This window comes from Cupriavidus sp. L7L, from assembly GCF_004353535.1.
Taxonomy (GTDB): Bacteria; Pseudomonadota; Gammaproteobacteria; order Burkholderiales; family Burkholderiaceae; genus Cupriavidus; species Cupriavidus oxalaticus_A.
This window is the reverse complement of record NZ_SMNY01000009.1, coordinates 790,096-841,930: the sequence shown is the minus strand read 5'-3', so window position 1 is coordinate 841,930 and position 51,835 is coordinate 790,096. Positions and strand designations below refer to the sequence as shown.

51 protein-coding genes, 1 tRNA gene and 1 pseudogene are annotated in these 51,835 nt (G+C 65.4%); 5 read left to right on the top strand and 48 right to left on the bottom strand.

Annotation, left to right across the window (positions count from 1 at the left end; all coding sequences use genetic code 11):
• Positions 1 to 457 (top strand): annotated as a pseudogene (locus E1J61_RS11810) (hypothetical protein); the annotation flags it as partial.
• Positions 458 to 487: 30 nt separating this feature from the next.
• Here the strand turns inward: E1J61_RS11810 and E1J61_RS11805 are convergent.
• Entirely contained in the window at positions 488 to 1,675 is a 1,188-nt protein-coding gene (locus tag E1J61_RS11805) for a CAP domain-containing protein (protein ID WP_133094193.1), read from the bottom strand.
• Positions 1,676 to 1,900: 225 nt separating this feature from the next.
• A complete protein-coding gene (locus tag E1J61_RS11800; protein ID WP_063241508.1) occupies positions 1,901 to 2,839 on the bottom strand; it encodes a LysR family transcriptional regulator in 939 nt (312 codons plus the stop codon).
• A gap of 188 nt (positions 2,840 to 3,027) precedes the next feature.
• Between E1J61_RS11800 and E1J61_RS11795 the strand changes: the two genes are divergently transcribed.
• Together E1J61_RS11795 and E1J61_RS11790 are read left to right on the top strand one after the other, a co-directional pair.
• On the top strand, positions 3,028 to 4,290 hold the full coding sequence (locus E1J61_RS11795) for an acyl-CoA dehydrogenase family protein (RefSeq protein WP_133094192.1): 1,263 nt from the start codon (positions 3,028 to 3,030) through the stop codon (positions 4,288 to 4,290).
• A 178-nt stretch (positions 4,291 to 4,468) separates the two neighbouring features.
• On the top strand, positions 4,469 to 5,161 hold the full coding sequence (locus E1J61_RS11790; protein ID WP_133094250.1) for a glutathione binding-like protein: 693 nt from the start codon (positions 4,469 to 4,471) through the stop codon (positions 5,159 to 5,161).
• Between the two features lie 37 nt (positions 5,162 to 5,198).
• Here the strand turns inward: E1J61_RS11790 and E1J61_RS11785 are convergent, their stop codons facing one another.
• Positions 5,199 to 6,083 carry a hypothetical protein gene (locus E1J61_RS11785; protein ID WP_133094191.1) on the bottom strand — a complete coding sequence of 295 codons (885 nt, stop codon included), beginning with the start codon at positions 6,081 to 6,083 and terminating at the stop codon, positions 5,199 to 5,201.
• A gap of 267 nt (positions 6,084 to 6,350) precedes the next feature.
• On the opposite strand from E1J61_RS11785, the gene E1J61_RS11780 reads away from it, so the two are divergent.
• Complete coding sequence (locus E1J61_RS11780; protein ID WP_133094190.1) at positions 6,351 to 6,791, top strand: helix-turn-helix domain-containing protein; 441 nt, start codon at positions 6,351 to 6,353, stop codon at positions 6,789 to 6,791.
• Here E1J61_RS11780 and ureG read toward each other — a convergent pair.
• The 45 genes from ureG to E1J61_RS11550 form a co-directional block, all read right to left on the bottom strand.
• Complete coding sequence (ureG, locus tag E1J61_RS11775) at positions 6,788 to 7,417, bottom strand: urease accessory protein UreG (RefSeq protein WP_013956047.1); 630 nt, start codon at positions 7,415 to 7,417, stop codon at positions 6,788 to 6,790. The genes E1J61_RS11780 and ureG overlap by 4 nt on opposite strands.
• A gap of 13 nt (positions 7,418 to 7,430) precedes the next feature.
• A complete protein-coding gene (locus E1J61_RS11770; protein ID WP_133094189.1) occupies positions 7,431 to 8,123 on the bottom strand; it encodes an urease accessory protein UreF in 693 nt (230 codons plus the stop codon).
• A gap of 30 nt (positions 8,124 to 8,153) precedes the next feature.
• Positions 8,154 to 8,777 (bottom strand): urease accessory protein UreE, encoded by a 624-nt coding sequence (gene ureE / locus E1J61_RS11765; RefSeq protein WP_133094188.1) that lies wholly within the window; start codon positions 8,775 to 8,777, stop codon positions 8,154 to 8,156.
• Positions 8,778 to 8,806: 29 nt separating this feature from the next.
• Positions 8,807 to 10,522, bottom strand: a complete 1,716-nt coding sequence (gene ureC / locus E1J61_RS11760) for an urease subunit alpha (RefSeq protein WP_133094187.1) — start codon at positions 10,520 to 10,522, stop codon at positions 8,807 to 8,809.
• On the bottom strand, positions 10,522 to 10,827 hold the full coding sequence (locus tag E1J61_RS11755) for an urease subunit beta (RefSeq protein WP_133094186.1): 306 nt from the start codon (positions 10,825 to 10,827) through the stop codon (positions 10,522 to 10,524). Before E1J61_RS11755 ends, ureC begins: the two co-directional genes overlap by 1 nt.
• An 11-nt stretch (positions 10,828 to 10,838) precedes the next feature.
• Positions 10,839 to 11,450: a HupE/UreJ family protein gene (locus E1J61_RS11750; RefSeq protein ID WP_133094185.1), complete on the bottom strand. Its 612-nt coding sequence runs from the start codon at positions 11,448 to 11,450 to the stop codon at positions 10,839 to 10,841.
• 60 nt (positions 11,451 to 11,510) lie between these two features.
• Complete coding sequence (locus tag E1J61_RS11745) at positions 11,511 to 11,813, bottom strand: urease subunit gamma (RefSeq protein WP_133094184.1); 303 nt, start codon at positions 11,811 to 11,813, stop codon at positions 11,511 to 11,513.
• Positions 11,814 to 11,850: 37 nt separating this feature from the next.
• Positions 11,851 to 12,720, bottom strand: a complete 870-nt coding sequence (locus tag E1J61_RS11740) for an urease accessory protein UreD (RefSeq protein ID WP_133094183.1) — start codon at positions 12,718 to 12,720, stop codon at positions 11,851 to 11,853.
• Positions 12,721 to 12,829: 109 nt separating this feature from the next.
• Positions 12,830 to 13,522: an urea ABC transporter ATP-binding subunit UrtE gene (gene urtE, locus E1J61_RS11735; protein ID WP_133094182.1), complete on the bottom strand. Its 693-nt coding sequence runs from the start codon at positions 13,520 to 13,522 to the stop codon at positions 12,830 to 12,832.
• A 2-nt stretch (positions 13,523 to 13,524) separates the two neighbouring features.
• On the bottom strand, positions 13,525 to 14,373 hold the full coding sequence (gene urtD / locus E1J61_RS11730) for an urea ABC transporter ATP-binding protein UrtD (RefSeq protein WP_133094181.1): 849 nt from the start codon (positions 14,371 to 14,373) through the stop codon (positions 13,525 to 13,527).
• On the bottom strand, positions 14,370 to 15,590 hold the full coding sequence (urtC, locus tag E1J61_RS11725; protein ID WP_133094249.1) for an urea ABC transporter permease subunit UrtC: 1,221 nt from the start codon (positions 15,588 to 15,590) through the stop codon (positions 14,370 to 14,372). Before urtC ends, urtD begins: the two co-directional genes overlap by 4 nt.
• On the bottom strand, positions 15,590 to 17,233 hold the full coding sequence (gene urtB, locus E1J61_RS11720; protein ID WP_133094180.1) for an urea ABC transporter permease subunit UrtB: 1,644 nt from the start codon (positions 17,231 to 17,233) through the stop codon (positions 15,590 to 15,592). Before urtB ends, urtC begins: the two co-directional genes overlap by 1 nt.
• Before the next feature lie 195 nt (positions 17,234 to 17,428).
• The gene (gene urtA, locus E1J61_RS11710; RefSeq protein ID WP_133094179.1) at positions 17,429 to 18,685 is read right to left on the bottom strand and encodes an urea ABC transporter substrate-binding protein; all 1,257 of its coding nucleotides are present in this window, start codon (positions 18,683 to 18,685) and stop codon (positions 17,429 to 17,431) included.
• 354 nt (positions 18,686 to 19,039) lie between these two features.
• On the bottom strand, positions 19,040 to 19,417 hold the full coding sequence (gene cyoD / locus E1J61_RS11705; protein WP_133094178.1) for a cytochrome o ubiquinol oxidase subunit IV: 378 nt from the start codon (positions 19,415 to 19,417) through the stop codon (positions 19,040 to 19,042).
• On the bottom strand, positions 19,417 to 20,055 hold the full coding sequence (gene cyoC / locus E1J61_RS11700) for a cytochrome o ubiquinol oxidase subunit III (protein WP_063241489.1): 639 nt from the start codon (positions 20,053 to 20,055) through the stop codon (positions 19,417 to 19,419). The genes cyoD and cyoC overlap by 1 nt, the downstream gene beginning before the upstream one ends.
• A 5-nt stretch (positions 20,056 to 20,060) precedes the next feature.
• Positions 20,061 to 22,034 (bottom strand): cytochrome o ubiquinol oxidase subunit I, encoded by a 1,974-nt coding sequence (gene cyoB / locus E1J61_RS11695; RefSeq protein ID WP_133094248.1) that lies wholly within the window; start codon positions 22,032 to 22,034, stop codon positions 20,061 to 20,063.
• A 14-nt stretch (positions 22,035 to 22,048) separates the two neighbouring features.
• Complete coding sequence (gene cyoA / locus E1J61_RS11690; RefSeq protein WP_133094177.1) at positions 22,049 to 23,011, bottom strand: ubiquinol oxidase subunit II; 963 nt, start codon at positions 23,009 to 23,011, stop codon at positions 22,049 to 22,051.
• A gap of 641 nt (positions 23,012 to 23,652) precedes the next feature.
• Complete coding sequence (locus tag E1J61_RS11685) at positions 23,653 to 24,129, bottom strand: MaoC family dehydratase (protein WP_116317541.1); 477 nt, start codon at positions 24,127 to 24,129, stop codon at positions 23,653 to 23,655.
• A 36-nt stretch (positions 24,130 to 24,165) separates the two neighbouring features.
• The gene (locus tag E1J61_RS11680; protein ID WP_133094176.1) at positions 24,166 to 24,609 is read right to left on the bottom strand and encodes a MaoC family dehydratase; all 444 of its coding nucleotides are present in this window, start codon (positions 24,607 to 24,609) and stop codon (positions 24,166 to 24,168) included.
• Positions 24,610 to 24,785: 176 nt separating this feature from the next.
• On the bottom strand, positions 24,786 to 25,904 hold the full coding sequence (locus tag E1J61_RS11675; RefSeq protein WP_133094175.1) for an acyl-CoA dehydrogenase family protein: 1,119 nt from the start codon (positions 25,902 to 25,904) through the stop codon (positions 24,786 to 24,788).
• A gap of 22 nt (positions 25,905 to 25,926) precedes the next feature.
• Complete coding sequence (locus E1J61_RS11670) at positions 25,927 to 27,129, bottom strand: acyl-CoA dehydrogenase family protein (protein WP_133094174.1); 1,203 nt, start codon at positions 27,127 to 27,129, stop codon at positions 25,927 to 25,929.
• A gap of 97 nt (positions 27,130 to 27,226) precedes the next feature.
• A complete protein-coding gene (locus tag E1J61_RS11665; protein WP_133094173.1) occupies positions 27,227 to 27,682 on the bottom strand; it encodes a DUF1178 family protein in 456 nt (151 codons plus the stop codon).
• A gap of 170 nt (positions 27,683 to 27,852) precedes the next feature.
• Positions 27,853 to 28,488 carry an NUDIX domain-containing protein gene (locus E1J61_RS11660; RefSeq protein WP_207951199.1) on the bottom strand — a complete coding sequence of 212 codons (636 nt, stop codon included), beginning with the start codon at positions 28,486 to 28,488 and terminating at the stop codon, positions 27,853 to 27,855.
• Between the two features lie 43 nt (positions 28,489 to 28,531).
• Positions 28,532 to 28,840 (bottom strand): DUF2818 family protein, encoded by a 309-nt coding sequence (locus E1J61_RS11655; protein ID WP_133094172.1) that lies wholly within the window; start codon positions 28,838 to 28,840, stop codon positions 28,532 to 28,534.
• A gap of 13 nt (positions 28,841 to 28,853) precedes the next feature.
• Positions 28,854 to 30,329 (bottom strand): NADH-quinone oxidoreductase subunit NuoN, encoded by a 1,476-nt coding sequence (gene nuoN / locus E1J61_RS11650; RefSeq protein WP_133094171.1) that lies wholly within the window; start codon positions 30,327 to 30,329, stop codon positions 28,854 to 28,856.
• Between the two features lie 18 nt (positions 30,330 to 30,347).
• On the bottom strand, positions 30,348 to 31,814 hold the full coding sequence (locus E1J61_RS11645; RefSeq protein WP_133094170.1) for an NADH-quinone oxidoreductase subunit M: 1,467 nt from the start codon (positions 31,812 to 31,814) through the stop codon (positions 30,348 to 30,350).
• 27 nt (positions 31,815 to 31,841) lie between these two features.
• A complete protein-coding gene (gene nuoL, locus E1J61_RS11640) occupies positions 31,842 to 33,929 on the bottom strand; it encodes an NADH-quinone oxidoreductase subunit L (RefSeq protein ID WP_133094169.1) in 2,088 nt (695 codons plus the stop codon).
• 58 nt (positions 33,930 to 33,987) lie between these two features.
• Positions 33,988 to 34,293 carry an NADH-quinone oxidoreductase subunit NuoK gene (gene nuoK / locus E1J61_RS11635; protein ID WP_029044763.1) on the bottom strand — a complete coding sequence of 102 codons (306 nt, stop codon included), beginning with the start codon at positions 34,291 to 34,293 and terminating at the stop codon, positions 33,988 to 33,990.
• A 16-nt stretch (positions 34,294 to 34,309) separates the two neighbouring features.
• Entirely contained in the window at positions 34,310 to 34,954 is a 645-nt protein-coding gene (locus tag E1J61_RS11630; RefSeq protein ID WP_133094168.1) for an NADH-quinone oxidoreductase subunit J, read from the bottom strand.
• A 175-nt stretch (positions 34,955 to 35,129) separates the two neighbouring features.
• Positions 35,130 to 35,621, bottom strand: a complete 492-nt coding sequence (gene nuoI, locus E1J61_RS11625; protein ID WP_042884667.1) for an NADH-quinone oxidoreductase subunit NuoI — start codon at positions 35,619 to 35,621, stop codon at positions 35,130 to 35,132.
• Between the two features lie 62 nt (positions 35,622 to 35,683).
• On the bottom strand, positions 35,684 to 36,748 hold the full coding sequence (gene nuoH / locus E1J61_RS11620) for an NADH-quinone oxidoreductase subunit NuoH (RefSeq protein ID WP_133094167.1): 1,065 nt from the start codon (positions 36,746 to 36,748) through the stop codon (positions 35,684 to 35,686).
• Positions 36,749 to 36,769: 21 nt separating this feature from the next.
• On the bottom strand, positions 36,770 to 39,136 hold the full coding sequence (nuoG, locus tag E1J61_RS11615) for an NADH-quinone oxidoreductase subunit NuoG (protein ID WP_133094166.1): 2,367 nt from the start codon (positions 39,134 to 39,136) through the stop codon (positions 36,770 to 36,772).
• Between the two features lie 12 nt (positions 39,137 to 39,148).
• Positions 39,149 to 40,444 (bottom strand): NADH-quinone oxidoreductase subunit NuoF, encoded by a 1,296-nt coding sequence (gene nuoF, locus E1J61_RS11610; RefSeq protein WP_133094165.1) that lies wholly within the window; start codon positions 40,442 to 40,444, stop codon positions 39,149 to 39,151.
• A 1-nt stretch (position 40,445) separates the two neighbouring features.
• Positions 40,446 to 40,943, bottom strand: coding sequence for an NADH-quinone oxidoreductase subunit NuoE (gene nuoE / locus E1J61_RS11605; RefSeq protein WP_133094164.1), 498 nt, complete (start codon positions 40,941 to 40,943; stop codon positions 40,446 to 40,448).
• A 184-nt stretch (positions 40,944 to 41,127) separates the two neighbouring features.
• Positions 41,128 to 42,381 carry an NADH-quinone oxidoreductase subunit D gene (locus E1J61_RS11600; protein ID WP_133094163.1) on the bottom strand — a complete coding sequence of 418 codons (1,254 nt, stop codon included), beginning with the start codon at positions 42,379 to 42,381 and terminating at the stop codon, positions 41,128 to 41,130.
• Between the two features lie 9 nt (positions 42,382 to 42,390).
• Positions 42,391 to 42,990 (bottom strand): NADH-quinone oxidoreductase subunit C, encoded by a 600-nt coding sequence (locus E1J61_RS11595; RefSeq protein WP_133094162.1) that lies wholly within the window; start codon positions 42,988 to 42,990, stop codon positions 42,391 to 42,393.
• A 1-nt stretch (position 42,991) separates the two neighbouring features.
• Positions 42,992 to 43,474 (bottom strand): NADH-quinone oxidoreductase subunit B family protein, encoded by a 483-nt coding sequence (locus E1J61_RS11590; protein ID WP_011297145.1) that lies wholly within the window; start codon positions 43,472 to 43,474, stop codon positions 42,992 to 42,994.
• A gap of 6 nt (positions 43,475 to 43,480) precedes the next feature.
• Positions 43,481 to 43,840: an NADH-quinone oxidoreductase subunit A gene (locus E1J61_RS11585; protein ID WP_010809131.1), complete on the bottom strand. Its 360-nt coding sequence runs from the start codon at positions 43,838 to 43,840 to the stop codon at positions 43,481 to 43,483.
• Between the two features lie 166 nt (positions 43,841 to 44,006).
• Positions 44,007 to 44,091: transfer RNA gene (locus E1J61_RS11580), tRNA-Leu, on the bottom strand.
• A gap of 187 nt (positions 44,092 to 44,278) precedes the next feature.
• The gene (gene secG / locus E1J61_RS11575; RefSeq protein WP_133094161.1) at positions 44,279 to 44,653 is read right to left on the bottom strand and encodes a preprotein translocase subunit SecG; all 375 of its coding nucleotides are present in this window, start codon (positions 44,651 to 44,653) and stop codon (positions 44,279 to 44,281) included.
• 73 nt (positions 44,654 to 44,726) lie between these two features.
• Positions 44,727 to 45,464, bottom strand: a complete 738-nt coding sequence (gene tpiA, locus E1J61_RS11570; protein ID WP_133094160.1) for a triose-phosphate isomerase — start codon at positions 45,462 to 45,464, stop codon at positions 44,727 to 44,729.
• Positions 45,465 to 45,591: 127 nt separating this feature from the next.
• Positions 45,592 to 46,596 (bottom strand): NAD(P)H-quinone oxidoreductase, encoded by a 1,005-nt coding sequence (locus E1J61_RS11565; RefSeq protein ID WP_133094159.1) that lies wholly within the window; start codon positions 46,594 to 46,596, stop codon positions 45,592 to 45,594.
• A 155-nt stretch (positions 46,597 to 46,751) separates the two neighbouring features.
• Complete coding sequence (pnp, locus tag E1J61_RS11560) at positions 46,752 to 48,926, bottom strand: polyribonucleotide nucleotidyltransferase (RefSeq protein ID WP_133094158.1); 2,175 nt, start codon at positions 48,924 to 48,926, stop codon at positions 46,752 to 46,754.
• A 456-nt stretch (positions 48,927 to 49,382) separates the two neighbouring features.
• Complete coding sequence (gene rpsO, locus E1J61_RS11555; RefSeq protein WP_010809136.1) at positions 49,383 to 49,652, bottom strand: 30S ribosomal protein S15; 270 nt, start codon at positions 49,650 to 49,652, stop codon at positions 49,383 to 49,385.
• 159 nt (positions 49,653 to 49,811) lie between these two features.
• On the bottom strand, positions 49,812 to 51,080 hold the full coding sequence (locus E1J61_RS11550) for a branched-chain amino acid ABC transporter substrate-binding protein (protein WP_133094157.1): 1,269 nt from the start codon (positions 51,078 to 51,080) through the stop codon (positions 49,812 to 49,814).
• A 199-nt stretch (positions 51,081 to 51,279) separates the two neighbouring features.
• On the opposite strand from E1J61_RS11550, the gene E1J61_RS11545 reads away from it, so the two are divergent.
• Positions 51,280 to 51,813, top strand: coding sequence for a hypothetical protein (locus E1J61_RS11545; protein WP_133094156.1), 534 nt, complete (start codon positions 51,280 to 51,282; stop codon positions 51,811 to 51,813).
• Positions 51,814 to 51,835: the final 22 nt, after the last annotated feature.

Sequence of the window (51,835 nt, the reverse complement as noted above, 5' to 3'; positions counted from 1 at the left end):
CCCAGCCCCAGCCCCAGCCCCAGCCACCGACAGCTTGCCGCCACAGGCTCCCGCCGTCGCAGCGGCTCCGCCAATGCCCGCGTACTCCGCCATGGCGGAATCCGCGCCTGCTCCGGCGGCACCACCCTCACCGCCGGCGGCAGCCGCCCCGCGTGCCGATTTCGCGCGCAAGGCCGCCCCGCCGCTGGCAGCGGCGCGCGCACCCGCTGCCGCCGCGGCGATGGTCGTGTCGGTACAGGAGGATCCCGCGGCGATCGCGGCGCGCATGCAGGCAACCATGCCGCTCGGCGTATGGGCAGCGGAACCGGACAACGCGGAAATCAGGGAATGGGTGGAACGGCTGTGGCAGTCGCTGCCGGCGGGGCAGCGCCCACCGTTGCCGTACGCGGTGCAGCCTGACCGCACGCTGGCGCCGGGCCAGGTGCGCATCGGGCTGCAGCACCGCGCGCCGCAGTGAGCGCGGCGGTGCCTGGCTGGTCGGGGAAGATCAGCGCGTGGTGAACGACCAGGCCAGGTCCACCGGCTGCGAACCCAGCCGGCCGGTCACGCGCACGTTGTAGCGCTGGCCGCTCGCCAGCGGTGCCACCGGCGTGCAGATCGCCAACCCGCGCGCGGCGCTGGACAGGCCCGACGAACGGCTGTCGACCTTCAGGCAATTGACGCTGGCGCCCTGCGCGTCGGTGATGGCGAAGTTGTCGGCATCGAACTGCAGCGAGGTGTTGATCGCCTGCAGCGAGACCGGGTAGCCCACGGTCTTGCCTTCGTAGCCCGGCGCCGGGTTGGGGCTTTCGGAGTTGACCCAGCTCGCCGGCACATCGGCCTGGCCGTTGAACGGGTAAGCCACCATCTGGTTGTCGCTGCCGCCCTTGGACGCATCCGCCAGGTCGATGGTCTGGTAGTAGCTCGCCGAGGTGCCGCTGCCGTTCGGGCCCACGCTTTCGGCAAAGCCGCTGCCGGCCGAGCCGTAGCTGCCGAGCAGCGCGGCGCGGTGGAACGGTGCGTTGATCAGGTCGGAGACCAGCGCATCCTTGGGCGTCATCGACAGGTTGGCGTTGGCCACCGAGGTCCAGCGATTGGCACCGGCCACCACTTCCGCGGTGGCATTGGTCGGGTAGGCAGCCTGGATGCGCTCGTTCGGCGTGGCACCGGTATAGCCAGGCTTGCCGCTGACTTCGTCGTGCGTCAGCGTGGCGTTGGCCAGCATGTATGCCGTGTGGTTCTGCGCCACGGTGTTGAGCGGGTCGCGCGCGGCCAGCGGCGGCAGGCCGACCTGCTCGCGGCGGTAGTTGGCGTAGCACAGGCCCGCACTGCGCGGTTCGTCGAGCACGCGGTAGTTGCTGACCGCGCTGCCGCGCGGCGGCAACAGCGTGATGCCGCTGCCTGCCGCGGGCGCCGGTGCCGCACCGCTGACGGTGTAGCAGCCGCCGGCCGTGGTCGGCGTGGAAGACGTCGAGCCAGGCGTCGAGCCAGGGCTCGTGCTGGACTGGGTGCCGGATTGCGAGGAGCCCTGCGGCGTGCCGGCGGACGTGCCGCCGCTGCCGCCGTCCCCACCGCCGCCACAAGCGGACAGGGCCAGCACGGCAGCGGCGCAGAGGCCGGTCAGGGTGTACGTGGTGTGCCGCGCGCGTCGCGGCAGCGTCGGTTGGCAATCAGCAAGCAAGCGTGTCCCGGTCATCGGTCTGGATGTGTCGTAGTCGTGGAATAAGGCATCTGCCTGAGGGATCCGCACGCGCGGACGACCGACGCGTGAGGCGCCGGAGGCAGAAAGACCGGTCGATGGTATGAGCGTGACCCGGCAGGGTCTAGCGTGCGAACAAATGCTTACGTGTGAACCGCGCGCGGAGCACGGGGGCGGCGTCCGGCGCACGTTGAGGCAACCGGCATGCGGCGCGCACTGCGCTTAGCCAGCAGGCGTCACATCGGCGGTACCGCCACCGAGCGATGTCATCACCGCCATCAATTGCTCGCGCAGCCACCTGTTGGCGCCATCGTTCTCGCCGCCCGCGTGCCAGTACAGGTGCAGTTCCAGCGTCGGCACCTTGAACGGCAGGGACAGCAACCGGTTGGCGTAAGGCTCGTTAGCGATGCGCGCATAGCGCAGCGGCAGCGTGGCCAGCAGATCGGTGCAGCTGACCACGCGGCATGCGGCGGCATAGTGCTGGCAGCGCAGCCTCACGCGCCGCGTCAAACCCATGCGATGCAGCGCCTGGTCTTCCAGCCCCGCGCCGCGGCGGCGCGATGACACGTGCACGTGCTCGGCCGCAAGGTAGCGCTCCAGCGTCAGCTCCTTCTTCACCAGCGGATGATCGCGGCGTGCCAGCACCACCATCGGGTCGTTCATGAACGGCGCGTGGTGGATGGCCGGCGAGACCGGCAGCAGGATATCGATCGCGGTGTCGATGGTCCCCGCCAGCAGCTCGGACTCCATCTCGCGCCGGTCAAAGCGGATCGCGGCGATTTCCACGTGTGGCGCCATCGCCGTCACCCGCGCCATCAGCGGCGGCAGCAGCGTCGATTCGAGCGCGTCGCGCATGCCGATGGTGAAGCGCCGCACCGTATTGGTGGGATCGAAGTGCGGCGTATCCTGCAGCGTCCGGGCAAACGACTGCAGCGCGCCGCGCACCTCGCCGGCCAGCGAACGGGCCAGCGGCGTGGGCGCCATGCCCTGCCCGCGCCGCTCGAACAGCGGGTCGTCGAACAGCGTGCGCAGCCGCCCCAGCGCATGGCTGACAGCCGGCTGCGTCAGATTGAGCTGGCGCGCGGCCGCGGTGATGCTGCCTTCGCTGTAGATGGCGTCGAACACCACGAAGAGATTGAGGTCGATGCGGGAGAGCTGCATGGCAGCGATTCTGTCATGGAATGCAGGGAATTGATACTGCCAAATCCAGAAAATTCATTTTTCTAATTACCAGCTTTCAGATAGAGTGCATTGCATCGGCGAAGTCTGCCCGAACGACGAAGCCAACCAGCGCCGTTGCCCGCCGTTGCCAATGCGCGGCGCCCATCGATCCGTAGCGAGGAGACCACATGGATTTCGAGTACAGCCCGAAGGTCAAGGAAATGCAGGCCAAGCTGCTGGCCTTCTTCGACAAGCACATCTATCCGAACGAGAAGCGCTTCGCCGAGGAGATCGACGCGAACCGCCGCGCCGGCAACGCCTGGGTCCCGACCAAGGTGATCGAGGAGCTCAAGCCGCTGGCGCGCGAAGCCGGCCTGTGGAACCTGTTCCTGCCGCGCTCGCCGCGTGCGCCGCAGGGCCTGTCCAACCTGGAATACGCCACGCTGTGCGAGATCATGGGCCGGGTGCCCTGGTCCGCCGAGGTCTTCAACTGCGCCGCGCCCGACACCGGCAACATGGAGACGCTGGAGCGCTATGCCTCCGAGGAACTGAAGGACAAGTGGCTGGAGCCGCTGCTCGCCGGCGAGATCCGCTCGGCCTTCCTGATGACCGAGCCGGCGGTGGCCTCGTCGGACGCCACCAACATCGAATGCCGCATCGAGCGCGATGGCGACCACTACGTCATCAACGGCACCAAGTGGTGGTCCTCGGGCGCCGGCGATCCGCGCTGCAAGGTCTACATCGTAATGGGCAAGACCAATCCCGACGCCGGCCGCCATGAGCAGCAGTCGATGGTCGTGGTGCCGGCCGACACCCCGGGCATCACCATCAAGCGCTTCCTGCCGGTGTTCGGCTACGACGACGCGCCGCACGGCCACATGGAGATCGAGCTGAAGAACGTGCGCGTGCCGGTCTCGAACATCCTGCTGGGCGAAGGCCGCGGCTTCGAGATCGCGCAGGGCCGCCTCGGCCCGGGCCGCATCCACCACTGTATGCGCAGCATCGGCGTCGCCGAGCGCGCGCTGGAACTGCTGTGCAAGCGTGCGCTGTCGCGCGTGGCGTTCGGCAAGCCGGTGGCCAGCCAGGGCGTGACCCAGGAACGCATCGCCGAAGCGCGCTGCGAGATCGAGATGGCGCGCCTGCTGACGCTCAAGGCCGCGTACATGATGGACACTGTCGGCAACAAGGTGGCCAAGGCCGAGATCGCGATGATCAAGGTGGTGGCACCGAACGTGGCGCTGAAGGTAATCGACTGGGCCATCCAGGTGCATGGCGCCGCCGGTGTTTCCAGCGACTTCCCGCTGGCCAACTGGTGGGCGCACCAGCGCACGCTGCGCCTGGCCGATGGCCCGGACGAGGTGCACCGCAACGCCATCGCCAAGCTGGAACTGGCCAAGCACATGAACGTGAACCCGGACAGCATCAAGATGCCGGTGGCGCGCGGCTTCTGAGCGCCCGGCCGGGCGCTGGCGCTTCGTGCGCCGGCCCCGGGAATGCTCGCCCCTGACGCCAGTATGGAAACGCGCAGCCAGCCTGCGCGTTTTTTTCTTCTGTGCTTAAATCGCCCGGTTCGCCACGTCAGTGGTTGGCGTGGCAGTCACCACGATCGCAGCCAGGGGAGCCATTGCGATGATCGACGTCTATACCTGGGCAACGCCCAACGGCCACAAAGTCCACATCATGCTTGAGGAATGCGGCCTGGAATACAAGGTCCATCCGATCAACATCGGCGCCGGCGACCAGTTCGGCGACGACTTCCTGAAGATCAGCCCCAACAACAAGATTCCCGCCATCGTCGATCCCGACGGTCCGGACGGCAAGCCGATCTCGCTGTTCGAATCGGGCGCGATCCTGCTGTACCTGGCCGGCAAGACCGGCAAATTCCTGCCCGAGGACGTGCGCGGCAAGTACGACGCGCTGCAGTGGCTGATGTTCCAGATGGGCGGCGTCGGCCCGATGCTGGGCCAGGCGCACCACTTCCGCATCTACGCGCCGGAGCAGATCGAATACGCGGTCAACCGCTACACCAACGAAGCCAGGCGCCTGTACGGGGTGATCGACACGCAGCTGTCGAAGCACGAATGGCTGGCCGGAGACCAGTACACCATCGCCGACATCGCCACCTTCCCGTGGCTGCGCAGCTGGCAGAACCAGGGCGTCGAGCTGGACGAATACCCGAACCTGAAGCGCTGGTTCAACGAGATCGCCGAGCGTCCCGCGGTCAAGCGCGGGGTCGAGGTGCTGGCCAGCGCGCGCAGGGCGCTGCAGGACGACAAGGCGCGCGAGGTCCTGTTCGGCGCCACTCAGTACAAGCGGCACTGAGTGCCGGCCCGGGCATGGCCCCGGGCCGCCGCGGTGTTCAGGCCGCCACCAGTGCCGGCATGCTGGCATGCCCCCTGGCCAGCCCGCCGGTGCACCGCGCGGCCTGGCCGTTCCCGTCTTCGTTTTCGTTTCCGCCTGCGCGGTCGTTCCCGCCTTCGCTCTGGTTCCCGCGCCCGGCCGGCGGTCCGAAGCAGCACAGCAGGCCAGTGCCGGGCATGAGCACGTGGAGACGACAGGTTTCATTCGCATCCGGCGCGTAAAGCGCGCCGGGCTGCAGGAACGCCGCCTCGTCAGCCTCGTCCGCCTCGTCCGCCGCCGCAGACTCCGTCCCGCGCCAGTACAAGCCCGCAGCACCGCGATAGCACAGCGCCCAGCGCAAGCCGCTCGCGCGCAGCCGCTGCGCCCAGTCGCCACTCGTGTCATCGAGCTGGACGAACCCAGGCCGCATGCCTGACGGGCCTTGCAGCGCGCCTCCGCCCCGGGCTGCGCCGGCCATGCCGACAGGGTCGTCCGCACCCACCTCCCCCAGCTTGCAGCCACGCGCGCCAGCGGACAGCGACACCGGCGCCGCGGCGGCGTCCTGCGCCACCGCGCGCACCAGGATCGTATCGACCGTCGCGCGGACCTGCATCGGCACGCCGGTGGCAGGCGCGAACAACTCGCCGCCGCCCGTCAGCAGGCTGCCGCGCCCGGGCGCCGACACGCGCAGCCCGCCGCGCAGGCAGGCCCACCACTCGGGCCGCTGCGCTGTGAATTCGGGCTGGGCCTCTCCGGCGCGGAGAAAGACGTAGTCGCAGGTTTCGCCAAGCCCCGCCGCGGCAGGCAGCAAGCGCGACTGGAAACCGATGGTCAGGTCCGCCACCGCATGGTGGCCGGATGGGAAGGCGCGCATCCGCGCCTCGAACAGCGTAAAGATCTGCATGGTAATTCCCTGAGCGGGGCGACAGGATGCGGTCATCCTGTCCGCGCAATGCGGCGCCCGCGCGAGAGCGTCGCGCCGGCATCGCACATTGGTCCCGTCTGGCACGGCCATGCAAGCCGCCCGGTGTCATGCCATCGTGCCGCGCCATATGCACTGGCGCATCCCTTATTCCGCGGATCGGGCATCGATAGTGAGGGGGAGAATAAGTTGTCGTGGCCTCAAGGTCAAACCCTTAGCCTCAGAACACTCTGAACTTCCTACGATCCCATGACTACTCGAAATCTCAGACTTTTCGGATTGCATCTCGCCTGGCTGCGCAAGCAGCGCGGCTGGTCCCAGGAAACGCTGTCGCTCGAAAGCGGTCTGGCGCGCTCCTACCTGAGCGGCATCGAAGGGGGCAAGCGCAACCTGGCGCTGATCAACATCTGCACGCTGGCCGAGACCCTTGCGGTCCCGCCATCCGAAATGCTGGACTTCGCCCGCCACGATGTCAGCGAGTTGCAGGTGGAGCAGCCGCCGATGCCCTACGGCAACCGGCAGCAGGCAGCCATCGAAGCCACCGTCCGCCATATGGCCGAACTCAACGAGCCCGAGTTGAACCTGGTGGCGGCGGTTGCGCGGGCGCTGGCGGGCAAGGGCAGCTTCCGCCCGCCGGTGAGCTATGTCAAACCCGGCGCCAGGGCCGCCGCGGGCGACGTCGAGTCCTAGACGCCGAGCATGCCCTGCCGTTCGATGAAGCGGATCACTTCGTCCAGGCCCTGTCCGGACTTGACGCTGCCCATCACGAATGGCCGGGCGCCGCGCATCTTGCGGGCATCGCTCTCCATCACTTCCAGGGACGCGCCGACGTACGGCGCGAGGTCTGTCTTGTTGATCACCAGCAGGTCGGACTTGGTAATGCCAGGGCCGCCCTTTCTCGGAATTTTCTCACCGCCGGCTACGTCGATCACGTAGATCGTCAGATCAGAAAGTTCTGGGCTGAAAGTTGCTGCGAGGTTGTCGCCGCCGGACTCGATGAACACCACGTCGGCATCCGGGAATCTCGCCAGCATGCGGTCCACCGCTTCCAGGTTGATCGACGCATCCTCGCGGATGGCGGTGTGCGGGCAGCCGCCGGTTTCCACGCCCATGATGCGTTCGGCTGGCAACGCGCCGGAGATCGTCAGCAGGCGCTGGTCTTCCTTGGTGTAGATGTCGTTGGTGATCGCGACCAGGTCATAGCGGTCGCGCATGGCCTTGCACAGCATCTCCAGCAGCGTGGTCTTGCCGGAGCCAACCGGGCCGCCGACGCCGACGCGCAGCGGAGGGTTCTTCTTGGTACGGGCCTGGGTCATGGTGGGTGTGGAATCAGGAACGGAACAGCCGGGAGTACTGCGTTTCGTGTCGTGCGGAAAGCAGGCCCAGCATCGGGGAAAAGGTCGACAGTTGCGGTGGCGTGGAATCGGCACGGCGCGTGGCTTCGTCCACGGTTTCCAGCACCGCCGCGTGAAGACGGCGCAGCATGTGTTGCCCCGCGACCTGGCCGAGCGGCACCGCCTTGATCGCGGCGGCAACCTGGTTCTCGGCCCAGTTGAAGCAATAGGCGGCCAGGCCATCGCGGGCGTCGACCTCCAGTGCAACGCACGCTGCCGTGAAGGCGGTTGGCAGGCAGACCGGCGATAGCGATGCCAGCGCCTCGCGCAATGCTGGCGTGCCCCACTCCATCTGGCCGATCAGCTTCGACAGCGACCAGCCCATCTGCTCGGTCTCGAGGCGAAGCTCCGAGGTTTCGCGGGTGGCGTGGAACCAGTCGTTCCAGGCCTGCACCGCAGCCGTGTCGCCGGCACGCCAGCAGCGATGCAACAGCAGCCACAGCGGCGCTTCGCATTGGGCCTGGACGTGCAGCAGGTTGTCGCGGACCCAGCGCTCGGCCGTCCGGGCATCGTGGATGCTGCCGGCTTCGATCGCGGCTTCAAGGCCTTGCGAATAGCTGAAGCCGCCGATGGGCAAGGCAGGCGATGCGAGATGCAGCAGGGAGATGAGTTGGTGGAGGTTGGTCATCACCGGATCACTGGCTTACCGCCCTACGTCTCAATGCTTATGCCTGCAATTCGCATCGTGAACATGATCCGCCTCGCCATGCTCGTGATCATGACCATGTCCGTGCGAGTGCGAGTGCGAGTGCGAGTGCGAGTGCCCATGATGCTCATGAAACACCGCCTGCGCCGCCGCATAGTCCTCGGCAAACGTAGCATCGTGCCCATGCTTGTGCCCGCCGCCATACGCCCCGGCTTCCGGCTCGAACGGCAGTTGCGCGCGCCCGGCGCGCACGCCCAGTCGCTGCAGCATGTCGGCCAGCACCGGGTCGTACTCGAGCCGCAGATAGTCGCGCCCGATCTCCACCGGCGTGTGCCGGTTGCCAAGGTGATACGCCGCGCGCATCAGCGCATGCGGATCCTCCGAGCGCACATCCAGCACGGCCTCCGCCGCGGCCTGCACTTCGACAAAGCTGCCATCCTCGGCCACCAGCAAATCGCCACCCCGCAGCACCGTGCCGCGCGGCAGGAACAGCGCGGCCTCGGTGCCGTTGTCGAGCATCGCGCGCAGGCGGCTTTTGCTGCGTTCGTTGAAAGGCAGGACCAGCTTGGGAGCGCGGCGCACCAGCACCGGCGCGATGCCGTGCGGGGCGCTCAGGAATTTATCGATCTTCAGCATGCGCGATGCGGGGCGCGGGCCCCGGCGGTTCAGAACAGGAAATAGCGCTGCGCCATGGGCAGCTCGGTGGCGGGCTCGCAGGTCAGCAACTGGCCGTCGGCGACGACCTGGTAGGTCTCCGGATCGACCGTGACATGCGGTTGCCAGTCATTGTGCACCATGTCGCGCTTGCTGACCGTGCGCGTGCCGCGCACCGCCGACAGCGTCTTGGCGAGCCCATAGCGCTCGCCGATATCGGCCGCCAGTGCCGCCTGCGAGACAAAGGTCAGCGAAGACCGGTGCAGCGCCCCGCCCGCCGACGCGAACATCGGCCGGTAATGCACCGGCTGCGGTGTCGGGATCGACGCATTGGGATCGCCCATCGCCGCGGCGGCGATCATGCCCCCCTTCAGGATCAGGCTCGGCTTGACGCCAAAGAACGCCGGACGCCACAGCACCAGGTCGGCCCATTTGCCGACCTCGACCGAGCCAACCTCATGCGCGATGCCATGCGTCAGCGCCGGGTTGATGGTGTACTTGGCGACATAGCGCTTGACGCGGAAGTTGTCGTGCCCGCCGCGCGCATCGTGCGGGTCGCCGGGCAGCTTGCCGCGCTGCAGCGCCATCTTGTGCGCGGTCTGCCAGGTGCGGATGATGACCTCGCCGACGCGGCCCATGGCCTGCGAGTCGCTGGAGATCATCGAGAACGCGCCGAGGTCGTGCAGGATATCCTCCGCGGCGATGGTTTCGCGGCGGATGCGGCTTTCGGCGAAGGCGATATCCTCGGCGATCGACGGATCGAGGTGGTGGCACACCATCAGCATGTCGAGGTGCTCGTCCAGCGTGTTCACCGTGTAGGGCCGCGTCGGGTTGGTCGACGACGGCAGCACGTTGGCCTCGCCGCACACCTTGATGATGTCCGGCGCATGGCCGCCGCCGGCGCCTTCGGTGTGGTACGTATGGATGGTACGGCCCTTGAACGCGGCGATGGTGGCCTCGACAAAGCCGGCCTCGTTCAGCGTATCGGTGTGGATCGCCACCTGCGTATCGGTCGCGTCCGCCACCGACAGGCAGGTGTCGATCGCCGCCGGCGTGGTGCCCCAGTCCTCATGCAGCTTCAGCCCGATCGCACCAGCCTCGACCTGCTCCAGGATCGGCGCCTGCTGGCTGGCGTTGCCCTTGCCGAGCAGGCCGATATTCATCGGGTAGGCGTCCGCCGCCTGCAGCATCCGTTCCATGAACCACGGCCCCGGCGTCACGGTGGTGGCGAAGGTGCCCGTCGCCGGGCCGGTGCCGCCGCCGATCATGGTGGTGACGCCGCTCATCAGCGCCTCTTCGATCTGCTGCGGGCAGATGAAGTGGATATGGCTGTCGATGCCGCCCGCCGTGACGATCATGCCCTCGCCGGCGATCACCTCCGTACCAGGCCCCACCACGATGGTCACGCCCGGCTGGATATCCGGGTTGCCGGCCTTGCCGATCGACGCGATGCGCCCGTCCTTCAGCCCGATGTCGGCCTTGACGATACCCCAGTGGTCGACGATCAGTGCATTGGTGATGACCGTGTCGACGCAGTCCTTCGCCATGCGCTGGCTCTGGCCCATGCCGTCGCGGATCACCTTGCCGCCGCCGAACTTCACTTCCTCGCCGTAGATGGTGAAGTCCTTTTCGACTTCGATGATGAGCCCGGTATCGGCCAGCCGCACGCGGTCGCCGGTGGTGGGTCCGAACATCTCGGCATAGGCCTGCCTGGAGATCCTTGCCATCACAGCGCTCCCATGATCTTGCCGTTGAAGCCGTAGACGATGCGGTCGCCGTCCAGCGCCACCAGTTCGACGGTGCGGGTCTGGCCGGGCTCGAAACGCACCGCCGTACCGGCCGCGATATTCAGCCGGAAGCCGCGCGTGGCTTCGCGGTCGAACGACAGCGCGGTATTGGTCTCGTAGAAATGGAAGTGCGAGCCGACCTGGATCGGCCGGTCGCCGGTATTGGCCACCGTCACGCTGACCGTGGCGCGGCCGGCGTTGAGTTCGATCTCGCCATCGGCGGGTATCAGTTCACCGGGGATCATGGTGTGTCTCCTCAGGCCACCAGCAGGCCGGCGCCGTACAGCGCCACGCCGGCACCGGCCAGGCGGGCGAGCCAGCTGGCATGGCGGCGCAGCAGCATGCCGGCGCCGATGCCGAGCAGGTGCAGCGCCATGGTCGCGACGGCAAATCCGCCGACGTAGGCCAGCACCGCGGGCAGCGCCTCGGCAGTGGCCGGCAGCTCCGCGCCATGCGCATAACCGTGGAACACCGCAAAGCCGCCAACCAGCAACGCGCTGGCCCAGGCCGGCAGTTTGGCGCGCAGCGCCAGCAGCAGACCGACCACCAGCAACGACACGGCAATCATCGGTTCCACCGCGGGCAGCGCCATGCCGGCCAACCCAAGCGCCGCACCGGCCAGCATCAGCGCGACGAAGACCAGCGGCAGGCGCAGCGTATCGGCGGCCGAGCGGGCCACCAGCGCGCTCCATACGCCCACCGCCGCCATCGCCAGCAGGTGGTCGGCACCGGTGAACGGGTGCGCCAGGCCGGCCCACAGGCTGGCGCCGACGGTGGCGGCGTCATGGCCGGGGTGCGCCAGCGCGGCGGTGGCGGCAACGGTCAGGGTGGTGCCCAGGGCAAGGCGCAGGCAGGCGGAACGGTTCATGTCGGCTCTCGGTTTGATTTGTTGTTCGAAGCGGTCGAAATCGGACGTCAAGGCGAAGGCTCAGACGATGGGGTGGTGCACGGTCACCAGCTTGGTGCCGTCCGGGAACGTCGCCTCGACCTGAATCTCGGGGATCATCTCGGCGATGCCATCCATCACGTCGTCGCGCGTCAGCACGGTGGTGCCTTCGTGCATCAGCTCGGCCACGGTGCGGCCGTCGCGCGCGCCTTCCATGATGGCGGCGCTGATCAGCGCCACCGCTTCCGGATAGTTGAGCTTGAGCCCGCGCGCCTTGCGCCGTTCGGCCAGCAGCGCGGCGGTGAAGATCAGCAGCTTGTCCTTCTCTCTCGGCGTCAGTTCCATCTCTTGTTCCTTGTCTGTCTTGTTGTCCGGTCGTGGCCTAAGTTGCCCACAGCCGCAGCGGCCGCGCCGCCACGCCGTGCATCGGCTCGCGCAGCGCGCTCCAGCCGTCGACCATCACGTGGCGCACGGCTTCCATCTGCCGGCCGAGCACGCGCACCAGCAGCATCGACTGGCCATGGGCTGCCAGGCAGGTCACGCCTGCGCGCAGTTCCGGGCCATAGGGCAACTGCTCCGCCAACGCTTCCGCCAGTTGCTGCGTGGCGCCCTCGCCCACCGCCCACAGCGTGCCCTGCACATTGAGTCCGTCGAGTCCCGCCACCGCGGTGCGCAGCGGCGAACCCGCATCGAGATGCGACTGTTCGATCCACAACGCGCGCTCGCCGGCGCCGACGCGGGTATCGAGCCACAGCGCGCCACGCGCCCATTGCTCGCCCGATGCCTGCCGGCCCAGCACCACGGCATCCCAGCCGATCGCGCTGCCGCCCGGCGCAACGTCGAGCACTGTCGAGATACGTGCGCGCGCATCGTCGAACACGATGTTCTCCTGCGGCAGCCAGTCCAGCCGCGCCCCCGCGCCGACCGACAGCCGCACCTGCTGCGCCGCGTCGCGGCCGAGCGACTTGTACCACTTGGTGGCGCCGGGCGTGGCCAGCACCGCGTGGGCACCGGCCTCGACCGTCACCTCGATATCCAGGCTGTCGCCGCCCGCCACGCCGGCCGGCGGATGCAGCATGACGGCATGGCAGATGCCGCCTTCGGGATACAGCGGTTTCTGCACCAGCAGCGGCCCCTGGTGGCGGCGCTCGACCAGCGCGGTGCGTTCGCCGCGTTGCGCAAAGCGCAGCCGCAGGCTGGCCTGCCATGCGGCGGGCACGGCGAGTGATGAAGGAAAATCGGGATGACGCATGGCGTGGCAAAGCCGGCGGCGGGCGCGCGATGGCGGGGTTGCAGGTAATCATAGCGCGCCGCCTGCCTGGGCGGAAAGCGGCGTGCGATGCGCATTCCCCGTTCCACGCCTACACGGCAATCAGCTCCCGTACGCCGTCCTGCTCCATGCTGGCCCCGGCACCCCGCGCGACCACCTCGCCCCGGCTCATCACCACATAGTGGTCGGCGATATGGCGCGCGAATTCGTAGTACTGCTCGACCAGCAGCACCGTCATGCCGAACTCGTCCACCAGCAGCCGCAGCGCGCGGCCAATGTCCTGGATGATCGATGGCTGGATGCCCTCGGTCGGCTCGTCGAGGATCAGCAGCTGCGGTTCGCTCATCAGCGCCCGGCCGATCGCCAGTTGCTGCTGCTGGCCGCCGGACAGGTCGCCGCCGCGGCGCTGGCGCATGGTGCGCAGTACCGGGAACAGCTGATAGATGCGATCCGGCACACCCGCTGGGCGCGCGCGGCTGGCGGCACCGATCAGCAGGTTCTCCTCGACCGTCAGCCGCGGAAAAATTTCGCGCCCCTGCGGCACATAGGCCAGCCCGGCGGAAACGCGCTCGTACGGCGCCTTCTTCTCCAGCGGCTTGCCGTCCCAGTGGATGCTGCCGCTGCGCGTCGGCACCACGCCCATCAGGCATTTCAGGAGCGTGCTCTTGCCCACGCCGTTGCGGCCGAGCAGCGTGGTCAGCCTGCCCGCCGGCACGTCGAAGGAGACGTTGCGCAGGATATGGCTGCCGCCGTAGAACTGGTTCAGTGCGTTGACCTGCAGCATGCCTATCTCCCCAGGTAGGATTCGATCACGCGTTCGTCGCGCTTGACGCTGTCGAGCGTGCCTTCTGCCAGCACGCTGCCTTCGGCCAGCACCGTGACCTTGCCGGCAGCGCCGGCCAGCGCGGCGACGAACTCCATGTCGTGTTCCACCACCATCATCGAGCAGCTGCCGCGCAGGCCGTTGAGCAGGCTGGCCAGCTGCATGGTCTCTTCATCGGTCATGCCGGCCACGGGTTCGTCGAGCAGCAGCAGCTGCGGCTGCTGCATCAGCAGCATGCCGATCTCAAGCCGCTGCTTCTGACCGTGCGACAGCAGCCCGGCGGGCCGGTACGCCTCGTCGTCCAGGCCGGTCAGCGCCAGCGTTTCCTCGATGCGGCGATGCCCCTCGCCGGTCAGCCGCGCGCGCAACGACGACCACCAGCGCTTGTCGGCCTTCATCGCCAGCTCCAGGTTCTCCCACACCGCGTGCTGCTCGAACACGGTCGGCTTCTGGAACTTGCGGCCGATGCCGACCTGCGCGATGCGCGGCTCGGTCATCCGCATCAGGTCGATGGTCTGGCCCAGGAACACGCGCCCGCTGACATTGGCATTGCGCGGCCCGGTCTTGCCGGTGATGACATCCATCATCGTGGTCTTGCCCGCGCCGTTGGGACCGATCACGCAGCGCAGTTCGCCATGGTCGATCGACAGGTTCAGCTTGTTGAGCGCGCGGAAGCCGTCGAACCGCACGGTAACGTCTTCCAGGTACAGGATCGGGCCGTGCGACACATCGATGGTGCCCGGCTCCAGCACGCGGCCCAGCCCGGTGGCATCGCCGCTTTCGGCCTGGCCGTGTTCGAGTGCGGCGTTCATGCTTCACCTCCGGTGCGGCCCGCCACCGCGGGCGTGGAAACGGGCTCAGGCTCGGACGGCACCGCGGCGGCAGCGCGGCGCTCGCGCAGGCGCTTCCACAGGCCAATCACGCCATCGGGCAGGTACAGCGTCACCAGCACGAACATCGCGCCCAGCAGGAACAGCCAGTATTCGGCGAAGTGGGCGGTGAAGAGCGTCTTGGCACCGTTGACCAGGAACGCGCCGATGACCGGCCCGATCAGCGTGCCGCGCCCGCCCACGGCAACCCACACCGCCATTTCGATCGAGTTGCCGGGCGACATCTCGCCCGGGTTGATGATGCCGACCTGCGGCACGTACAGCGCGCCGGCGATGCCGCACAGCACGGCCGAGAAGGTCCACACGAACAGCTTGTAGCCGAGCGGGTTGTAGCCGGAGAACATGACGCGCATCTCCGCATCGCGCACGGCCGTGACCACGCGGCCCAGCTTGGACGTGACAATGTAGCGGCAGGCAACGAAGCCCCCGAGCAGCGCCACGAAGGTCAGCACAAAAAGCGCCGTGCGCGTCTGCGGCGCGGCGATGGCGAACCCCGCGATGCGCTTGAAATCCGTGAAGCCGTTGTTGCCGCCGAAGCCGGTCTCGTTGCGGAAGAACAGCAGCATTGCCGCATACGTCATCGCCTGCGTGATGATGGACAGGTACACGCCCTTGATGCGCGAGCGGAAGGCAAAGAAGCCGAACAGCCATGCCAGCACGCCCGGCACCAGCACCACCAGCAGCAGCGCATAGCCAAGATGGTCCGTGCCGTGCCAGAACCACGGCAGCTCCTTCCAGTCGAGGAACACCATGAAATCCGGCAGGTCGCTCTTGTACACGCCTTCGCGCCCGATCGAACGCATCAGGTACATGCCCATGGCATAGCCGCCCAGCGCGAAGAACAGGCCATGGCCGAGGCTCAGGATGCCGCAGTAGCCCCACACCAGGTCGAGCGCGATCGCCGCCAGCGCAAAGCACATGATCTTGCCGACCAGCGTCAGCGCGTACGCCGACAGGTGCAGCGGATGGCCTTCCGGCACGAGCAGCGCGCACACCGGCACGCCGATGCCGACGAGCACGGTCAGCACCGCCAGCGCCATCCAGCCACGCGGCGAGAACAGCGACTGGCGCTCGGGCACGGCAAGCCGGAAAGGTGCCGCGGAAGGTGCCGCGGAAGAATCAGGTTGGAATCGCTGCATCATGCCTCCGCGCTGCGCCCCTTGAGCGCGAAAAGTCCCTGCGGCCGCTTCTGGATGAAGAGCACGATCAGCACCAGGACAAAGATCTTGGCCAGCACCGCGCCATAGAACGGCTCGATGAACTTGTTGATGATGCCCAGCCCGAATGCGCCGACGATGGTGCCGGCCAGCTGCCCCACCCCGCCCAGCACCACCACCATGAACGAATCGATGATGTAGGCCTGGCCCAGGTCGGGACCGACATTGCCGATCTGCGACAGCGCACATCCGCCGAGCCCGGCGATGCCGGCACCGAAGGCGAAGGCGTAGCTGTCGACCTTCCACGTGCGCACGCCCACGCACGCCGCCATGGTGCGGTTCTGCGTGGTGGCACGCACGAACAGCCCCAGCCGCGTGCGGTTGAGCACCGCCCACGCCACCGCCACCACCGCCAGCGCGAACAGGATGATGACCACGCGGTTGTACGGGATCACCAGTCCCGGCATCCATTCGAAGCCGCCGCTCATCCAGCCGGGATTGGCCACTTCCACGTTCTGCGCGCCGAACAGCGTTCGCACCGCCTGCATCAGCAGCAGGCTGATGCCGAAGGTGGCCAGCAGCGTTTCGAGCGGGCGGCCGTACAGGTGGCGCAGCACCAGCCGCTCCAGCACGAAGCCGACTGCCGCCGCCGCCAGGAACGATGCCGGCAGCGCCGCGGGCAGGTACCACGCGAACGCATCCGGCGCATAGGCGCGGAACAGCGACTGCACCACGTAGGTGGCGTAGGCGCCGATCATCAGGAACTCGCCGTGCGCCATGTTGATGACGCCGATCAGGCCATAGGTGATGGCGAGGCCCAGCGCTGCCAGCAGCAGCACGCTGCCCAGGCTCAGGCCGGCGAACAGGTTGCCGATCAGCTCGGCGCGGCGCTGGTCGCTGCGCAGCTGGTCCAGCGCCTGCTGCGCGGCCAGGCGCACGTCCGCATCCGCTTCGCGGTAGTTGCCGGCGCTGTCGCGCTCGACCAGCGGCGCAAGCTTCTGGCGGCTCTGCGGGTTGCTGTCCGTGGCGAGGATGCGGATCGCTTCGAGCCGCGCATCGTGCGCGCCTGGATCCGCGGGCTCTGCCAGCACCAGGTTGGCCCAGATCACGTCCAGGCTGGCGCGCAGGCCGGCATCGGCCTCGGCCTTGCGCGCGGCTTCCACGGCGGCAAGCGAGGCGCTTTCCGGCTGTTCGCGCAAGGTGCCGATTGCCTGTGCGCGCACCGCGATGTCGGGCGATTGCAGCAGCAGGCTGCTGGCGGCGCTGTCGACCAGTGCGCGCAGGCTGTTGTTCAGGGTCAGGGATTCAAGTTCGTCCGGCTTGACCGTGACGGACTTGCCGGTAATGGCATCGACCACCTTGTCGCCGTCCTGGCGCACCATGCCGACCGACGGCGCATATTGCAGGGTGTCCTCCTGCAGGGCTTTCAGGATCGGTGCAGCTTCAGCGGGCGATGCCTTGGCCAGCGCGGACAGCGCGGCGGTCTTGGCGTCGAAGTCGTCTTCGGCCAGCGGCTTCAGGTCGGCCTGCGTCAGCGCGGCGGCCCACGGCGCTGAGGCCAGCAGCAGCGCTGCCAGCAGGGCGCGCAGCCAGGGCACGACTCGAACGGATAAGGGATTGCGCATAGGAGCTTGCGATTGGCAGGAATGAAGCGAGCTGTTTGTTTGCTCCCCTCTCCCGCGCGCGGGAGAGGGGTCGGGGGAGGGGGCCGGCATCTATGACGAAGTGAACGCCGTCGCATTTGCCAGCGCCCGCCCTCTCCCCCAGCCCCTCTCCCGCAAGCGGGAGAGGGGAGCCGGATAGTGGCAAGCAAACGAGGCTTACATCACCTTGTCCGGCTTCCCTTCATTCCCGGCGATGAACGGGCTCCACGGCTGCGCGCGCACTGCCTTCGGCGTCTTCCACACCACCGAGAACTGGCCATCGCCCTTCACCTCGCCGATCATCACCGGCTTGTACAGGTGGTGGTTCTCGCCCATGGTCAGCGTGAAGCCGTCCGGCGCCTTGAAGGTCTGGCCGTACATCGCCGCGCGCACCTTGTCGGTATCGGTGGTGCCAGCCTTTTTCACAGCCTGCGCCCACATATGGATGCCGACGTAGGTGGCTTCCATCGGATCGTTGGTCACGCGCTTGTCGCCGCCCGGCAGGTTGTTGGCCTTGACCCAGGCCGCCCACTGCTTCTTGAAGGCGTCGTTCTGTGCGTTCTTGACCGACATGAAGTAGTTCCACGCCGCCAGGTGGCCCACCAGCGGCTTGGTGTCGATGCCGCGCAGTTCTTCCTCGCCCACCGAGAACGCCACTACCGGCACGTCCTTGGCCTTCAGGCCGGCGTTGCCCAGTTCCTTGTAGAAGGGCACGTTGGAATCGCCGTTGATGGTCGAGATCACCGCGGTCTTGCCACCCTGGGCGAACTTCTTGATGTTGGCGACGATGGTCTGGTAGTCGCTGTGGCCGAACGGGGTGTAGACCTCTTCGATGTCCTTGTCGGCAACGCCCTTGCTCTTCAGGAAGGCGCGCAGGATCTTGTTGGTGGTGCGCGGGTAGACGTAGTCCGTGCCCAGCAGGAAGAAGCGCTTGGCGCCGCCGCCCTCCTTGCTCATCAGGTACTCCACCGCCGGGATCGCCTGCTGGTTGGGCGCGGCGCCGGTGTAGAAGACGTTCTTGGACATCTCCTCGCCTTCGTACTGCACCGGGTAGAACAGCAGCGAGTTCAGCTCTTCATAGACCGGCAGCACCGACTTGCGCGACACCGAGGTCCAGCAGCCGAAGGTCACCGCGACCTTGTCCTTGCTGACCAGCTGGCGCGCCTTCTCGGCGAACAGCGGCCAGTTGGAGGCCGGGTCCACCACCACCGGCTCCAGCTTGCGGCCGAGCACGCCGCCGCTCTTGTTGATCTCGTCGATGGTCATCAGGGCCACGTCCTTCAGCGACGTTTCCGAGATGGCCATCGTGCCGGACAGCGAGTGCAGGATCCCGACCTTGATCGGTTCCTTGGACTGCGCCATGGCCAGCGGGCTGGTACCGATCATTGCCGCGGCGGCGATGGCCGACAGCTTCAGCATGTCACGTCGTTGCATTTGCAGCTCCCATTTGTGGTGTTAGTAGGGACTACGCTCCCCGGGGTGATGCATCTGCAACTAGCGTGCCACTGCGTTCAACGCGCTGATACCCGCCCCGCCGACGGCAGACGGCGTGCTGGCGCGCCGCGCGGGCTGTGCCGCGCGCTGTGGCCGCGTCCGTGCACCAGAGCTGTGCGGGCGGCGCATGCACCACTCCCGTGCAACGACGCAATTCTGTGCGGACCTCTTGCCGAAGGCGCCAGCCAGTGCGCACCGGCGCACCAGGGCCGGGCACCACGCCGACGGCAGGCGGCGCAAATAAAAACGGGGCCCCTCGCGGGGCCCCGTTTTCCGATGCCAGGACGCCAGTCCTTACATCACCATCATGTTGGTGTTCAGGTTGTGCATGATCCACAGCGAACCCGCCACCACGATCACCAGGATCAGCGCCGTGAACAGCAGCGCGATCACGTTGCTGCGCTGGTCGGACGACGTGTCCAGGTGCAGGAAGTATTTCAGGTGGACCAGGATCTGGACCGCGGCCATGCCGAGGATGATCCACAGGATCATGCCCTTGTCCAGGCTGCCGTCCATCACCAGCTTGAACGGGATCACGGTCAGGATCACCGCGAGGATGAAGCCGATCGCGTAGCCCTTGAAGCTGGCGTGGGTGCTGTGCGAGTCGTGCGCGGCATGCGCGCCATGCGAATCACGAGTGGCGTGCGCCGCCGGTGCGTTGTGTTGTGCCATCACAGATGTCCCATCAGGTAGACCACGGTAAACACGCCGATCCAGACCACGTCCAGAAAGTGCCAGAACAGCGACAGGCACATCAGGCGCTTGCTCAGCGTCGGGGTGATGCCCTTCTTGCCCAGCTGCCACATCAGCACGATCATCCACAGCATGCCGCTGGCGACGTGCAGGCCGTGGGTGCCGACCAGCGTGAAGAACGACGACAGGAACGCGCTGCGGCCCGGGCCGGCGCCTTCGGCGATCAGGTGGTGGAACTCGTTGATTTCCATCGCCATGAACGCCGCGCCCAGCAGGAACGTCACGCCGAGCCAGGTCTGCACGTGCTTGAGGCTGCGGTTCTGCAGCGAGATCATCGCCATGCCGTACGTGATCGAGGAGAACAGCAGGATGAAGGTCTCCACCAGCACGTAGTTGAGCTCGAACAGCTCCTTCGCCGACGGCCCGCCCGCCAGCTCGCCGCGCAGCACGGCGAAGGTGGCGAACAGCCCGGCGAAGATGATGCAGTCGCTCATCAGGTAGATCCAGAAGCCATACACCGTATTGGCACTGGTATCGTGGTGCGCATGGTCATGCGCGTCGGCGTGGGCCGAGGCTCCGGCCTGCGCGGGGATGCGGTCTAGGACTTGAGTCGACATGGTTCTTAGGCCTGCGAAGCAATGCGCTGCAGATGGCGCGTTTCAATCTGCTCGACCTCGGTGGCCGGCACGTAGTAGTCGATATGGTCGTCGTTGCTGCGGTGGATAAACGCCCACACCATGCCCACCAGGCCAACGATGGCCATCCACCAGATATGCCAGGTCAGGGCAAAGCCGAACACCAGGCTGAAGGCGCCGATGATGAAGCCCGCGCCCGTGTTCTTGGGCATGTGGATCTTCTCGTAGCCTTCGGTCGGCAGGGTCTCGCCGCGGGCCTTCATGTCGGCGAACGCGTCCAGGTCACGCACCACCGGTGTGTGCGCGAAGTTGTAGAACGGCGGCGGCGACGAAGTGGCCCACTCCAGGGTACGGCCGCCCCACGGATCGCCGGTCACGTCCGCCAGCTTCTTGCGGTCGCGGATCGACACGACGATCTGCAGCACCTGGAAGAAGATGCCCAGCGCCACGAACACCACGCCCACCACGGCCAGGTACAGCCACGGCGTCCAGGCCGGGTTGTCGGTGTGGTTCAGGCGGCGGGTCATGCCCATCAGGCCCAGCACGTACAGCGGCATGAAGGCGAAGTAGAAGCCGACCAGCCAGCACCAGAAGGCGCACTTGCCCAGGCGCTCATTCAGCGTGAAGCCGAACGCCTTCGGCCACCAGTAGGTGATGCCGGCCAGGTAGCCGAACAGCACGCCGCCGATGATCACGTTGTGGAAGTGGGCGATCAGGAACAGGCTGTTGTGCAGCACGAAGTCGGCAGCCGGCACGGCCATCAGCACGCCGGTCATGCCGCCGATCACGAAGGTGATCATGAAGCCCAGCGTCCACAGCACCGGCGAGGTCATCTGGACCCGGCCGCGGTACATGGTGAACAGCCAGTTGAAGATCTTCACCCCGGTCGGGATGGAGATGATCATGGTCGTGATGCCGAAGAACGCGTTGACGTTGGCGCCCGAGCCCATCGTGAAGAAGTGGTGCAGCCACACGATGAACGACAGCACCATGATCGCGGCGGTCGCGTACACCATGCCCTTGTAGCCGAACAGCTTCTTGCCCGAGAACGTGGAGATGACTTCAGAGAAGATACCGAACGCCGGCAGGATCAGGATGTACACCTCGGGGTGGCCCCAGATCCAGATCAGGTTCACGTACATCATGGCGTTGCCGCCACCGTCGTTCGTAAAGAAGTGGGTGCCGATGTAGCGGTCCAGGCCCAGCAGCGCCAGCGTCACGGTCAGCACCGGGAAGGCGGCCACGATCAGCACGTTGGTGCACAGCGCGGTCCAGGTGAACACCGGCATGCGCATCAGGGTCATGCCCGGGGCGCGCATGCGCAGGATCGTCACCAGGAAGTTCACGCCGGTCAGCAGCGTGCCCAGGCCCGAGATCTGCAAGCTCCAGAGGTAATAGTCCACCCCCACGCCAGGGCTGTAGTCCAGGCCCGACAGCGGCGGATAGGCCAGCCAGCCGGTCTTGGCGAATTCACCGACGCCCAGCGAGACGTTGACCAGCATGGCGCCCGCCACGAACAGCCAGAACGACAGCGTGTTCAGGAACGGGAAGGCCACGTCGCGCGCGCCGATCTGCAGCGGCACGACCAGGTTCATCAGGCCGGTCATCAGCGGCATGGCCACGAAGAAGATCATGATCACGCCGTGGGCGGTGAAGATCTGGTCGTAGTGCTCGGGCGGCAGCACGCCGGTGGCGCCATTGGTGGCGAGCGCCAGCTGGGTACGCATCATGACCGCGTCGGCAAAGCCGCGCAGCAGCATGATCAGGGCGACCAGGCAGTACATCACGCCGATCTTCTTGTGATCGACTGACGTGAACCACTCGTTCCAGAGATAGCCCCACTTCTTGAAATATGTGATCGCGCCTAGCAGCGCGGCACCGCCCAGGGCGACGCCCGCCAGCACGACCATGATGATCGGCTCATGAAACGGAATCGCCGACAAACTCAACTTGCCAAACATCATTGCTCCCAGGATTACGCGCCCGCCGGCAGCTTGGCCGGCGTGGTCATCGACAGCTGCTCTTCACCGAGGGTATTGCGCGACGTGCAGATCGGGCCGCCCTTGAAACCCTTGTCGGCAACCGCAGTGCCGCTGTGGTCCATGTACTTGTGCAGGATGTTGTGGAAGAGCTGGTCTTCCACCTTGCCGTAGTACGTGACCGGCTCCCTCTCGCTGGGCTGTGCCAGCGTCTTGTAGCCTTCAACGCCCAGTTCGGTCGACGAGGCGCGGACCTTGGCGACCCACTCGTCGAACTCGTAGTTCGACATGGCGACCGCCTTGAACTTCATGCCCGAGAAGCCGCCGCCGCTGTAGTTGGCGGACACGCCGTCATACGAGCCGGCATGGTTGGCGATCAGGTGCAGCTTGGTCTCCATCCCTGCCATGGCATACACCTGGCTGCCCAGTTGCGGGATGAAGAACGAATTCATGATCGAATCCGAGGTGATCTTGAAGTTCACCGGGGTGTCGACCGGGAACGCGATCTGGTTGACGGTCGCGATCTTCAGTTCCGGATAGATGAACAGCCACTTCCAGTTCAGCGCCACCACCTCGACGGTGACCGGCTTCTTGTTCGATTCCAGCGGCTTGTACGGGTCCAGGTCGTGCGAGGACTTCCAGGTGATGATGCCCAGCGCGATGATGATCAGGCACGGGATCAGCCACACCACCACTTCGATCGCGGTCGAGTGCGACCAGTCCGGCTCGTAGCGCGCCTTGGTATTGGACGCGCGGTACTTCCAGGCGAACACCAGCGTGAGCACGATCACCGGCACCACCACCAGCAGCATGAGCCAGGTGGCGATCAGGATGATGTTCTTGATATCGACGCCAACCTGCCCTTTCGGGTCGAGCAGCGTCATGTTGCAGCCGGCCAGCAGGAGCAGGCCGAGGCAGGGCAGGAACCGCGTCCAACGCGGCAGTATTGGTTTCTTCATGTCACGACTGGTTTGGTTACACCGCGCTTTGGGCAAAAGCGTGGCTAAACCGCCTGATGCTCGCGCAAGAGGCGTGGGGCTATGGGAAAACCGGAAGGACGTGTCCTTAGCTGGCGTTGCGGTCGGGCGGCGAATCTAACGCCGGAGGACCATGCGGCCTTGCAACGCCATGAACACGGAAGGACAACTGACTGCGCGCGCTGCAGGCCCTGTGGGACCTTGCCGGCGCTGCGGCACCTGGTGGCCGAAACCGCGAACGGTCCCGGCTCAGTACAGCGGCCGGGTAGCGTTGGAATACGAGGTTTTTGCACTTCCCGACGGACTTGCCTTCAGCAACCTGGTGGCAAGCGCGGTTTTCGGCCGGGGAGCGCAACACGTAAAACATCGTGGGCGCGAATGTACCGCAACGCAACATTGAGGGTAAACCCAACGCCACAGAACACAGAGTTCAGATAAACGGACAATCATGTGCTGTCGCCGCATCGCAGCATTTGATTGCCGTCAAGATCACAATTTCGCCTATAAATATGCACAAAGCCGCGCATTGACGCGGCTTTGTGGGTGCGACGTTTTCGTGTGGCATATTGTCGCAGTGCGTCAGAACCTTTGTCGCAGCTCAACGCCACACGGCCGTTTGCCGATCATCCGTAGCGGCGGGAAATCGACTCCGCGACACATACCGGACGCTCGCTGCCCTCGCGCTCGATCGTCACCTCCCAGGTGGACTGGGCACCCGCCAGCTCCGGCGACTTGGGCAGCGGATCGAGCCGTTCGACCTTCAGCAGCTTGATTCGTGCCCGTAATTTGCTGCCCACCGGCACGGGCGCGGTGAAGCGCACGCGGTTCAGGCCATAGTTGACGCCGATCTTCGACGGCATGTGCAGCGCGTTGTGCATGAACTTGGGCAGCAGCGACAGCGTCAGGAAGCCATGGGCGATCGGGGCGCCATAGGGCGACTCCTTCTTGGCGCGCTCCACGTCGACGTGGATCCACTGGTGGTCGCCGGTAGCCTCGGCAAACTGGTTGACCTGCTGCTGGGTCACCTCCATCCAGTCGCTGACCGCGACTTCCTGCCCTTGCAGGCCTTCCAGCTCTTCCAGCGTTGCGATGGTACGCATTTCGGTTGTCTCCTCGATGGGTGGGTGGATGTGTCGTTATGCGGGGCGGCGGCCGTACATGCCCATGCCCTTGACGGTGCAGACCAGTTCGCCGCGCTGGTTGGTGGCTTCCCACTGGGTATGCACGATGCCGCGGTCCGGCTTCGACTGCGAGGCTCGCGTGTCCAGCACGTTGAGCACCACGGTCAGCGTGTCGCCGGCATAGACCGGCTTGATCCAGCGGATCTCGTCCACGCCGGGCGAGCCCATGCTGGCCGACTTGCCGGTGGTGCTCAGCACCAGCAGGCGCATCATGATCGAGCAGGTCATCCAGCCGCTCGAGATCAGCCCCCCGTAGATGCTCTTGGCAGCCGCTTCCTTGTCGATATGGAACGGCTGCGGGTCGTACTGGCGGGCAAAGGCGAGGAGTTCTTCCTCGGTGACGACGTAGGAGCCCAGTTCGCGGCGGCTGCCGACCTCAAAGTCCTCGAAATACAGCATTGCTTGTCTCTCCGTAATTGTTAGCCTGGGATGGCGACGGCCTTGTCCCGACGATGATCGCATGCATGCCAGGGCTCAGCGTCCGTATTTGCCGAACCCGTCCCTAACAGCGCGCAAAGAAAAAAACCGCGCCTGGGAATACGGCGCGGTTTTGACTGGCATGGCAGACGAGAGGATCAGGCTGCTTCCTGGAACCCCGGCTGGGCGGCAAACCGGCCCAGGTGGTGATCCACGTCACCGAAGGTGGTGTTGATCAGCGTCAGGCGCTTGAACATGTGCGCGGCCGGCAGTTCGTTGGTCACGCCCATGCCCCCGTGGATCTGCACCGCTTCCTGGCCGACCGTGCGCGCTGCCTGCCCCACGCGCGCCTTGGCGGCGGAAACGTAGCGGCGGCGCTCTTCCGGCGTGGCCTCTTCAAAACGGGCGGCGGCCAGCAGCGTGATCGAACGCGACTGCTCGGCATGGATGAACATCTCGACCATGCGATGCTGCAGCGCCTGGAAGCGTGCGATCGGCTGGCCGAACTGCTGGCGCGTCTTGGCGTATTCCAGCGTGGCTGCGTTGAGCGTGTCCATCACGCCCACGGCCTCGGCGCACAGCAGCACCGCGGCATAGTCGGCCACCTGCTCGACCAGCGCGAAGCCCTTGCCGGCCTCGCCCAGCAGTTGCGCCGGCGCGTCCTGGAACGTGATGTCGGCCGCGCGCAGGTTGTCGATGGTGCGATAGTCCTTGATGCTGACACCGGCGCCCTTGGCATCCACCAGGAACAGCGAGATGCCATCCTGGTCGGCATCGCCGCCGCTGCTGCGCGCCGACACGATCAGCTTGTCGGCCTGGCCGCCGTGCAGCACCACGGTCTTGCGGCCGTTGAGCTTGCCGTCGCGGGCTGTAACGCGCACGTTGTTCAGCTCATAGCGCGCCTGCGGCTCGTTGAAGGCCACGGCCAGCTTCAGCTCGCCGCCGGCGACCCGCTCCAGCAGCGCGTCCTGGCCGCCGGCCAGGCCCAGTGCGTAGGCACCCACCACGGTGGCCAGGTACGGCTCGACCACCAGGCCACGGCCCAGCTCCTGCTGGACCACCATCATGTCGAGCGCCTTGCCCGAGAAGCCACCCTGCGCTTCCGGCACCGGCAGCGCGGTCAGGCCGAGCTCGACCAGCGAGCCCCACGCGGATTCGCCGTAGCCGGCGGCGCTTTCGTAGTTCTTCTTGCGGTCCTCGAAACCGTAGTCCTTCTCGACAAAACGGCGGACGGCGTCGGCCAGTTGCTTCTGTTCGTCGCTGAGATTGAAGTTCATGTTACCTATCTCCTTCCTGTCCTCACAGCCCCAGAATCATCTGGCTGATGATGTTCTTCTGAATTTCGTTGGACCCGCCGTAGATGGAGGTCTTGCGATAGTTGAAGTAGTACGCGGACAGCGGCGCGGCGTCGTCGTAGCCGGTCACCGCATGCTCGGTCTCGCACTCCAGGTAGGCCGTGTCGAACGGCTGGGCGTACGGGCCGACGGCCTCGACCATCAACTCGGTCAGCAGCTGCTGGATCTCGGTGCCCTTGATCTTGAGCATCGACGCCTCGGGACCGGGGCCCTTGCCGGCGGCTTCGCTCGACACCACGCGCAGCACCGTGATCTCCAGCGCCATCAGTTCGATTTCCAGCGCGGCCACCTTGGCGCCGAACACCGGATCCTCCAGCAGCGGCTTGCCGTTCTTCTGCTGCTGGCGCGCCACGCGCTTCAGGAAGCCCAGCTCGCGCTTGGAGTTGCCCACGCGGGCAATGCCGGTACGCTCATGGCCGAGCAGGTACTTGGCGTAGGTCCAGCCCTTGTTCTCTTCGCCGACGCGGTTCTCGACCGGCACCTTGACGTTGTCGAAGAAGACCTCGTTCACTTCATGCTCTTCGTCCAGCATGATGATCGGGCGCACGGTGATGCCCGGGGTTTTCATGTCGATCAGCAGGAACGAGATGCCTTCCTGCTTCTTGGCTTCCGGATCGGTGCGGACCAGGCAGAAGATCATGTCGGCGTGCTGGCCGAGCGTGGTCCAGGTCTTCTGGCCGTTGACGATGTAGTGCTTGCCGTCGGAGGTCAGTTCAGCGCGGGTCTTCACCGAGGCCAGGTCCGAACCCGAGCCCGGCTCCGAATAGCCCTGGCACCACCAGTCGGTGCAGTCCAGGATGCGCGGCAGGTAGTACGACTTCTGCTGCTCGTTGCCGTACTTCATGATCACGGGCGCAACCATGGCCACGCCGAACGGCAGCACGCCGGGCGCGCCGACGCGGGCATTCTCTTCGTCCCAGATATGGCGCTGGGTGGCGTTCCAGCCGGTGCCGCCGAATTGGACGGGCCAGTGCGGCGCCGACCAGCCCTTGCCGGCGAGGATCTTGTGCCAGCGCACCAGGTCGTCGCGGTTCGGACGGCGGTGGTTGAGAATCTTGCTGCGGATGTCCGCCGGCAAGTTGGCTTCGAGCCAGCTACGCACTTCCTCGCGGAAGGCGTTGTCGGACGCCGAGTAGTTGAGATCCATGCCCGTCTCCATGATGGTGCCGGCATCGTCTCAGGCTGCCGGCGGTTTGTTCTGCCTTGCGCGTCATGCGCCGACAGCAACGGGCACAGGACGCAATTCAGTGAGCCGTCTGCTTCAGCGCATCCGGCACGATAAGCGGGAAAGTCTCGATGCCCTCCTCGGCCAGCGCCTGCACTTCCTCCGGCGAAGCCGAGCCGCGGATTCCGCGTTCCGGAGCTTCATCGTAGTGCATGCGCCTCGCCTCCTCGGCAAAGCGGTCGCCAACGTCCTCGGTCTGGGCCAGCACCTGCTTCACTGCCTTCATGTACAGCGCTTGCAGTGCCGCCGGTGCCGCGGCGGTTGCCGCTGGCTGCGCCGGCTTGCCAGCCGCCTTCGGCGCGGTCGCGCCTGACAGGTTCAGGCGCGGCGCGCTGGGCAGCCGCGTCACGGCATGGTCGCCACAGACCGGGCATTGGACGAGGTCGCGCGCGATTTGCGACTGCGCTTCTTCCTCCGAGGCAAACCAGCCCTCGAAACGATGGTCATGCGCGCAGCGCAGGTCGAGCACCTTCATGATCTTTCCAGCCCGTCAAAAGCTATATTATCCGCGAATCGAAATTTTGTGAACGGTCGTGCTAAATTTTTTCGAACGACCGTTCGTAGAACGAACATGCAGTGTTCAGCACATACGTTTATCGCCCCACAACCAGCTTAGCGCAGTGCGCGCCCCGCTGCCGGAGCGAGTCAGCCCGGCACCGTTTGCTCGCCCGGCTGCCACGCGCCGGAAACGATTTTCTCCAGCCAGAACGCGCCGATGATGGTCTTCACATCGCTGATGCGGCCGCTGCGCACCCAGTCGATCACCTGTCCCACCGGCGCGATGAACGTCTCCAGGAACTCGCCATCGTCCAGCTGCGCCTCGCCGTGCGTCAGGTCGCGCGCCAGGAAGATGTCGATGAATTCGGTCGAGTAAGAGATGACCGGGTGGATGCGCGTCAGGTAGTCCCAGCGCCGGGCCGTATAGCCGGTCTCTTCCTGCAGCTCGCGCTCGCCGCAGCGTTGCGCGCCCTCTTGCGGGTCGAGCTTGCCGGCCGGGAATTCCAGCATGACTTCGCCGACCGGATAGCGGAACTGCCGTTCCATCAGGACGGTGCCATCGTCGAACAACGGGATCATCATCACCGCGCCCGGATGCACGATGTACTCGCGCCCGGTCTGCTTGCCATCGGGCAGGCGGACGATGTCTTGCTTCAGGGTGAGGAATTTGCCGCGATGGACCGTGGCCGAGGCGACGCAGACTTCCTTCAGTGCGTCGTCGTTCGCGGTGTGGCCGGCGGGGTCGGCGAGAGACTGGGTGCCGCGTTGGATCTTGTCGGTCATGAACGCTCCGGATCAGGCAGGCCCGGCGCCGACAAGACCGGCTTCAGGCCGTGCGGTGTTTGACGAGGTATTGCCAGGTGAAGCCCGGAAAGGCAAACACCAGCATCATGCAGGCGGTGATGGCGTAGAACTGCCAGCCCTGCGGGAAGGCATTGCCGAGGCTGGCCTCGACCGCGAAACCGGCGGCACCGGCCACCGCGTACCAGACGATCAGCTCCAGCAGGCGCAGCCACAGCGGCTTGCGCGCCCACCGGAGCGGGATCGCCATGAACAGGCGCTGGTTCACAAACGGCAGGTTTGCACTGATCAGTGCCAGCAGTATGACAAACCAGCCGCTTGCGGATGCGCTCATGGACGTTGGCCGATCAGGAGCCCAGGGTCGAGCGGATGGCCTGGTAGCACAGGTTCATCAGCGCGGCCGGGAAGAAGCCCAGCACGATCACGGCGGCGCCGTTCAGCGTCAGCATCGAGCGCAGGCCGGCGGTCGCTTCCAGCTGCTCTTCGCCAGCCGGCTCATCGAAGTACATCAGCTTGACGATGCGCAGGTAGTAGAACGCGCCGATCAGCGAGAACATCACCGCCACCACGGCCAGCCAGCTCATGCCAGCCTTGATTACCGCGTCCAGCACGGCCAGCTTGGCGTAGAAGCCCACGGTCGGCGGGATGCCGGCCAGCGAGAACATCATCACCAGCATCAGGAAGGCGAACCACGGGTTGCGGCGCGACATGCCCTTCAGGTCTTCCAGCGTCTCGGCCTCGAAGCCCTTGGTGGTGCGCAGCAGGATGATGCCGAAGGTGCCCAGCGTGGTCAGCAGGTAGGTCACCGAATAGAACATCGCCGAGCTGTACGCATCGGCGGCGCCGTCAGCCTTGTTGGCCACCACGCCCGACAGCAGGCCCAGCAGCACGAAGCCCATGTGCGAAATGGTCGAGTACGCCAGCATCCGCTTCAGGTTGGACTGGACGATGGCGGTCAGGTTGCCGATCGCCAGCGACACGATCGACAGCACCACCAGCATCATCTGCCAGTCATTGGCCAGCGGCAGCAGGCCTTCCACCAGCACGCGGATAAACAGCGCGAACGCGGCAACCTTCGGGCCGCCCGCGATCAGCAGCGTCACCGCGGTCGGCGAACCCTGGTAGATGTCCGGAATCCACATGTGGAACGGCGCGGCACCCAGCTTGAACGACAGGCCGGCGACGATGAACACCACGCCGAATGCCAGCATCGTGGTATTGACGCGGCCCGACTCGACCACGCGGAACACCTCGCCCAGGTTCAGCGAACCGGTGGCGCCGTACATCATCGAGATGCCGTACAGCAGGAAGCCCGAAGCCAGCGCGCCCAGCACGAAATACTTCATGGCCGATTCCGAGGTCACGCGCGATTCACGGCGCAGCGCCACCAGCGCGTACGACGACAGCGACAGCAGTTCCAGGCCCAGGTACAGGGTCAGGAAGTTGTTGCCGGTGATCATCACGATCTGGCCGCCGAGCGTGAACAGCGCGAGCTGGTAGAACTCGCCGGCGAACATGTTGCGATCGGCCAGGTAGCTGCGCGTATAGACCAGCGTGACAAACAGGCCGGCGGCGCAGAACGCCGACAGCACGTTGGCCATCGGGTCGATCACCACCAGGTTGGAGAACGCGTAGTGCGTCTCGCCGCTGGCGGCGTTCAGGCCGAACCATACGGTCAGTACCAGGGTGGTCAGCAGCGACAGCGGATAAGCCACGCTCTGCTTGCCCCTGCCGCGTGCAAGGTCGATCCAGTTGACCGCGCCAATGGCGATCGCCAGGAAGATAATCGGCGCCACGGGGGCGAGTGTCGAGGACGGTTGCATAATGATTTCTCTCCCCGATTACAGCTTGGACTGCGCCGCGTGCTGCAGCAGGTTGACCACGGACGGGTGCATCACATCGGTAAAGGGCTTCGGGTGCAGGCCCATGTACAGCGTCATGATGGCCAGCAGGCCGAGCATGACGAACTCACGCTTGTTCAGGTCGACCAGCTCGCGCACGTGCTGGTGCACGACGTCGCCGAAGATCACGCGCTTGACCATCCACAGCGAATAGGCAGCGCCGAAGATCAGGGCGGTGGCAGCCAGCAGGCCGATCCAGAAGTTGAACTTGACGGCGCCCAGGATCACCATGAATTCACCGACGAAGCCCGAGGTAGCCGGCAGGCCGCAGTTGGCCATCGCGAAGAACACAGACAGCGCGGCGAACTTCGGCATGGTGTTCACCACGCCGCCGTAGTCGGCGATCTGGCGCGAGTGCACGCGGTCATACAGCACGCCGATGCAAAGGAACATGGCGCCCGAGATAAAGCCGTGCGAGATCATCTGGATGATGCCGCCTTCGACGCCGATATCGCTGAAGATGAAGAAGCCCAGCGTGACGAAGCCCATGTGGGCGATCGACGAGTACGCCACCAGTTTCTTCATGTCGGCCTGCACCAGCGCCACCAGGCCGATGTAGATCACGGCGATCAGCGAGATCGTGATGATGAACGGGGCCAGGTAGTGGCTCGCGTCAGGCGCGATCGGCAGCGAGAACCGCAGGAAGCCGTAGGCGCCCAGCTTCAGCATGATGGCGGCCAGCACCACCGAACCGCCGGTCGGCGCTTCCACGTGGGCATCGGGCAGCCAGGTGTGCACCGGCCACATCGGCACCTTGACCGCGAAGGCGACGAAGAAGGCAATGAAGATCGCGATCTGCTCGTTCATCGACAGCTTGGCCTGGTGCCATTGCAGGATGTCGAACGTGCCGGTCTTGTTGTACAGGTACAGCAGCGCGACCAGGGTCAGCAGCGAGCCCAGCAGCGTGTACAGGAAGAACTTGAAGGCCGCGTATACACGGTTCGCGCCGCCCCAGACGCCGATGATGATGTACATCGGGATCAGCGTGGCTTCGAAGAACACGTAGAACAGCATGCCGTCGAGCGCGCAGAACACGCCGACCATCAGGCCGGACAGGATCAGGAACGAGGCCATGTACTCGGCCACGCGCTCGGTGATCACTTCCCAGGCCGAGATCACCACGATCACCGTGATGAATGCGGTCAGCACCACGAACCACATCGAGATACCGTCGACGCCCAGCAGGTAATGGATGTTGAAGCGCTCGATCCAGTTCGCCTTTTCGATGAACTGCATCGCGGCGCTGGCGCGGTCGAAGTGGAATACCAGCGGCAGCGTCACGACGAAGCTGGCGATCGAGCCGAACAGCGACATCCACCGCACGAAGCCCGGGCTGCGGTCCGAGCCGAAGGCCAGGATCAGCAGGCCGAAAAAGACAGGCAGCCAGATTGAGAAAGACAGAACCATTTCTATGTTTTCCTTACTTGGTGCCTATCACTTGGTGCCGATCACACCGGTGACCGTCAGCGTCAGCAGCACCAGCATGCCGACGATCATCGCAAATGCGTAGTGGTAGATATAGCCCGACTGCAGGTAGCGGCTGGCCGAAGCGAACGAAGCCACCACGCGCGCCGCGCCGTTGACGAACAGGCCGTCGATCACGCTCTGGTCGCCGCCCTTCCACAGGCCGGTACCGAGCAGGCGTGCGCCGCGGGCGAACACGGCCTGGTTGATGGCGTCCATGTAGTACTTGTTGTCGAGCAGCTTGTACAGGCCCGAGAAGCGGTTCGCGATAGCCTCGGGGATATCCGGGCGCTTCATGTAGAAGAACCACGACAGCACGACACCGGCAATGGCCAGCCACAGCACGGGCGTGGTCAGCGAGTGCAGCGCCATCGGCACCCAGCCGTGGAAGGCTTCCTTCAGCTCGGCCATGGCGTGGTGGTTCTCGCCGACGAAGATCACGTCCTTGAACGCGACGCCCATCTTGAAGAAGTTGCCGAACAGCATCGGCTCGATCGCGATGGCACCGATGATCACCGACGGAATCGCCAGCAGCACCAGCGGCAGCGTCACCACCCACGGCGACTCGTGCGGCTTCTCGCCGGCGGACAGGCCATGGTGGTGGTCGAGCGAGACTTCCTCGTCCTCGTGGTCGCCCTCATGGTGCTGGTGCGCATGGTTCTGGCCCCAGCGCTCCTTGCCGTGGAAGACCAGGAAGTACATGCGGAACGAGTAGAACGCGGTCACAAACACGCCGGCCAGGACGGCGTAGTAGGCAAAGCCCGAACCGGCGATATGCGACTCGGCCACGGCCTCGATGATCGAGTCCTTGGAGTAGAAGCCCGCGAAGAACGGCGTGCCGATCAGCGCCAGCGAACCCACCAGCGAGGTGATCCAGGTGATCGGCATGTACTTGCGCAGGCCGCCCATGTTGCGGATGTCCTGGTCGTGGTGCATGCCGATGATGACCGAGCCCGCGCCCAGGAACAGCAGCGCCTTGAAGAAGGCGTGGGTCATCAGGTGGAACACGGCCACCGAGTAGGCCGACGCACCCAGCGCCACGGTCATGTAGCCCAGCTGCGACAGCGTCGAGTAAGCGACCACGCGCTTGATGTCGTTCTGGATGATGCCCAGGAAGCCCATGAACAGCGCGGTGATGGCGCCGATCACCAGCACGAACGACAGCGCGGCGTCCGACAGCTCGAACAGCGGCGACATGCGCGCGACCATGAAGATGCCGGCCGTCACCATCGTTGCCGCGTGGATCAGTGCGGAAATCGGGGTCGGGCCTTCCATCGAGTCAGGCAGCCAGACGTGCAGCGGGAACTGCGCCGACTTGCCCATCGCGCCGATGAACAGGCAGATGCACGCGACGGTGATCATCATCCAGTCGGTGCCCGGGAAAACCACGGTAGCCAGCTGGTCACGCGCGGCGAATACTTCGGTGTAGTTCATGCTGCCGCTGTAGGCCAGCAGCAGGCCGATGCCCAGGATAAAGCCGAAGTCACCGACACGGTTGACCAGGAACGCCTTCAGGTTGGCGAAGATCGCGGTCGGGCGCGTGTACCAGAAGCCGATCAGCAGGTACGACACCAGGCCCACCGCTTCCCAGCCAAAGAACAGCTGCAGGAAGTTGTTGCTCATCACCAGCATCAGCATCGAGAAGGTGAAGAGCGAGATGTAGGCAAAGAAGCGGTTGTAGCCGGGATCTCCGTCCATGTAGCCGACGGTGTAGATATGCACCATCAGCGAGACGAAGGTCACCACGACCATCATCATCGCGGTCAGCGAGTCGACCAGGAAGCCGACCTCCATCTTCAGGTCGCCGATGGCCATCCACTCGTACACGGTGCCGTTGTAGCCGGCGCCGTTCATCACGTCGAGCAGCACCATCACCGACAGCACGAAGGAAATGGCCACGCCCAGGATGGTCGAGGTGTGGGCCACGATCCGGCCGCCGCGCGACTCCGAGGAAAACAGGCCAAAGAACTTGGTACCGAACAGGCCGGCGATCGCTGAGCCGGCTAGCGGCGCCAGCGCGATCGCGAGCAGCAGGTTGGGGTTGAGCGTGGTTGCCATAGGACGCTTATTGGTGTGCGGTCGGTGAGTCTTGGTTATCTGCGTAGTGCGGCACGGATCAGTACTTCAGGGTGTCCATGTCGTCCACGTTGATCGTATCCAGGTTGCGGAACAGCACGACCAGGATTGCCAGACCGATTGCCGACTCGGCGGCGGCCACCGTAAGGATGAAGAAAACGAAAACCTGACCAGCCAGGTCGCCCAGGTAATGCGAGAAGGCGACGAAGTTGATGTTCACCGCAAGCAGCATCAGTTCGATCGCCATCAGCAGCACGATCACGTTCTTGCGGTTCAGGAAGATGCCGACGATGCTGATCGCAAACAGGATCGCACCGAGCACGAGGAAGTGGGCGAGAGAGAGCACAGCGTTTCTCCGGGCTTTAGTTCTTATTGGCGGCAGCCGCGGCTTCCGTCTGCGGGTTCTGGACATCGGCCTGCATCGGCACCAGGCGCACGCGCTCGTCGCGGCGGGTACGCAGCTGCGCCGACACGTCCTGGGCCTTGGTGTCCTTGCGGCGGCGCAGGGTCAGCGCCACGGCGGCGATGATGGCCACCAGCAGGATGATGCCGGCCACTTCGAAGGCGTAGATGTAGTCGGTGTAGATCAGCTTGCCGAGCGCGGCGCTGTTCGAGTAGCCCGGCTCCTGCGAACCGCTGGCGACCACCGGCGTGGTGGTGCCGATGAAGTTGCGCACCAGCACGATCGCCATCTCGGCGATGATCAGCGCGCCCACCACCGAGGCCATCGGCACGTAGGTCCAGAAATCGCGGCGCAGGTGCTCGATGTCGATATCGATCATCATCACCACGAACAGGAACAGCACCATCACCGCGCCGACATAGACCAGCACCAGCAGGATGGCGAGGAATTCCGCCTTGAGCAGCATCCAGATCGCGGCTGCCGTGAAGAACGACAGCACGAGGAACAGTGCGGAATGCACCGGGTTCTTCGCAGTGATGACTTTCAGTGCGGAGAGCACCAGCACCAGCGCAAAGACATAGAAGATGGTGGTCGTGAGTTCCATGGTTCCTATCGGATCCTCTCAGGGCCGTCCGGCACAAGCCTTCCCCTTCGGGTGGCCCGCTCCTGCGGCATCCTTGCTTTGGCCCCTCACATTGGAGGGACCGTATTCAAATTCGGTGGCAGAAGCAGCCAGGTCTGTTACTGGTGGCCACCCTGCCGTTTGGCGCATGCGCCGGTCAGCGATACTTGGCGTCGGCAGCCTTGGCCGCCGCGATCTGCGGCTCGTAGCGGTCGCCCACTGCCAGCAGCATGTCCTTGGTGAAATACAGGTCGCCGCGCTTCTCGCCGTGGTACTCCAGGATCTGCGTTTCCACGATGGCGTCGACCGGGCAGGCCTCTTCGCAGAAACCGCAGAAGATGCACTTGGTCAGGTCGATGTCGTAGCGGGTGGTACGGCGCGTGCCGTCGTTGCGCACGTCCGACTCGATGGTGATGGCCAGCGCCGGGCACACCGCTTCACACAGCTTGCAGGCAATGCAGCGCTCTTCGCCGTTCGGATAGCGGCGCAGCGCGTGCAGGCCACGGAAGCGCGGCGAGATCGGCGTTTTCTCTTCCGGGAACTGGACAGTGATCTTGCGCGCGAAGAGATAGCGGCCGGTCACGGCCATGCCCTTGAAGAGTTCCTTCAGGAGCAGGCTGTTGAAGAAGTCCTTGATGGCGAGCAGCATGACGATTGCTTCCTAGTGTTTCCAAACGGTGCGTGCCGCGGCACGCACTGTCCTTTGGCCGTTCAATGCCAGATGTTCCAGGGCGACTTGATCCAGATCGCCACGATGATCAGCCACGCCACCGTCAGGGGGATGAACACCTTCCAGCCCAGGCGCATGATCTGGTCATAGCGGTAGCGCGGGAACGAGGCGCGGAGCCAGATAAAGACCGACAGCAGCAGGAAAACCTTGATCAGCAGCCAGAAGAAGCCGGGGATCGCGTTGGTGACCACGCTCGAGAACGGAGGTGCCCAGCCGCCCAGGAACATCAACGAGGTCATCGCCGAGATGATGATCATGTTGATGTATTCGGCCAGGAAGAACAGCGCGAAGCCCATGCCCGAATATTCGATCATGTGGCCGGCCACGATCTCCGACTCGCCTTCCACCACGTCGAACGGGTGGCGGTTGGTTTCGGCCACGCCCGAGATGAAGTAGACACCGAACATCGGCAGCAGCGGCAGCCAGTTCCACGACAGGATGTTGATGCCCATGTCGGCGAAGTAGCCGGTGTTCTGGCCGTTGACGATGGCCGACAGGTTCAGGCTGCCGGCAACCATCAGCACCGTCACCAGCGCGAAGCCCATGGCGATTTCATACGACACCATCTGTGCCGCGGCACGCATGGCGCCGATAAAGGCGTACTTGGAGTTCGAGGCCCAGCCGGCCAGGATCACGCCGTAGACGCCGACCGAGCTGATCGCCATCACGTACAGCAGGCCGGCGTTGACGTCCGCCATCACCACATCGGCCTGGAACGGAATCACGGCCCAGACCGCGACGGCAGGCATCAGCACCATCAGCGGCGCGATCAGGTACATGCCGCGGCTGACCTGCGTCGGCATCATGACTTCCTTGAGCAGCAGCTTCAGCACGTCGGCGATCGGCTGCAGCAGGCCGAGCGGGCCGACGCGGTTCGGGCCCAGACGCACGTGCATCCAGCCGATCAGCTTGCGCTCCCACAGGATCAGGTAAGCCACGCACAGCAGCAGGGGCACCACGATCAGCACGGCGCGGATCAGGATCCACAGCGGCGTCCAGTACGCGCCCAGTACGCCCTGCCCTTGCGAGGTAATCCAGTCAATCATGTCTTCTTCTCGCTCTTGTTCTTACGCCGTGGCCACGGCGCCGGCTTTGGCCGGTGCCAGGTCGATGGCCTTCTCTACGGTGACCGTGCCGAACATGCCGCCCAGGCCCATGGCCGCCGGCGTTGCCGCCGGCACGCGCACGGTGTTGGCCGGCAGCGTGGCTTCGAGCACGGCCGGCAGCACCACGCTGCCCTGCCCTTGCGTGACGCGGACCGGGTCGCCCGACTGGATGCCCAGGCGCGCAAACAGGTCGGCCGGCAGCGCGATCTGCATGGCGCGGCGCGCGGCAGCGGTCAGCTGCAGCGAGTCGGCGCGGCGCACGATCGGGTCGGCGTGGTAGATCGGCACGTCGGCGATGCGTTCGATGCCGTTGGCGGCAGCGGCGGCAACGCGGATCGGCGCGTCGGTGGCATTGTCCAGCTGTGCCTCGACCGGGGCCGACAGCACTTCGGCACGGACCGACTCGGCGGTTTCGTAGTCGAAGCCGGCAACGTCCAGCAGGTTGCCCAGCACGCGCAGCACCTTCCAGCCCGGACGCGACTCGCCCAGTGCGCGAACCACGCCGTTGAAGCTCTGTGCCTTGCCTTCGCAGTTGACGAAGGTGCCCGAAGTTTCGGTGAACGGCGCTACCGGCAGGATCACGTCGGCGTACTGCATGGCAGCTTCCGAACGGAACGGCGACAGCACCACCACCGTGTTGGCCTGCGACAGTGCAGCCAGGGCCTTGCCCGGATCGGCGGTGTCGAATTCCGGCTCGGTGTTCAGCAGGATGTAGGCCTTGCGCGGCGTGTCCAGCATTGCCTGCGCGTTGGCGCCGCCTTGCTTCGGCAGCGCGCCTGCGACGTAGCCGCCGACGGTGTTGGCCGCTTCGGTCAGGAAGCCCAGCGTCGCACCGGTTTCGGTGGCGATCCACTGTGCCAGCGCATGCAGCGCCGAGAACTGCGGATGACGCACGGCCTCGTTGCCGAGGAACACGGCACGGCGCTCGCCCTGCAGCAGCGCTTCCGCCACCTTGGCGGCGGTGTCGCCACCATCGAAACCATCGGTGCCGGCCGGGGCGGCGACGCCCTTGGCGGCGGCCACGGCACGGGCCACGCCGGCGAGCGCGGCAGTCCAGCCGGACGGGGCCACGTCGATGCGGGTCGCCGGCATCAGCAGGTCTTCACCGCCGGCACCCAGCACGGCCACGCGGGCGCCCTTCTTGGTCGCCTGGCGCAGGCGCGAAGCCAGCAGCGGATGATCCTTGCGCAGCGACGAGCCGATTACCAGCACGCGTTGCAGCGCGGTGACGTCAGCCACCGGCAGGCCGAGCCACGGCGCGCCCTTCAGCGCGGCCGAGAAGTCGGACTGGCGCAGGCGGAAGTCGACGTTGTCGCTGCCCAGGCCACGCACCAGCTTGCCCAGCAGGAACAGTTCTTCCAGCGTGCTGTGCGGGCTGGCCAGCGCGGCGATCTGGTCGGCGCCATGCTCGCGCTTGATGCCAGCCAGGCCATTGGCCACGTATTCCAGCGCGGTCTGCCAGTCGGTTTCCATCCATTCGCCGCCCTGCTTCAGCAGCGGGCGGGTCAGGCGGTCGGCACTGTTCAGGCCTTCATACGAGAAGCGGTCCTTGTCAGAGATCCAGCACTCGTTGATGTCTTCGTTTTCCAGCGGCAGCACGCGCATCACGCGCTGGTTCTTGGTCTGCACCACCAGGTTCGCGCCCAGGCCGTCGTGCGGCGAAACCGACTTGCGGCGGGCCAGTTCCCAGGTGCGGGCCGAGTAGCGGAACGGCTTGCTGGTCAGCGCGCCGACCGGGCACAGGTCGATCATGTTGCCCGACAGTTCCGAGTCAACCGTCTTGCCGACGAAGGTGGTGATCTCCGAGTGCTCGCCGCGGTTGAGCATGCCCAGTTCCATCACGCCGGCCACTTCCTGGCCGAAGCGCACGCAGCGGGTGCAGTGGATGCAGCGGGTCATCTCCTCCATGGAGATCAGCGGGCCCACGTTCTTGTGGAACACCACGCGCTTCTCTTCCTTGTAGCGCGACTCCGAGGCACCGTAGCCCACGGCCAGGTCCTGCAGCTGGCACTCGCCGCCCTGATCGCAGATCGGGCAATCCAGCGGGTGGTTGATCAGCAGGAATTCCATCACGGACTTCTGCGCCTTGACTGCCTTCTCCGAATTGGTGAAGACCTTCATGCCGGGGGTCACCGGCGTGGCGCAGGCAGGCAGCGCCTTCGGGGCCTTCTCGACCTCGACCAGGCACATGCGGCAGTTGGCCGCGATGGACAGTTTGCGGTGGTAGCAGAAGTGCGGGATGTAGGTGCCCAGCTTGCGGGCCGCTTCCATCACCAGGCTGCCCTCAGCAACCTCAACCTTCTTGCCGTCGATCTCTAGTTCAACCATGTTCTGCCACGCTTAGATGTAGGCCGGAACCATGCACTGCTTGTGTTCGACGTGATATTCGAACTCTTTCCAGTAGTGCTTGAGCATGCCGCGGACCGGCATCGCCGCGGCATCGCCGAGCGCGCAGATGGTGCGGCCCATGATGTTTTCCGCGACGTTGTTGAGCAGGTCCAGGTCTTCCTGGCGCCCTTCTCCGTGTTCGATGCGATTGACCATGCGATACAGCCAGCCGGTGCCTTCGCGGCACGGCGTGCACTGCCCGCACGATTCCTCAAAATAGAAGTACGACAGGCGCAGCAGCGAGCGGACCATGCAGCGCGTCTCGTCCATCACGATCACCGCGCCCGAGCCCAGCATCGAGCCGGCCTTGGCGATCGAGTCGTAGTCCATGTCGGACGCCATCATCAGGTCGCCCGGCACCACCGGCGCGGACGAACCGCCCGGGATCACCGCCTTGATGCGCTTGCCGCCGCGCATGCCGCCGGCGAGCTCCAGCAGCTTGGCGAACGGCGTGCCCAGCGGGATCTCGTAGTTGCCGGGACGCTCGACATCGCCGGAGACCGAGAAGATCTTGGTGCCGCCGTTGTTCGGCTTGCCCAGCTTCAGGTAGTTCTCGGGACCGACGGCCAGCAGGAACGGCACCGCGGCGAAGGTCTCGGTGTTGTTGATGGTGGTCGGCTTGCCATACAGGCCGAAGCTGGCCGGGAACGGCGGCTTGAAGCGCGGCTGGCCCTTCTTGCCTTCCAGCGATTCCAGCAGCGCGGTTTCCTCGCCGCAGATGTAGGCGCCATAGCCGTGGTGGGCGTGCAGCTGGAAGCTGAAGCCCGAGCCCAGGATGTTGTCGCCCAGGAAGCCGGCAGCACGCGCCTCTTCGAGGGCTTCCTCGAAGATCTTGTACTCGTTCCAGATCTCGCCGTGGATGTAGTTGTAGCCCACGGTGATGCCCATCGCGTACGCGCCGATGGCCATGCCCTCGATCAGCGAATGCGGGTTGTAGCGGATGATGTCGCGATCCTTGAACGTGCCAGGCTCGCCTTCATCGGTGTTGCAGACCAGGTACTTCTGGCCCGGGAACGTGCGCGGCATGAAGCTCCACTTCAGGCCGGTCGGGAAGCCCGCGCCGCCGCGGCCACGCAGGCCCGAGACCTTGACGTCGGCGATCACCTGCTCGGGCGGGATCTTTTCGGTCAGGATGCGCTTCAGTTGCTGGTAGCCGCCACGCTTGACGTAGTCTTCCAGGTGCCAATTCTTGCCGTCCAGGCCGGCCAGGATCAGCGGCTGGATATGGCGGTCGTGCAGACTGGTCATGTTACTTGCCCCCCTTGGCGGCTTCAGCCTTCAGCTCGTCGACAAGCGCGTCGAGCTTGTTGTCGCTCATGAAGCTGCACATGCGGGTGTTGTTGACGATCATCACCGGCGCGTCGCCGCAAGCGCCCATGCACTCGCCCTCTTTCAGGGTGAAGCAGCCGTCAGCGGTGGTCTCGTTGTAGTCGATCCCGAGCTTGCGCTTCAGGTACTCGCCAGCCCGCTCGCCACCCGACAGGGCGCACGGCAGGTTGGTGCAGACGGCGAGCTTGAATTTGCCCACCGGCTTGGTGTCGTACATGTTGTAGAAGGTCGCCACCTCCTCCACCCACACGGGCGGCATCTCGAGGTAGTTGGCGACGAACTGCATGACTTCGGGGGAAACCCAGCCCACCTCGCCCTGTGCCACGGCAAGCGCCGCCATCACGGCCGACTGCTTCTGGTCGGCCGGATACTTCGCGATCGCGCGATCGATTTCCTTGAGAGCTTCTGCTGATAGCATGGTCATTGCAGTAAAACGGCGGAGGCAGCGCCACTGGGCGTCCATCCGCAGGTTTGCAGCCGTCGCTGCCGTTCCGCCGGCGGGCCTTAGGCCTTGCCGGTCCGCCGCGGGTCTTCCGGGCCGCTCCGCTCGGCGGAGCACCTCGGAAAGCGCCCGGATCGTCGTCCGGGCCGGCGGTCCGTGATTAGCGGTCGATCTCGCCGAAGACGATGTCTTGCGTGCCGATGATCGTTACCGCGTCAGCAATCATGTGTCCCTTGGCCATTTCGTCCAGCGCGGCCAGGTGCGGGAAGCCAGGCGCACGGATCTTCAGGCGGTACGGCTTGTTCGCGCCGTCCGAGATCGCGTAGATGCCGAACTCGCCCTTCGGGTGCTCCACCGCTGCATACGCTTCGCCTTCGGGCACGTGGATGCCTTCGGTGAACAGCTTGAAGTGGTGGATCAGTTCTTCCATGTTGGACTTCATGTCCACGCGCGAGGGCGGCGCCACCTTGTGGTTATCGGTGATCACCGGGCCCGGGTTGCGGCGCAGCCATTCGATGCACTGCCTGACGATGCGGTTGGACTGGCGCATCTCTTCCACGCGCACCAGGTAGCGCGCGTAGCAGTCGCCGCCCACGCCCACCGGCACGTCGAAGTCCACCTTGTCGTACACCTCGTACGGCTGCTTCTTGCGCAGGTCCCACTCGATGCCCGAGCCGCGCAGCATCGGGCCGGTAAAGCCCATCTGCATCGCACGTTCCGGGCTGACCACGCCGATGTTGACCAGGCGCTGCTTCCAGATCCGGTTGTCGGTCAGCAGCGTCTCGTACTCGTCGACGTACTTCGGGAAGCGGTTGGTGAAGTCCTCGATGAAGTCCAGCAGCGAGCCCGAACGCGCTTCGTTCATCGCCTTGATGGCGCGCTCATTGTGGATCTTCGAGGCACGATATTGCGGCATCGTGTCAGGCAGGTCGCGGTAGACGCCGCCCGGACGATAGTAGGCCGCGTGCATGCGCGCGCCCGACACCGCCTCGTACATGTCGAACAGGTCTTCGCGCTCGCGGAAGGCGTACAGGAACACCGCCATCGCGCCAACGTCGAGAGCGTGCGCACCGATCCACATCAGGTGGTTCATGATGCGGGTGATCTCGTCGAACATCACGCGGATGTACTGCGCGCGGACCGGCACTTCCAGGCCCAGCAGGCGCTCGATCGCCATCACGTAGGCATGCTCGTTGGACATCATCGACACGTAGTCGAGACGGTCCATGTAGGGCACGCTCTGGATCCAGGACTTCTGTTCGGCCAGCTTCTCGGTGGCACGGTGCAGCAGGCCGATGTGCGGGTCGGCGCGCTGGATGACTTCGCCATCCAGCTCCAGCACCAGGCGCAGCACGCCGTGTGCGGCCGGGTGCTGCGGGCCGAAGTTCAGGGTGTAATTCTTGATGTCTGCCATGGCGCGTTCTCAGTGCTCCAAACCGCCGTACTTGTCCTCGCGGATCACGCGCGGCGTGATTTCGCGCGGCTCGATCGTGACCGGCTGGTAGATGACCCGCTTCTGTTCGGGGTCGTAGCGCATTTCGACAAAGCCGGAGACCGGGAAATCCTTGCGGAACGGGTGGCCGACGAAACCGTAGTCGGTCAGGATGCGGCGCAGGTCCGGGTGGCCGTCGAACACGATGCCGTAGAAATCGAAGGCTTCGCGTTCGAACCAGTTCACCGAGTTCCACACGTCGATCAGGCTGGCCACCACCGGGAAATCGTCATCCGGGGCGAACACGCGCAGGCGCAGGCGCCAGTTGTGGGTGATCGACAGCAGGTGCGAGACGGCGGCAAAGCGCGGGCCGTCCCAGGCGCCGTCGCCGAAGTCGGAATAATCCACGCCGCACAGGTCGATCAGCTGCTCGAAGCGCAGCGAGGGATCGTCGCGCAGGATGCGGGCGGCTTCCAGGTAGTCGTCGGCCTTGACGATCAGCGTCAGTTCGCCGGTCGCCTCGATCAGTTTCTGCACGCGCTTGCCGAGAGCCTTCTCGAGCGCGGCCTTCAGGATGTCGAGCTTCGCCATTTCAGCCCTTGCGCGCGATGGTGTTGGTACGCTTGATCTTGTTCTGCAGCTGGATCACGCCGTAGATCAGCGCCTCGGCCGTCGGCGGGCAGCCCGGCACGTAGATATCCACCGGCACGATCCGGTCGCAGCCACGCACCACCGAGTACGAATAGTGGTAGTAGCCGCCGCCGTTGGCGCACGAGCCCATCGAGATCACCCAGCGCGGTTCCGCCATCTGGTCGTAGACCTTGCGCAGCGCGGGGGCCATCTTGTTGCACAGCGTGCCGGCCACGATCATCACGTCCGACTGGCGCGGCGACGGGCGGAACACCACGCCGAAGCGGTCCAGGTCATAGCGCGCCGCGCCGGCATGCATCATTTCCACGGCACAGCAGGCCAGGCCGAAGGTCATCGGCCACAGCGACCCGGTGCGGGTCCAATTGATCAGCTTGTCAGCGGTAGTCGTGACAAAGCCTTCGTTGAGAACGCCTTCGATTGCCATTTCACATCACTCCCAATCGAGCGCGCCCTTTTTCCAGATGTAGACGAAGCCCACGATGAATTCCAGCAGAAACACGCCCATGGCGATGAAACCCGGCCAGCCGATATCCCTCAGGGCAACACCCCAGGGAAACAGGAAGGCGGTTTCGAGATCGAACAGGATAAAAAGGATGGCGATGAGGTAGTAGCGCACGTCGAACTTCATGCGCGCATCCTCGAATGCTTCGAAGCCGCACTCGTACGGCGACAGCTTCGCGGGATCGGGCTTGTTCGGACCGAGGATCCGACCAATCGACATCAGTGCCACGCCGAGCACGACACCGAAGATGATGAAGATGAGAACGGGGAAGTAGGCTTCGAGATTCAAGGTACGGCCAGCCTTATCTGGAATGTTGTCAACAGCACCAGCTGAAGCGGCGTCCTGTTGCCCACCCCAGGCGCTAAGCCACGAGAATCATGGCGCGCCGCCTTGCGGACTGCCGGAGTCCCACGCTCGGGTGCATTGCCCGGCCAGGGACTCCGATCAAGTTGTTTGGTGCCGACGGCGAGACTCGAACTCGCACAGCTTTCGCCACTACCCCCTCAAGATAGCGTGTCTACCAATTTCACCACGTCGGCTGGGGGAGAAACAATATTGCCTGGCGCCGGGTTTTCAGGCCCTTCAGGACTCTCGCTGGGGCGTTTGCCTTCGCTTAAGCCCCATCGCTGGGGAATCGTTTCAAGCCTTGCATTCTAACCTAAATTTCTTGCTTTGTTCAACGCACAACTGCAAAAAAACTCAGGAATCCGCCGCAAGGCAATCGGATTATTTCGGTACAGCGGGACCTGCGGGCGCCGAAGCGTCAGCAGCGGCGGCCGGGGCAGCGGCCGGGGCCGATGCGCCTGCCGTGGCCGGTGCCGAGGCCGGGGCGGCACCCATCACGCCCAGCGACGCAGCGGGCTTGTAGTTGCCCAGCAGCGTCAGCGCCAGCGTGCACACGAAGAACAGCGTGGCCAGCACGGCGGTGGTGCGCGACAGGAAGTTTGCCGAGCCGGTGGCACCGAACAGGCTGCCCGAGGCGCCCGAGCCGAATGCCGCGCCCACATCGGCGCCCTTGCCATGCTGGATCAGCACCAGGCCAATCACGCCCAGGGCCGACAGCACCTGCAACACCACCAACAAAGTCTTGAAGATTGCCATTTGATTTAAATAAGCGTTACTTGCCTGGTTACTTCCTGATCGAAACGAACCGAACGATCGGAACGGCCGGCATTCAGGCGTTGCCGATCGCGAGAAAATCTTCCGACTTCAGCGAGGCGCCGCCAATCAGCCCCCCGTCGATATCGGCCATGGAAAACAGTTCGGCCGCATTGTCGGGCTTGACGCTGCCGCCGTACAGGATGGCCATGCGCTGCGCCACGCCGGCGTCGCGCGCCGCAACCTTGGCGCGCAGGAAAGCGTGCACGGCCTGCGCCTGCGCGCTGGTCGCGGTCTTGCCGGTACCGATCGCCCAGACCGGCTCGTAGGCCAGCACCACGCGGCTCAGCTGCTCCGCCGACAGCGCGTCCAGCACTGCCTGCAGCTGGCGGCCGACGACGGCCTCGGTCTGATCGGCCTCGCGCTCGGCCAGCGTTTCGCCGACACAGACCACGGGGACGATACCGAATTCCAGCGCGCGCAGCGCCTTGGCAGCCACGACCTGGTCGGTTTCGCCATGGTAGGTGCGGCGCTCCGAGTGGCCGACCAGGGCATAAGTGCAGCCGAACTCACCCAACATCGAGGCAGCAACCTCACCGGTGAAAGCGCCACGCGCTTCGGCCGAGACATCCTGTGCACCCCAGGACACTTGCGAGCCGTTCAGCAGCGCCTGGCATTGTGCAAGATAGGGGAACGGTGCGCACACCGCCAGCGACGCACGCGCCACGCCGCCCTTGATCCCCTCCAGCAGCGCCGCGTTCGCAGCCAGGCTGCCATGCATCTTCCAATTGCCGATGACGAGCTTTTGTCTCACGAGGTGCCCCTCCAAAATCAAACCCGCTATTGTAGCGTGTGGCAGGGGCGGGGGCTACCGCCGCCCGACAACGGCGGGCGGCGGCATTTTGTTGCGTGACTTCGGCGCCGTCAGGCGGCGCACGGCATCACCAGGTCAGCACGATCTTGCCGATATGCTCGCTCGACTCCATCAGGCGGTGCGCGTCGGCGGCCTGCGCGGCCGGAAAGACCTGGTGGATCACCGGCTTGATCTTGCCGCCGGCCAGCAGCGGCCACACCTGCTCGTGCAGCGCCGCGGCGATCTTGCCCTTGAACGAGGCCGGCCGCGGACGCAGCGTCGAGCCGGTCACGGTGATGCGGCGGCGCAGGATATCGCCGAGCGGGATCTCGGCCTTGGCGCCGCCCAGCAGCGCAATGATGACGATGCGGCCATCGTCGGCGATGCACTTGAGCTCGCGCGCCAGGTACGGGCCGGCAACCATGTCGAGGATCACGTCGACGCCCTTGCCGCCGGTCAGCGCGGCCACCTCGGCAACGAAGTCCTGGGTCTTGTAGTTGATCGCGCGATCGGCGCCCAGGTCCTCGCAGGCCTTGCATTTTTCATCGGTGCCGGCGGTGACGAATACCTTGAAGCCCAGCGCCTTGGCGATCTGGATCGCGGTGGTGCCGATGCCGCTGGAGCCGCCCTGGATCAGCAGCGTTTCATCCTTGCCACGCGGGCCCTGGCCCAGGTAACCGCGGTCGAACACATTGCTCCACACCGTAAAGAAGGTTTCCGGCAGCGCGGCGGCTTCGATATCGCTCAGGCCATCGGGCGCCGGCAATACCTGCGCCAGCGGCGCGGTGCACAACTGCGCGTAGCCGCCGCCCTGCACCAGCGCGCAGACGCGGTCACCCACCTTGAGGCCGAAGCGGTTGTCGGCATGCGACAGGTCGCCACCGACCACCACGCCCGCCACTTCCAGGCCAGGCAGGTCCGACGCGCCCGGCGGCACCGGATAGTTGCCGGTGCGCTGGAATACGTCCGGGCGGTTCACGCCGGCGGCGGCCACGCGGATCAGCACCTCGCCCGCGGCGGGCACCGGATCGGGCCGCTCGGTCAGCTGGAGGACTTCGGGGGCGCCGTATTCGCGGATCTCGATGGCTTGCATGCTTCTTTGCTCCTTGTCTTTGCTCGGTGTGAGCGTTGGCTCGATGGGGGCTCGATGGGTTGCCGCAGTGTAAACAAAAAAACGGCCGGGCATCGCCCGGCCGTTTTTCCGCGGCACCGCCTTGCGGCGGCACCTGTGGGACATTACTGCCCCGCTTACTGCTGCTGCTCCGAGCCGCCGGCCGGTGCTGCCGGGGCAGCGCCTTCGCCAGCGTTGATCGGGCTGATGCTGCCGCCCTCTTCGGCCAGCGCGGCCTTCAGCGACAGGCGCAGGCGGCCCTTCTCGTCGGCCTGGATCAGCTTGACGCGGACCTGCTGGCCTTCCTTCAGCCAGTCCTTGATGTCCTTCACACGCTCGTTGACGATTTCCGAGATGTGCAGCAGGCCATCCTTGCCCGGCAGGATGTTGACGATGGCGCCGAAGTCCAGCAGCTTCAGCACGGTGCCGTTGTAGATCTTGCCCACTTCGGCTTCCGCGGTGATGCCCTCGATGCGGCGCTTGGCTTCGGCCATGCCTTCGGTCGAGGTCGAGGCGATGGTGATGGTGCCGTCTTCCTGGATGTCAATGGTGGTGCCGGTTTCCTTGGTCAGCGCCTGGATGGTCGAGCCGCCCTTGCCGATCACTTCGCGGATCTTGTCCGGATGGATCTTCATGGTGATCATGCGCGGTGCGTGCTCCGACAGCTCGGTGCGGGCGTGGCCCATGGCTTGCTGCATGTTCGACAGGATGTGCAGGCGGCCTTCCTTGGCCTGCGCCAGCGCGACCTGCATGATCTCCTTGGTGATGCCCTGGACCTTGATGTCCATCTGCAGCGCGGTGATACCGTTGTCGGTACCCGCCACCTTGAAGTCCATGTCGCCCAGGTGATCTTCATCGCCCAGGATGTCGGTCAGCACGGCGAACTTGTTGCCTTCCAGGATCAGGCCCATGGCCACGCCGGCCACGTGCGCCTTGACCGGAACGCCGGCATCCATCAGCGCCAGGCAGCCGCCGCAGACCGAAGCCATCGACGACGAACCGTTGGATTCGGTGATTTCCGAAACCAGGCGGATGGTGTACGCGAACTCATCGTCCTTCGGCAGCACCGGGATCAGTGCGCGCTTGGCCAGGCGGCCATGGCCGATTTCGCGGCGCTTCGGGCTGCCCACGCGGCCGGTTTCACCGGTGGCGAACGGGGGCATGTTGTAGTGGAGCATGAAGCGGTCGCGGTATTCGCCGGCCAGCGCGTCGATGATCTGCTCGTCGCTCTTGGTGCCCAGCGTGGCCACCACCAGCGCCTGCGTCTCGCCGCGGGTAAACAGCGCCGAGCCGTGCGCGCGCGGCAGCACCGACGAACGGATCTCGATCGGGCGCACGGTGCGGGTGTCGCGGCCGTCGATGCGCGGCTCGCCGTTCAGGATCTGGCCGCGGACGATCTTGGCTTCCAGGTCGAACATGATGTTGCCGACTTCCACCTTGTCGGCTTCCACGCCGGCTTCGGCCAGTGCGGCGGCCACGTTGGCCGTCACTTCCTTCAGCTTCTGGCTGCGGGCCGACTTCTGGCGCAGCTGGTAGGCTTCCTGCAGCAGCGGCAGCGCGACTTCGGTGACCTTGGCGATCAGCGGCTCGTTCTTGGCGGCCGCGGTCCAGTCCCACTCGGGCTTGCCGCCTTCGCGCACCAGTTCATGGATGGCGTTGATGGCGGTCTGCATCTGCTCGTGGCCATAGACCACGGCGCCCAGCATCACGTCTTCCGACAGCTGGTTGGCTTCCGATTCGACCATCAGCACGGCGCGCTCGGTGCCGGCGACCACCAGGTCCAGGTCCGAGGTGGCGATCTGCGAGCGGGTCGGGTTCAGCAGGTACTGGCCGTCCTTGTAGCCCACGCGCGCGGCGCCCACCGGGCCGCTGAACGGGATGCCCGACACGGCCAGCGCGGCCGACGCGCCGATCAGCGCGGGGATGTCGGCCGGCACTTCCGGGTTCAGCGACACCACGTGCACCACCACCTGCACTTCGTTGTAGAAGCCTTCCGGGAACAGCGGACGCAGCGGACGATCGATCAGGCGCGAGGTCAGGGTCTCGTTCTCCGACGGACGGCCTTCACGCTTGAAGAAGCCGCCGGGGATCTTGCCGGCCGCGTAGGTCTTCTCGATGTAGTCGACGGTCAGCGGGAAGAAATCCTGGCCCGGCTTCGGGTTCTTGGCGGCGACCACGGTCGCCAGCACCACGGTGTCTTCCACATCGACCAGCACGGCACCGCCGGCCTGGCGGGCGATTTCGCCGGTTTCCATGCGGACCTTGTGCTGGCCCCACTGGAATTCCTTGACGACCTTGTTGAACATGGACATGTGCATTCCTTGTCTTGCGTGCACGCCGCGATCACTGCTTGCGATCGTTGCGCAGCGTGCCACGCCTGCGTTCTCAGCCGCAGGCTAACTGCCGGAGACAGCTGCAGTCGCAGGGAAGTGCTATGCCATTCCAGCGCGGCACTGTTGCCGATGCCGCGCTGGAATGACACAAAGCCCCGTTTCCTTGGCCGGTCCGGATACTAAAACCAGAAAAAAGAACAACTTACTCCGTTGCGCGCCTTGCCGCAACGGGGTCCGGCGAATCGAAATCCTCGCCGGAAGCAGTGAAGCGAAAATCACTCCAACCACCTGCAGCATTCCCGGCCGGCGCGGAATCGCCCGGCCAGAAAAGCAAAATGCCTGCCCCAGCAATGCTGAAGCAGGCATCCAGGCCTCACGCGAAACCGTGCAAACCCAGGAATCGCGCTGCCATCGTACGCAACCTCTTGCGCAAGCTTACTTGCGCAGGCCCAGCTTTTCGATCAGGGCGCGGTAGCGGTCGGCGTCGTTGGACTTGAGGTAGTCCAGCAGGCGGCGGCGGCGGCTCACCATGCGCAGCAGGCCGCGGCGGCTGTGGTGATCCTTCATGTTGGCCTTGAAGTGCGGGGTCAGTTCGTTGATGCGGGTGGTCAGCAGGGCCACTTGCACTTCGGGGCTGCCGGTGTCGTTGGCGCCACGGGCGAACTGCTTGATGACTTCGGACTTGTTGATATCGGCGACTGCCATGATGATTTCCTTTCACTTGCGACCGCCACAGCGCGGGATGCGCCGCATGCGTCGTGTCACGGATTTGCCGCCATCCGGCCAGGGGCCAGTCGACGACAGCCGCGCATTATAGCCGAAAAGGCGCGCGAGGAGAATCGCAACCGCGGAGCCTGCCGGGGCTCAAGGGCGCTCCATCCGGCACGTGGTCGGCAGCGTGGTCTGCGCCGCCTTCAGCTTGCGCACGGTGCGGAAGCCGTAGCCCGAGCCCTCGTTATCGAAACGCACCGCACCGCCCTGCTTGTCCATCACGGACACATAGAGCGGCTGCAGTACCTGGTGGTCCTCCGCGCGGACGGTGGCCTCATGGAAATCGTTGACGTAGCGCATGTTCTCCAGCGCCCGCGCCACCTTGACCGCATCGGTGGTGCCCGCTTTCTCGATGGCGCGCGCCAGCATTTCCACCATCATCTGCATGCGCAGATGTACGTAATCGTCCTTCGGCTCGGGGTAACGCGCGCGGAACTGCTGGTAAAACGCATCCGAGGCAGCGCCACCCACGTTCGGGTGCCATTCGGCCACGGCCAGCACGCGGCCGACGCCGGCATCGCCCATTGCCGCGGGCGCCCCCAGGCCGTTGCCGTAGAAGGTGTAGAACTTGGCCTGCAGCCCGCCCTCGCGCGCGGCCTTGACCATCAGGGTCAGGTCATTGCCCCAGTTGCCGGTGATGACCGCGTCCGCGCCGCTTGCCTTGATCTTGGCGATATAGGGGGCAAAATCCTTGATCTTGCCGATCGGATGGAATTCGTCGCCGACTATCTGGATGTCCGGTCGGCGCGCGGCCAGCATCTCGCGCGCCGAACGCGCCACCTGGTGGCCGAAGCTGTAGTCCTGGTCGATCAGGTAGACCTTGCGCACGGACTGGTCCTGCCGGATCACCTCGGTCAGCGCCTGCATGCGCATGTCGGCGCTGGCGTCGAAACGGAAATGCCAGAAGCTGCAGTTCTCGTTGGTCAGGCTGGGATCGACCGCCGAATAGTTCAGGAACAGCACGCGCGCATCGGGCTGGCGCGCATTGTGGCGGTTGATGGCAGAAACCAGTGCGCCCGCCACGGCCGAGCTGTTGCCCTGCAGGACGAAGGGAATGCGCCGGTCGGTCAGCGCGCGCAACTGGATCAGGCTTTCGTCGACATTGCCCTTGCTGTCGAATGTCACCAGCTCGAAGAGCCGCGCGCCCTCGGCGGTCTTGACGCCGCCGCGGGCATTGACGCGCTCGATCGCCAGGCGCAGGTTGCGCGCCACCGCCTCGCCCGCGTTGGCGAACGGACCGGAAAGGCCGTCGATCATCCCCAGCCGGATCGGCTCCTGCGCGGACGCGCCTGCCGGCACAACCGCCGCCACTGCCAACAACAAGCCACCCAGCCAACCTAGCAACCGCGCCACACCCTGCATAGTCTCTCCCGGAAAGCGGTGGATGGTACGGCAGCACGCCGGTAGTGCGCAAATCACGGCCGCCTCCACTGCATCTGCCGCGATTCGCGTCGAATGCCGTCGTATTCGGCGAAGTAGCGGAGGAAAGCAGCGCCAGGACCACACAAGGCAGGCGGAGAACTACACTTTCGATATCACCCAGGCATTGACCGAGGCCGTCATGAACCCTGCAATCGCCGGCGGCGCCCGCCGGTTCTTACTGGCGCTTGCTGCCGCCCTGCTCTGCGCCTGCTCCACGCTGATGCCGGTCCAGGAAGGCACCAAGCTTGTCGGCCAGCCCAAGGCGGCGGTCCAGGCCATGTTCGGGCCGCCCACCGATATCTACAACCTGCCCGACGGGACCTCGCGCTGGATCTACTCCAAGCAGCCGCTGGGCCAGTACGCCTATGGCGCCGAGTTCGACCGCAACGGCAACCTCACCAGCTTCCGCAATATGCTGTCGACGCCGGAGCTGTACAAGGCGCAGGTCGGCACCTGGACCCGGGAGGATGTGGCGGAGCATTTCGGCGTGACGCGCCTGCCGGTCGAATATTTTCCGCGGATGCGCAATGAAGTCTGGTCCTACCGCTTCCGCCATGAAGACGTATGGCCATCGCTGTTCCACTTCTATTTCGACGATGCCGGCGTCCTGCGCCGGACCCAGATCACGCCCGACCCGCTCTACGACCCCGATGAAAGATTCCGCCGATGGTAGGGGCGATGGCAGGCGCACATGA

Bases quoted from the DNA above. Each gene is read 5' to 3' on its own strand.
- E1J61_RS11805 (WP_133094193.1), bottom strand. From the start codon at position 1,675: ATGACCGGGACACGCTTGCTTGCTGATTGCCAACCGACGCTGCCGCGA.
- E1J61_RS11800 (WP_063241508.1), bottom strand. From the start codon at position 2,839: ATGCAGCTCTCCCGCATCGACCTCAATCTCTTCGTGGTGTTCGACGCC.
- E1J61_RS11795 (WP_133094192.1), top strand. From the start codon at position 3,028: ATGGATTTCGAGTACAGCCCGAAGGTCAAGGAAATGCAGGCCAAGCTG.
- E1J61_RS11790 (WP_133094250.1), top strand. From the start codon at position 4,469: ATGATCGACGTCTATACCTGGGCAACGCCCAACGGCCACAAAGTCCAC.
- E1J61_RS11785 (WP_133094191.1), bottom strand. From the start codon at position 6,083: ATGCAGATCTTTACGCTGTTCGAGGCGCGGATGCGCGCCTTCCCATCC.
- E1J61_RS11780 (WP_133094190.1), top strand. From the start codon at position 6,351: ATGACTACTCGAAATCTCAGACTTTTCGGATTGCATCTCGCCTGGCTG.
- ureG (WP_013956047.1), bottom strand. From the start codon at position 7,417: ATGACCCAGGCCCGTACCAAGAAGAACCCTCCGCTGCGCGTCGGCGTC.
- E1J61_RS11770 (WP_133094189.1), bottom strand. From the start codon at position 8,123: ATGACCAACCTCCACCAACTCATCTCCCTGCTGCATCTCGCATCGCCT.
- ureE (WP_133094188.1), bottom strand. From the start codon at position 8,777: ATGCTGAAGATCGATAAATTCCTGAGCGCCCCGCACGGCATCGCGCCG.
- ureC (WP_133094187.1), bottom strand. From the start codon at position 10,522: ATGGCAAGGATCTCCAGGCAGGCCTATGCCGAGATGTTCGGACCCACC.
- E1J61_RS11755 (WP_133094186.1), bottom strand. From the start codon at position 10,827: ATGATCCCCGGTGAACTGATACCCGCCGATGGCGAGATCGAACTCAAC.
- E1J61_RS11750 (WP_133094185.1), bottom strand. From the start codon at position 11,450: ATGAACCGTTCCGCCTGCCTGCGCCTTGCCCTGGGCACCACCCTGACC.
- E1J61_RS11745 (WP_133094184.1), bottom strand. From the start codon at position 11,813: ATGGAACTGACGCCGAGAGAGAAGGACAAGCTGCTGATCTTCACCGCC.
- E1J61_RS11740 (WP_133094183.1), bottom strand. From the start codon at position 12,720: ATGCGTCATCCCGATTTTCCTTCATCACTCGCCGTGCCCGCCGCATGG.
- urtE (WP_133094182.1), bottom strand. From the start codon at position 13,522: ATGCTGCAGGTCAACGCACTGAACCAGTTCTACGGCGGCAGCCATATC.
- urtD (WP_133094181.1), bottom strand. From the start codon at position 14,373: ATGAACGCCGCACTCGAACACGGCCAGGCCGAAAGCGGCGATGCCACC.
- urtC (WP_133094249.1), bottom strand. From the start codon at position 15,590: ATGCAGCGATTCCAACCTGATTCTTCCGCGGCACCTTCCGCGGCACCT.
- urtB (WP_133094180.1), bottom strand. From the start codon at position 17,233: ATGCGCAATCCCTTATCCGTTCGAGTCGTGCCCTGGCTGCGCGCCCTG.
- urtA (WP_133094179.1), bottom strand. From the start codon at position 18,685: ATGCAACGACGTGACATGCTGAAGCTGTCGGCCATCGCCGCCGCGGCA.
- cyoD (WP_133094178.1), bottom strand. From the start codon at position 19,417: ATGGCACAACACAACGCACCGGCGGCGCACGCCACTCGTGATTCGCAT.
- cyoC (WP_063241489.1), bottom strand. From the start codon at position 20,055: ATGTCGACTCAAGTCCTAGACCGCATCCCCGCGCAGGCCGGAGCCTCG.
- cyoB (WP_133094248.1), bottom strand. From the start codon at position 22,034: ATGTTTGGCAAGTTGAGTTTGTCGGCGATTCCGTTTCATGAGCCGATC.
- cyoA (WP_133094177.1), bottom strand. From the start codon at position 23,011: ATGAAGAAACCAATACTGCCGCGTTGGACGCGGTTCCTGCCCTGCCTC.
- E1J61_RS11685 (WP_116317541.1), bottom strand. From the start codon at position 24,129: ATGCGTACCATCGCAACGCTGGAAGAGCTGGAAGGCCTGCAAGGGCAG.
- E1J61_RS11680 (WP_133094176.1), bottom strand. From the start codon at position 24,609: ATGCTGTATTTCGAGGACTTTGAGGTCGGCAGCCGCCGCGAACTGGGC.
- E1J61_RS11675 (WP_133094175.1), bottom strand. From the start codon at position 25,904: ATGAACTTCAATCTCAGCGACGAACAGAAGCAACTGGCCGACGCCGTC.
- E1J61_RS11670 (WP_133094174.1), bottom strand. From the start codon at position 27,129: ATGGATCTCAACTACTCGGCGTCCGACAACGCCTTCCGCGAGGAAGTG.
- E1J61_RS11665 (WP_133094173.1), bottom strand. From the start codon at position 27,682: ATGAAGGTGCTCGACCTGCGCTGCGCGCATGACCATCGTTTCGAGGGC.
- E1J61_RS11660 (WP_207951199.1), bottom strand. From the start codon at position 28,488: ATGACCGACAAGATCCAACGCGGCACCCAGTCTCTCGCCGACCCCGCC.
- E1J61_RS11655 (WP_133094172.1), bottom strand. From the start codon at position 28,840: ATGAGCGCATCCGCAAGCGGCTGGTTTGTCATACTGCTGGCACTGATC.
- nuoN (WP_133094171.1), bottom strand. From the start codon at position 30,329: ATGCAACCGTCCTCGACACTCGCCCCCGTGGCGCCGATTATCTTCCTG.
- E1J61_RS11645 (WP_133094170.1), bottom strand. From the start codon at position 31,814: ATGGTTCTGTCTTTCTCAATCTGGCTGCCTGTCTTTTTCGGCCTGCTG.
- nuoL (WP_133094169.1), bottom strand. From the start codon at position 33,929: ATGGCAACCACGCTCAACCCCAACCTGCTGCTCGCGATCGCGCTGGCG.
- E1J61_RS11630 (WP_133094168.1), bottom strand. From the start codon at position 34,954: ATGGAACTCACGACCACCATCTTCTATGTCTTTGCGCTGGTGCTGGTG.
- nuoI (WP_042884667.1), bottom strand. From the start codon at position 35,621: ATGCTGCTCGCCATCAAGGACTTCTTCAACAGCCTGCTCCTGAAGGAA.
- nuoH (WP_133094167.1), bottom strand. From the start codon at position 36,748: ATGATTGACTGGATTACCTCGCAAGGGCAGGGCGTACTGGGCGCGTAC.
- nuoG (WP_133094166.1), bottom strand. From the start codon at position 39,136: ATGGTTGAACTAGAGATCGACGGCAAGAAGGTTGAGGTTGCTGAGGGC.
- nuoF (WP_133094165.1), bottom strand. From the start codon at position 40,444: ATGACCAGTCTGCACGACCGCCATATCCAGCCGCTGATCCTGGCCGGC.
- nuoE (WP_133094164.1), bottom strand. From the start codon at position 40,943: ATGCTATCAGCAGAAGCTCTCAAGGAAATCGATCGCGCGATCGCGAAG.
- E1J61_RS11600 (WP_133094163.1), bottom strand. From the start codon at position 42,381: ATGGCAGACATCAAGAATTACACCCTGAACTTCGGCCCGCAGCACCCG.
- E1J61_RS11595 (WP_133094162.1), bottom strand. From the start codon at position 42,990: ATGGCGAAGCTCGACATCCTGAAGGCCGCGCTCGAGAAGGCTCTCGGC.
- E1J61_RS11590 (WP_011297145.1), bottom strand. From the start codon at position 43,474: ATGGCAATCGAAGGCGTTCTCAACGAAGGCTTTGTCACGACTACCGCT.
- secG (WP_133094161.1), bottom strand. From the start codon at position 44,653: ATGGCAATCTTCAAGACTTTGTTGGTGGTGTTGCAGGTGCTGTCGGCC.
- E1J61_RS11565 (WP_133094159.1), bottom strand. From the start codon at position 46,596: ATGCAAGCCATCGAGATCCGCGAATACGGCGCCCCCGAAGTCCTCCAG.
- pnp (WP_133094158.1), bottom strand. From the start codon at position 48,926: ATGTCCATGTTCAACAAGGTCGTCAAGGAATTCCAGTGGGGCCAGCAC.
- rpsO (WP_010809136.1), bottom strand. From the start codon at position 49,652: ATGGCAGTCGCCGATATCAACAAGTCCGAAGTCATCAAGCAGTTCGCC.
- E1J61_RS11550 (WP_133094157.1), bottom strand. From the start codon at position 51,080: ATGCAGGGTGTGGCGCGGTTGCTAGGTTGGCTGGGTGGCTTGTTGTTG.
- E1J61_RS11545 (WP_133094156.1), top strand. From the start codon at position 51,280: ATGAACCCTGCAATCGCCGGCGGCGCCCGCCGGTTCTTACTGGCGCTT.